Raw genomic sequence first — 56,219 nt, 5'->3', positions numbered from 1 at the left:
CGCGATCAGGGTCTGCGCGACACCACGCTGGAGGGCCTGGCATCGCTGAAGCCGGTCATGGAGGGCGGAATCCACACTGCCGGAACGTCGTCGCAGATCTCCGACGGTGCCGCGGCGGTCCTGTGGATGGACGAGGACAAAGCCAAAGCGCTCGGTCTCAAGCCCCGCGCCCGCATCGTCAGCCAGGCGCTGGTCGGGGCCGAGCCCTACTACCACCTCGACGGCCCCGTGCAGTCGACGACGAAGGTGCTCGAGAAGGCCGGCATGAAGATCGGCGACATCGACATCACCGAGATCAACGAAGCGTTCGCGTCGGTGGTGCTGTCCTGGGCCCGGGTGCACGAGCCCGACATGGACACCGTCAACGTCAACGGTGGCGCCATCGCGCTCGGACATCCGGTGGGCAGCACCGGCAGCCGGCTGATCACCACCGCGCTGCACGAACTCGAGCGCACCGACAAGACCACCGCGCTGATCACGATGTGCGCCGGCGGGGCGCTGTCGACCGGGACGATCATCGAGCGGATCTGAGCGTGCCTGTGATCGCCGACACCGACCGCATCGCGGCGGCACAGGCCTACATCAGCGCCCTGGCCAGCCACGACGCCGACGCCGTACCGTTCGCACCAGGCTGCACCAGGGTGGAGATGGGCCTCAAGACCGGATTCTCCGGAAACCATCTGCGCCGCAGCCTGAATCGAGGACTGCAGTTTCGCGTGATCGAGTCGGTCAGCACTCCCGAGTTCAGCGTCGACGGGGACACGGTGCGGGCTCGATTCGACCTGTCGACCAAACCGTCGCTCGCGGGCCGCAAGGTCGGCGCGCACGTCGACGAGACGTTCCTCATTCCCGCCGACGATCCGTCGGGGCGCGCGCAGATCCATCACATCAACGCCTCCATCCGACCGTTTCTGACCAGATAAGGTCTCTGCCGTGGCCACTGCACCCAAGGGCTTGAACTCCAAGCAGACCGGAACCGCCATCAAGTGGATGTCGCGTTTCAACACGTGGATCTACAAGGCGACCGGCGGCCGGCTGGGCTACAGCTGGCGCGGCGGGTCCAACCGGTTCTCCGCTCCGCCGCCGGTGGGCATCCTGACCACGACCGGACGCAAGTCGGGACAGCCCCGGGACAGTCCGCTGCTGTTCCTGCGGGAGGGCAACCGCATCGTTCTCGTCGCCTCGCAGGGCGGTCGGGCGACCAATCCGATGTGGTACCTGAACATCCAGGCCGATCCGCGGGTGAAGTTCCAGATCAAGAACGAGGTGCTCGAGTTGACGGCCCGCGACGCGACCGACTCTGAGCGGGACGAGTACTGGCCCAAGCTGGACGCGATCTACCCCGACTTCGCCAACTACCGTTCCTGGACCGACCGGAAGATCCCGATCATCCTCTGCGATCCGGTCTGAGAACGCGCGCACCTAGACTGGCGTCATGGCGACGCCCACGGAGCAGCGTGAGTTCGATCTGCACTTCTACTTCGACCCGGTGTGCCCGTTCGCATGGATGACCAGCAAGTGGGTGCGGATGGTGGCCGCGCAGCGGGACTATCGGGTCGATTGGCGATTCGTCTCGTTGCGAATCCTCAACGCGCACATTGATTACGCGAGTCATTTCCCGCCGGAGTACGAGGCCGGACACACTGCGGGGTTGCGGTTGCTGCGGATGATGACGCGGGTGCGTTCCGAGCATGGACGGGCCGCGGTGGGCAGCCTCTACGAAGCGATCGGCGCGCACATCTTCGACACCCGCCATGACGCCGACCCGCTCACGGCGGCTGCGCAGGGGGCCGAGCGGCTCGTTGCCCCGCTACTGGCCGAGGCCGGGCTTCCCGCTGACCTGGTCCGCGCGCTCGACGATGCCACCCTCGACGAGCAGGTGCGCGCCGAGACCGACGAAGCTCTTTCTCTCACCGGACGCGACGTGGGCACCCCGATCCTGCATTTCCAGCCGCCGGAGGGCACGGCGTTCTTCGGGCCGGTGATCAGCCGCCTCCCCGATCCGGACGACGCGATCACGCTGTGGGACCACGTGATCGGGCTCGCCTCGTTCGCGGGATTCGCCGAACTGAAACGCTCGCTGCGCGAGTTGCCGCAGCTGGCGGGTCTCGGCGTCGACGTCGGCGAGGTCGGCAAGCAGGAGGACTGGCACGCCGGAAGCCGCCGGCTGAAGAGGTGACGCCGCTCAGGCGCCGTAGACCGGCACCGGGGGGCGCGCCTTGGCCAGCAGGTCGCTGACCACCGGACCGAGTTCGGCCGGATCCCAGCGGGCGCCCTTGTCGATCTCGGGACCGTGTGCCCATCCCTCAGCGACGCGGATCTTGCCGCCCTCGACCTCGAACACCTTGCCGGTGACCTCGCGAGCCTCGGCGCTGCCCAGCCACACCACCAGCGGGGAGACGTTCTCCGGCGCCATCGCATCGAACTCGGCGTCCTGGGTGGACATCATCTCGGCGAACACCGTCTCGGTCATGCGGGTACGCGCCGACGGGGCGATCGCATTGACCGTCACTCCGTAGCGGCCCATCTCGGCCGCGGCCACCAAGGTCAACGCGGCGATGCCTGCCTTGGACGCGCTGTAGTTGGCCTGCCCGACGCTGCCCTGCAGCCCGGCGCCGGAGCTGGTGTTGATGATGCGCGCGTCGACGGTGTCCCCGGCCTTGGACTTCGCCCGCCAGTAGGCACCGGCGTGTTTCATCGTGGCGAAGTGTCCCTTGAGGTGCACCGCGGTGACCGCGTCGAACTCCTCTTCACTGGTGTTGGCGAACATGCGATCCCGCACGATCCCCGCGTTGTTCACCAGGATGTCCAGCCCACCGAAGTTCTCGACGGCGGTCTGGATCAGCCCCTCGGCCTGCGCCCAGTCAGCGACGTTGGCACCGCTGGTGACCGCTTCTCCTCCGGCGGCGACGATTTCATCCACGACGCCCTGCGCGGCGCTGCCGCCCCCGGCGGGTGATCCGTCGAGGCCCACCCCGATGTCGTTGACCACCACGCGGGCGCCTTCGGCGGCGAAGGCCAGCGCGTGCGCCCGGCCGATCCCGCCACCTGCACCCGTCACGATGACCACGCGGCCGTCAAGCAGTCCCATTGCCAGAGTCTCCTTCTACTTTTTGATGTCGGCGGTGGTGGTCGACAGATAGTGCGGCGGCTCGCCCCCGCCGTGCACCTCGAGCGACGCACCACTGATGTACGACGCCGCGTCGGACGCCAAAAACGCTGTGGCCCAGCCGATGTCGGCCGGTTTGGCGAGCCTGCCCAACGGAACGTTCTGCGAGATCGCCGCGATGGAGTCGGCGTCACCGTAGAACAGGTCGGCCTGTTCGGTCTCGACCATGCCGACGACGACACTGTTGACGCGGACCTTGGGCGCCCACTCGACGGCCAGCGTTGCGGTGATGTTCTCCATGCCGGCCTTGGCCGCACCGTAGGCCACCGTGCCCGGGGTGGGACGCCGGCCGCTGACGCTGCCGATGTTGACGATCGCGCCGCCCGACTCCTGGCCCTGCATGACCTCGTTGGCGTGGGTCGACACCGACAGGGCACCAAGCAGGTTCAGCTCGAGGATCTTGCGGCTGAACTTGGCCGATGCCTCGGCAGCGGGTACGTGCGGTGAGCCGCCGGCGTTGTTGACCACGACGTCGAGACGGCCGTGATCGGCGACGATCGTGTCGATGAGCGTCTTGACGGCGTCGTCGTCGCGGATGTCGCATGAATGGAAGTCCCACGGCGACCCCTCGACGGGGCGCCGTGCGCAGGTCACGACCGTCGCGCCCTGGCCGGCGAAGACCGCGCTGATGCCGGCACCGACGCCGCGCACACCCCCCGTCACCAGCACGACGCGGCCTTCCAGGCCCAGCTTGACAGCACTGTCGACGGCGTCAGTCACTGTGCTAGCGTACCAAGCAAGTGCTTGCTTAGGTAGCCACCCCAGCAGACCCAGGAGTTCAGCGATGAGCATCGCCACGAAAACCGTGGAGCCGGGCATCGTCTCGGTGACCGTCGACTACCCGCCCGTGAACGCCATCCCGTCACGCGGCTGGTTCGAACTCGCCGACACGATCACTGCGGCCGGACGAGACCTCAGCACCCATGTCGTCGTGCTGCGCGCCGAGGGGCGCGGTTTCAACGCCGGCGTCGACATCAAGGAGATGCAGAACACCGAGGGTTTCACCGCGCTGATCGACGCCAACCGCGGCTGCTACGAGGCGTTCCGGGCGGTGTACGAATGTGCGGTGCCGGTCGTCGCGGCCGTCAACGGCTTCTGCGTCGGCGGCGGCATCGGCCTGGTCGGCAACGCCGACGTGATCGTCGCCTCGGACGACGCGAAGTTCGGGTTGCCCGAGGTCGAGCGCGGTGCGCTCGGCGCGGCCACCCATCTGTCCCGCCTGGTTCCCCAGCACATGATGCGCCGGCTGTTCTTCACCGCCGCGACCGTGGACGCGGAAACGCTGCGGCATCACGGTTCGGTGCACGAGGTCGTGCCACGTGCCGATCTCGACGAGGCGGCGCTGCGCGTCGCGCGGGACATCGCCGCCAAGGACACCCGGGTGATCCGGGCCGCCAAGGAGGCGCTGAACTTCATCGACGTGCAGCGGGTCAACTCGAGCTACCGGATGGAGCAGGGCTTCACGTTCGAGCTGAACCTCGCCGGCGTCGCAGACGAGCACCGCGACGCGTTCGCGGGGACGTCGAAGGGGGAAAAGGCGTGAGCGACAAGAGAACCACGATCGACGAGGCCGTCGCCTCCATCGAGAGCGGCATGACCATCGGCATCGGCGGATGGGGTTCACGGCGCAAGCCGATGGCATTCGTGCGGGCACTGCTGCGCACCGACGTGACCGACCTGACCGTGGTCACCTACGGCGGCCCCGACCTCGGCCTGCTGTGCTCGGCAGGCAAGGTCAAACGCGCGTACTACGGCTTCGTGTCGCTGGATTCGCCGCCGTTCTACGATCCGTGGTTCGCCAAGGCGCGCACGTCCGGCACGATCGAAGCCCGCGAGATGGACGAGGGCATGCTGCGCTGCGGGCTGCAGGCCGCCGCCCAACGACTCCCGTTCCTGCCGATCCGGGCCGGTCTCGGCAGCGACGTGCGGACCTTCTGGGGAGATGAACTCAAGACGGTCCGCTCGCCTTACCAGACCGGTTCCGGCTACGAGGAACTCATCGCGATGCCGGCGCTGAACCTCGATGCCGCTTTCGTGCACATGAACCTCGGCGATTCGGCCGGCAACGCGGCCTACACCGGCATCGATCCGTACTTCGACGATCTGTTCTTGATGTCGGCGCAGCGTCGCCTGCTGTCGGTGGAGAACGTGGTCAGCACCGAGGAACTGGTCAAATCGGTTCCGCCGCAGGCGCTGCTGATCAACCGGATGATGGTCGATACGGTCGTCGAGGCGCCGGGCGGCGCCCACTTCACCACCACCGAACCCGACTACCGCCGTGACGAGAAGTTCCAGCGCCACTACGCCGAAGCCGCCGGCAGCGACGAGAGTTGGTCGGCGTTCGTGCAGAGGTTCCTGTCGGGCAGCGAGGCCGACTACCAGGCGGCTGTTCGCGCTTTCGCCGAGGAGCAGAAGGAGGCACAGAAGTGATGTCCGCAACCCGCGCCGAGGTGTGCGCTGTCGCCTGTGCCGAATTGTTCCGTGACGCCGGCGAGATCATGGTCAGCCCGATGACCACCATCGTGTCGGTCGGCGCGCGGCTGGCCCGGCTGACCTTCTCCCCCGACATCCTGCTGACCGACGGCGAGGCGCGGCTCATCGCGGACACCCCCGCCATCGGAGCGTCCGCGGCGATCGAGGGCTGGATGCCCTTCGGGCGGGTGTTCGAGACACTGGCCTGGGGCCGCCGCCATGTGGTGATGGGCGCCAACCAGATCGACCGTTACGGCAACCAGAACCTGTCGGCCTTCGGACCGCTGCAACATCCGACCCGCCAGATGTTCGGGGTCCGGGGCGCACCCGGCAACTCGATCAACCACGCCACCAGCTACTGGGTGGGCAATCACTCCAAGCGCGTTTTCGGTGACTCCGTCGATATCGTGTCCGGAATAGGCTGGGACAAGGTCGATCCCGACAACCCGGCCTACCGCTTCGTCAACGTCTACCGGGTGGTGACCAACCTGGGCGTGTTCGACTTCAACGGCCCGGACCACCAGATGCGTGCGGTGTCGCTGCATCCCGGGGTGACGGCCGAACAGGTCGCCGAGAACACCTCCTTCGACGTGCACGGGCTCGACACCGCCGACACCACCCGGCTTCCCACGGGTGACGAGCAGAAACTGCTGCGCGAGGTCATCGACCCCAAGTCGCTGCGCGACAAAGAGGTTCGGTCATGAGGGCTTGCGCGAGAAACGGAGATCCAGCGTGACGTCGCGGCTGAAGACCCCGCTGACCGAACTGGTCGGCATCGAACATCCGGTCGTGCAGACCGGCATGGGATGGGTGGCCGGTGCTCGGCTGGTGTCAGCGACGTCCAACGCCGGCGGCCTGGGGATCTTGGCGTCGGCGACCATGACCCTCGACGAACTGAAAACCGCTGTCGGCAAGGTCAAGGCCGCGACCGACAAACCGTTCGGCATCAACATCCGCGCCGACGCCGGCGACGCGAACGACCGCGTCGACCTCCTGATCAGCGAAGGAGTCAAAGTCGCCTCCTTCGCCCTGGCTCCCAAGCCGGACCTCATCGCCAAGCTCAAAGATGCCGGCGTCGTCGTCATCCCGTCGGTCGGGCTGGCCAAGCACGCCAAGAAGGTCGCCGGCTGGGGCGCAGACGCCGTCATCGTGCAGGGCGGCGAAGGCGGCGGCCACACCGGACCGATCGCCACGACGTTGCTGCTGCCGTCGGTCCTCGACGCGGTGGCCGACACCGGTATGCCGGTGGTCGCTGCGGGCGGCTTCTTCGACGGCCGGGGACTCGCCGCCGCGTTGTCCTACGGGGCCGCGGGCGTCGCCATGGGCACCCGCTTCCTGTTGACGTCGGACTCGACCGTCCCCGACTCGGTCAAGCAGCGGTATCTCGCGTCCGCACTCGACGGGACAGTGGTCTCGACCAAGGTCGACGGCATGCCCCACCGGGTGTTGCGTACCGGGTTGGTCGAGAAGCTCGAGAGCGGCTCGCCGCTGCGAGGCCTGTCGGCGGCGGTGCTCAATGCCCAGAAGTTCAAGAAGATGTCGAAGATGTCGTGGCGTTCGATGATCAGTGACGGCATGGAGATGCGTCACGGAAAAGACCTGAGCTGGTCGCAAGTGATCATGGCGGCGAACACGCCGATGCTGCTCAAGGCCGGCCTGGTCGAGGGCAACACCGATGCCGGGGTGCTGGCGTCCGGGCAGGTGGCGGGCATGCTCGACGACCTGCCCTCGTGCGCCGAGTTGGTCCCCGCGATCGTGGCCGAGGCTGTCGAGCATCTCCAGAAGGCGTCCGGCTTCATCGCTTGATCCGCGCTGCGGCGAGTCCAGTCGGGGTAAACCCGCCCGCAGCGGACCCGCGTCTTCTTAGACTGCCGAACCATGAAGACCAACGCCGCCATCCTGTGGGAGTACGGGTCCGAGTGGACCGTCGAAGAAATCGACCTCGATCCGCCCGGTGACGGCGAGGTCCTGGTGTCCTGGGAGGCCACCGGCCTGTGCCACTCCGACGAACACATCCGCACCGGTGATCTGCCTGCCCCGCTGCCCCTGATCGGTGGACACGAAGGGGCCGGGATCGTGCGCGAGGTCGGCGCCGGTGTCGTCGGCCTGGCACCCGGCGATCACGTCGTCGCATCCTTCCTGCCGGCCTGCGGCCGCTGCCGGTTCTGCTCCACCGGTCACCAGAACCTGTGCGATCTGGGCGCCCTGATCATGGCGGGCACCCAGGTCGACGGTACCTACCGGCGCCGGGCACGCGGCCAGAACGTGGGAGCGATGGCGTTCGTGGGGACGTTCTCGCAGATGGGCTCCGTCCCCGAAGCGTCGATCGTCAAGATCGACGACGACATCCCGCTGTCACGCGCCTGCCTGCTGGGCTGCGGAGTCACCACAGGGTGGGGTTCGGCGGTCAACACCGCCGACGTGTCCCCCGGCGACACCGTGGTGATCATCGGGTTGGGCGGCATCGGCAGCGGCGCGATCCAGGGTGCCCGGCTGGCCGGCGCCGAGAAGATCGTCGTCGTCGAACCGGTGGAGGCCAAGCGGGAGTTGGCGTTCCGATTCGGCGCCACCCACTTCGTCACGTCGATGGAGGGGGCCACCGCCCTGGTCGCCGACCTGACCCACGGGGTCATGGCCGACTCTGCCATCCTGACCGTCGGCCTGCTGGAAGGCTCGATGCTCGAGGAGGCCGCGAACATCATCCGCAAGGGCGGCGCGGTGGTGATGACAGCGCTGTCCACCATGGCGGACAATCAGCCGACACTGGGCATGATGATGTTCACGCTGTTCCAGAAGCGGCTGCTGGGCAGCCTCTACGGGGAGGCCAACCCCCGCGCCGACATCCCGCGGTTGCTGTCGCTCTACCGCGAGGGCAAGCTGCTACTCGACGAAACCGTCACCCACGAGTACAAGCTGGCCGAGGTCAACGAGGGATATCAGGACATGCGGGACGGACGCAACATCCGCGGCGTCATCCTGCACGACCACTGAGGTTCGGGCTCAGAGCCTTTCGATGATCGTGACGTTGGCGGTGCCGCCGCCCTCGCACATCGTCTGCAGGCCGTAGCGGCCACCGATGCGCTCCAGGTTGTTCAGCATCGTCGCGAACAGCTTCGCGCCGGTGGCACCCAAGGGGTGTCCGAGCGCGATCGCCCCGCCGCTGGGGTTCACCTTCTCCGGGTCGGCCTTGGTCTCCTTGATCCAGGCCTGCACGACGGGAGCGAACGCCTCGTTGATCTCGACGGTGTCGATGTCGTCGATGGTCAGGCCGGCCTTGTCCAGCGCATAGCGGGTGGCCGGGATCGGGCCGGTGAGCATGAAAACCGGGTCGGCGCCGCGCGCACTGATGTGGTGGATGCGGGCACGGGGCGTCAGGCCGTGGTCCTTGACGGCCTGTTCGGACGCCAACAACACGGCGCTGGCGCCGTCGGAGATCTGGCTGGCCATCGCGGCGGTGAGCCGGCCGCCGTCGACCAGCGTCTTCAGGCCGGCCATCTTCTCCAGCGACGTCTCCCGCGGGCCTTCGTCGGTGACGAAGCCGTCGACCGGGATGATCTCGTTCTCGAAGTACCCGGCCCGGATGGCGGCCTGGGCGCGCTGGTGGCTGGTCAGCGCGAACTGCTCCATCTCCTCGCGGGAGATGTCCCACTTCTCGGCGATCATCTCCGCGCCGCGGAACTGGGAGATCTCCTGGTCGCCGTAGCGGTGCAGCCAACTCTTGGATTCGTTTGTCGGGGAGGTGAAACCGAACTGCTCGGCAACGGTCATGGCCGAGCTGATCGGGATCTGGCTCATGTTCTGCATGCCGCCGGCGACGATGAGGTCCGCGGTGCCCGACATGATCGCCTGCGCGCCGAACGAGATGGCCTGCTGGCTGGATCCGCACTGCCGGTCGACGGTCACCCCGGGCACCTCCTCCGGGTACCCGGCCGCGAGCCAGGACAGCCGCGCGATGTTGCCGGCCTGCGGGCCGATGGCGTCGACACAGCCCGCGATGACGTCGTCGACGGCGGCCGGATCGACGTCGACGCGGTCGAACAGTCCCCGCCAGCCGGCGGCTCCGAGGTCGACGGGGTGCACCCCGGCCAGGGATCCGTTGCGCTTGCCGATCGCCGTGCGCGCGGCATCGATGACGTACGCCTGAGATGTGACAGCCATTGTTCAGTCTCCTTGTGTCGTGGTGATACCACCGAGAACGATCGAAAGATATTGCTGACCAACCTGTTCGGCGGTCAACGGGCCCCCGGGCTGATACCAGCGGACCGAAACCCAGGTGGTGTCCCGGATGAACCGGTACACCAGGTCGACGTCGACGTCGGGACGGAACAACCCCTGTTCGATGCCCTCGGTCAGCACGTCGACCCACATCTTGCGTTGTTGCCTGTTGCGTTCCTCCACATAGGCGAACCGCGGTTGTGACGACAGCCGTTTGGCCTCGTCCTGGTAGATCACCACCTCGGCATGACGGGTGGCGATCGCCTCGAACGACGCCATGAACAGTCCCTTGAGCCGCTCCAGCGGGTTCGGTTCGGTAGCCACGATCTGCTGGTATCGGTCGAACAGCCAGTCCAGGAAGCCGCGCAGCACCTCGTCGACCATCTCCTCCTTCGAGGAGAAGTGGTGATACAGACTGCCGGACAGAATGCCGGCCGAGTCGGCGATGTCACGCACCGTCGTCGCCCGCAGGCCCCGTTCGGCGAACATCGCCGCGGCGAGACGCAGGAGCTCGTCACGTCGGGTGTTCGCCGGAGCCGCGGGGCGCTGCGCGGTCATGGGTGCTGGCTCGAGACCGAGATCACCTCGCCGGTCAGGTAACTGGAGTAGTCGCTGGCCAAGAACGCGATGGTGGCCGCCACCTCCCACGGCTCGGCGGCCCGGCCGAACGCCTCACCCTGGGCGAGCTGGTCCAGCAGCTCGGAGCTGCTGGTCTTCTCCAGGAACTTGTGCCGGGCGATGCTGGGCGACACCGCGTTGATCCGCACCCCGAACTCGACCGCCTCGACAGCCGCACAGCGGGTCAGCGCCATGACCCCCGCCTTGGCCGCCGCATAGTGGGATTGCGAATGCTGTGCCCGCCAACCCAGCACGCTGGCGTTGTTGACGATCACGCCGCCGTGGGGTGCGTCGCGGAAATAGCGCAGCGCAGCGCGGGTGGCCCGCATGACCGAGGTGAGCGTGACGTTGAGAACCCGGTCCCACTCGTCGTCGCTCATGTCGACCACCGGGGTCTGGCCGCCCAGACCGGCATTGTTCACCAGCACGTCCAACCGGCCGGCCTTCTCGACCGTCTTGTTGATCAGCGCGTCGACGGCCTCGGTGGAGGTGACGTCGCAGACGACGGCGTCGACCTTGCCCAGCCCCAGCGCGGCGAGCTCGTCGCGGGTCTCGCCGAGCCGGCGCTCGTGGTAGTCGGAGACCACGACGTCGGCCCCCTCGGCCAGTGCGCGACGGGCCGTCGTCGACCCGATGCCGGTGCCTGCCGCCGCGGTCACCAGCACGACCTTGCCGGTGAGCAGACCGTGGCCGGGGATCTCCTCGGGCGCGATGGACAGGTCGGTCACGGTCGAGCCTCCCGGGGCAGGCCGAGCACGCGCTCGGCGATGATGTTGCGTTGGATTTCGTTGGATCCGCCGTAGATGGTGTCCGATCGCGAGAACAGGTACAGCCGCTGCCATTCGTCGAACTCGCCGTCCGGCAGGGTCAGGCCGGCCATGCCCTGGACGTCCATCGCGATCTCGCCGAGCTCGCGGTGCCAGTTGGCCCACAACAATTTCGACACCGAATCTTGGCCCGGCTGTTCCTCGTCCATCGTCGCCAGCGCATACGAGCGCATCGCACGCAACCCGGCCCACGACCGGGTCAGCCGTTCCCGGATCAGCGGGTCGTCGGCCGCGCCCGTCTTCCTGGCCACCTCGACGAGGTTGGAATGTTCACGGGCGTAACGGATCTGCTGCCCCAGCGTGGAGACACCGCGTTCGAAGGTGAGCGTGCCCATCGCCACCCGCCATCCGTCACCGGGCTCACCGACGACGAGGTCGGCGTCGGTGCGGGCGTCGGTGAAGAAGACTTCGTTGAACTCCGAGTCTCCGGTCAGCTGGATGATCGGGCGGATCTCCACGCCCGGTTGATCCAGCGGGACCAGCAGATACGACAGACCGGCGTGCCGCTTGGAGCCCTTCTCGCTGCGCGCCACCACGAAACACCATTGCGCCCAGTGCGCCAACGAGGTCCAGACCTTCTGGCCGTTGATGCGCCACTGGTCGCCGTCGAGTACGGCGGTGGTTGCGACGTTGGCGAGGTCACTGCCCGCGCCGGGCTCGGAATAGCCCTGTGACCAGAGCTCGGTGACGTCGAGGATCTTCGGCAGGAACCGCTGCTGCTGCTCGGGGGTGCCGTAGGCGATGAGCGTGGGACCCACGAGCTCCTCGCCGAGGTGGTTGACCTTGTCGGGGGCGTTGGCCTTGGCGTATTCCTCGTAGAACGCCACGCGGTGGGCGACCGACAGTCCGCGGCCGCCGTGCTCGGTCGGCCAGCCGAGACAGGTCAACCCCGCAGCGGCCAGATGCCGGTTCCACGCCAGCCGTTCCTCGAATGCCTCGTGCTCGCGACCCGGCCCGCCCAGCCCCTTGAGCGCGGCGTAGTCACCCACCAGATTCTCGGCGAGCCAGTCGCGGACCTCCGACCGGAACTCCTGGACCTCTATCACCCTTGTAGGCTAACCTACCAAGCACTTGCTCGGGTACCCGATCCCCAGAGGAGTATCGATGACGACCTCTCCGAGAACCACTCCCGCGGTTCTCGACCGGATCGCCCGCGAGCTGCCCGACCACGACGCAGTGGTGACACCGGCGCAGACGCTGACGTTCGCCGTGCTGCGCAGCCACGTCCGGCAGGCCGCCGCGGCGATGATCGACCTGGGTGTCCAGCCCGGCGACCGCGTGGCGGTCTGGTCGCCGAACACCTGGCACTGGGTGGTGGCATGCCTGGCCACCCATTGCGCCGGTGCGGTGCTGGTCCCGTTGAACACCCGCTACACCGCCAGCGAAGCCACCGACATCCTGGCGCGAACCGGCGCTCCGCTGCTCTTCGCCTCCGGCGAGTTCCTGGGCACCGACAAGGCCGCCAGCGTGGACCGCGCGCAACTGCCGGCGCTGCGGCACATCGTGCGAATCCCGGTGGACTCCGACGACGGGACATGGGACGAGTTCGTGGCCCGGGCCGCCAACGTCGAGCTGACCGAGGTCGACGCCCGTTCCGCGGCAGTAGGCCCCGACGATGTGTCCGACATCCTGTTCACCTCCGGTACCACCGGGCGCAGTAAGGGCGTGCTCTGTGCGCACCGCCAGTCGCTCGACGCATCGGCGGCCTGGGCGGCCTGCGGTCAGCTGTCAGAGGCCGACCGATACCTGTGCATCAACCCGTTCTTCCACAACTTCGGCTACAAGGCCGGAATCCTGGCCTGCCTGCAGACCGGCGCCACGCTGTTCCCGGAGTTGACGTTCGACCCCCAGGCCGCCATGCAGGCGGTGCAGCAGCACCGGATCACCGTCCTGCCCGGGCCTCCGACGATATATCAGACGCTGCTCGACCACCCCAAACGCGGGGATTACGACCTGTCCTCGCTGCGGTTCGCCGTCACGGGTGCCGCCACCATCCCGGTCGTACTGATCGAGCGGATGCAGAACGAGCTCGACATCGACATCGTGCTCACCGCATACGGACTGACCGAGGCCAGCGGGTTCGGCACGATGTGCCGCGCGGACGACGACGCCGTGACCGTCGCGACCACCTCGGGTCGCCCGATCGCCGACTTCGAGCTGCGCATCGGCGACCAGGGGGAAGTGCTGCTCCGCGGGCCCAACGTGATGCTGGGCTATCTCGACGATCCCGATGCCACCGCCGCGGCGATCGATTCGCACGGTTGGTTGCACACCGGCGATGTCGGTGAACTCGACGACGCGGGCAACCTGAGGATCACCGACCGGCTGAAGGACATGTACATCTGCGGCGGGTTCAACGTCTATCCCGCCGAGGTCGAACAGGTGCTGGCCCGGCTCGACGGTGTCGCCGAGGCCGCGGTGATCGGCGCGCCCGACGACCGGCTCGGCGAGGTCGGCAAGGCCTTCGTCGTCGTGCTGCCCGGAGCCGACCTGACCGAGCAGTCGGTGATCGACCACACCCGCGAACACCTCGCCAATTTCAAAACCCCCCGCTCGGTGGAGTTCATCGACGCGTTGCCCCGCAACCCCGGCGGCAAGGTCGTCAAACCCCTTCTCCGACAGCGAAGCGAAAGGGCCTGACGTGGATCTCACGTTCGACGACGCCACCGACGAGTTCCGCGCCGAGGTGCGACAGTTCCTCACCGCGAACACCGACGCGTTCCCGACGAAGTCCTACGACACCGCCGAAGGTTTCGAACAGCATCGGCGTTGGGACAAGGTGCTCTTCGATGCGGGACTGTCGGTCATCACCTGGCCGGAACGCTACGGCGGCCGAGACGCGACGCTGCTGCAATGGGTGGTCTTCGAAGAGGAGTACTTCCGGGCCGGCGCACCGGGTCGCGCCAGCGCCAACGGCACCTCGATGCTGGCGCCGACGCTGTTCGCGCACGGCACCGAAGAACAGCGCGACCGAATACTGCCGAAAATGGCCAGCGGTCAAGAGATCTGGGCTCAGGCCTGGTCCGAACCCGAATCCGGCAGCGACCTGGCGTCGCTGCGCTCGACGGCCACCAGGACCGACGGCGGGTGGCTGCTCAACGGCCAGAAGATCTGGAGCTCCCGCGCGGTGTTCGGCGAGCGGGCGTTCGGCCTGTTCCGCTCCGACCCCGAAGCGCAGCGCCACAAGGGCCTCACCTACGTGATGTTCGACCTGAAGGCCGACGGTGTCACGGTCCGGCCGATCGCCCAGCTCGGCGGCGACACCGGGTTCGGTGAGATCTTCCTCGACGACGTCTTCGTCCCCGACGAAGACGTGATCGGCGAGGCCAACGACGGCTGGCGCGCGGCCATGAGCACGTCCAGCAACGAGCGCGGAATGTCGTTGCGCAGCCCGGCCCGCTTCCTGGCACCGGCCGAGCGCCTGGTGGCCCAGTGGAAGCAGAACCCGGACCCGGCATTCACCGATCGGGTGGCGGATGCGTGGATCAAAGCGCAGGCCTACCGGCTGCACACCTTCGGCACTGTCACCCGCGTCAGCAACGGTGGAGAACTGGGGGCGGAGTCCTCGGTCACCAAGGTGTTCTGGTCCGATCTCGACGTCGCGCTGCATCAGACCGCGCTCGACCTTCGCGGAGCTGACGGCGAGATCGCCGATTCCGTCTCTGACGGCCTGCTGTTCGCCCTCGGCGGCCCGATCTATGCCGGTACCAACGAAATTCAGCGCAATATCATCGCCGAGCGGCTGCTGGGCCTGCCCCGAAAGTAGATCGACGTGAACTTTGAGATCGACGAACAGCAGCGCGACTTCGCGGCCAGCATCGATGCGGCCCTCGGCGCCGCCGACCTGCCGACCGCAGTGCGGTCGTGGGCCGACGGCGACACCGCACCCGCCCGCAAGGTGTGGGCCCAGCTGACCGACCTGGGTGTGACCGCACTGATGGTCCCGGAGCGGTTCGACGGCATCGACGCCCATCCGGTCGACCTGGTGGTGGCCATGGAGCGGCTGGGCCGCTGGTGTGTGCCCGGCCCGGTCGTCGAATCCGTTGCGGTGGCACCGATTCTGCTGGGCGACGACGAGCGTCTCGGCGCCCTGGCGTCCGGTGAGCTCATCGCCACCGTCGCGCAGCCGCCATGGGTGCCGCGCGCCGTGGACGCCGCCACCGCCGGCCTGGTGCTGCTGGCTGGTGACGGACAGGTCCACGAGGCGAGTCCCGGCGCCGAACACGAGTCGGTGGATCCGAGTCGAAAGATCTTCGCGGTCGAGGCAACCGGCGACGGTTGGTCGGCCGACACGGCGTTGGCCTTCGAGTTCGGGGCGCTGGCCACCGCCGCGCAGTTGGTGGGCGCCGCGCAGGGAATGCTCGACGCCGCGGTCGCCTACGCCAAGCAGCGCAGCCAGTTCGGCACTGTGATCGGCACCTACCAGGCCATCAAGCACAAGCTGGCCGACGTGCTCATCGCCGTCGAACTGGCCCGCCCGCTGGTTTACGGTGCAGCGCTGTCCCTGGCCGACCGCTCCCCCGACACCGCCCGCGACGTGAGCGCCGCCAAGGTGGCCGCAGCCGACGCCGCCCTGCTGTCCGCCAGGTCCGCCCTGCAGACCCACGGGGCGATCGGTTTCACCGCCGAACACGATCTGTCGCTGCAGTTGCTGCGGGTACAGGCGTTGCGACCCGCATGGGGTGATCCGACCTGGCATCGACGGCGAGTACTGGAGGCCCTGTAGATGAGCGAAGAACGCGAACTGCTGCGCGACACCGTCGCTGCGCTCGTGGACAAGCACGCCACACCCGAGGCCGTTCGCGAGGCGATGGCCTCCGAGCGCGGTTACGACGAGGCGCTGTGGACGATGCTGTGCGAGCAGGTCGGCGCCGCGGCACTGATGGTTCCCGAAGAGCTGGGTGGCGCCGGGGGCGAACTGGCGGATGCCGCCGTGGTTTTCGAGGAGCTGGGTAAGGCGCTGGTGCCGACCCCGCTGTGGGGCACCACCCTGGCCGAGCTCGCGCTGCTGTCGGTCGACGATCCCGATGGCGAGACCCTGGGGGCTCTCGCCGAGGGGACCGCGATCGGAGCGGTGGTGTTTGACACCGACGAGCGCTTGCGCGAGGAGCAGACCGGCCGCCGCTACGTGGTCCACGGCGACGTCGCCGACGTCGTCATCGCGACCGACGGTGAGACGCTGACCCGGTGGACAGAGTTCACCGCGGCCCCATCGGTTTCCATGGACCCGACGCGGCGGCTGGCTGTGGTGGAAGCCAAGGCCACCGCGACGGTGGGTACCGACCCCGGCCTGGCCGACACTGCTGCGATCCTGCTGGCCGTCGAGCAGATCGGCGCCGCGACGCGATGCCTGGACCTCACCGTCGCCTACACCAAGGACCGGGTGCAGTTCGGTCGCCCGATCGGGAGCTTCCAGGCCCTCAAGCACCGGATGGCCGACCTCCACGTCGCGGTGCAGTCGGCGCGGGCTGTGGTCGCCGAGGCGGTCGCCGACCCGTCACCGACGTCGGCCGCACTGGCCAGGCTGGCGGCCAGCGAGGCCTTCTCCGCGGTGGCCGCCGAAGCGGTGCAGATGCACGGCGGCATCGCGATCACCTGGGAAAGCGACATCCAGCTCTATTTCAAGCGCGCGCACGGCAGCGCTCAGCTGCTCGGGCCCCCGAGACAGCAGCTGCGCCGTCTCGAATCCGAGGTGTTCTAGCCTGGACACCGTGACTTCTGCGGACGCGAGGAGCAACAGGGGCCCAGCTCTGCGCTCCGGTATCCCGCCGTTCTACGTCATGGACGTGTGGTTGGCTGCTGCCGAGCGTCAGCGCACCCACGGTGATCTGGTCAACCTTTCGGCCGGCCAGCCCAGCGCAGGCGCGCCGTCGGCGGTGCGCGAGGCCGCCGTCGCGGCGTTGACCCGCAACCAGCTCGGCTATTCGGTGGCGCTGGGCATCCCCGAACTGCGCGCAGCGATCGCCGAGTCCTATCGCGCTCGGCACGGGCTTGCCGTCGACGCCGACGATGTCGTCGTCACCACCGGTTCTTCGGGTGGCTTCCTATTGGCGTTCCTGGCTTGCTTCGACGTCGGTGACCGGGTGGCCATCGCCAGCCCCGGATACCCCTGTTACCGCAACATCCTCTCCGCCCTGGGATGTGACGTCGTCGAGTTGCCCTGTGGTCCCGAGACCCGGTTCCAGCCGACGGTCGAGATGTTGGCTGCCGTCGATCCGCCGGTCTCGGGTGTCATCGTGGCCAGTCCCGCCAATCCGACCGGCACGGTCATTCCCCCGCAGGAGCTCGCCGCGATCGCAACGTGGTGTGACTCGAACGGGGTGCGCCTGATCAGCGACGAGGTCTACCACGGCCTGGTGTACGACGGCGCACCGGCGACGAGTTGCGCGTGGCAGACATCACGGGAATCTGTTGTGGTCAACAGTTTTTCGAAATATTTCGCGATGACGGGCTGGCGTCTGGGCTGGCTGCTGGTACCGCAGGAACTGCGCCGCGCGGTCGACTGTCTGACCGGCAACTTCACCATCTGCCCACCGGTGCTCCCCCAGTTGGCTGCCGTCTCGGCGTTCACACCGGAGTCGGTGGCCGAGGCCGAGGCGCTGCTCGACGGTTACGGCGCCAACCGCAGACTGCTCCTCGACGGCCTGCGCGCCCTCGGCCTGGACAAACTCGCCCCCACCGACGGTGCGTTCTACGTGTATGCCGACGTCTCCCACCTGACCACCGACTCGCTGACCTTCTGCGAGAAGCTGCTGGCCGACACCGGCGTCGCGATCGCGCCGGGGGTGGATTTCGACACCGTGCGGGGCGGGGCGTTCGTGCGGTTGTCGTTCGCCGGACCGACCTCTGACATCGAGGAGGCGCTGCGCCGACTCGGCGCCTGGCTCACCTGAGCCGGTCGGCTTCCGGTTGGGATGAGCCGCCCGCCCGAAATCGGGGTCAGGTCAGTGCTTCGATCAGTTCTCCGACGGTGTGCGCCGACTCCAGTGGGTGCCGCAGCCGGCCCGAAGGGTTGACGGTGTAGCGGTTGCGCCGGCCTTCTTTCGACTTGTCCAGGTAACCGTCGGCGATGAGGTCCGCCACAATCGCCTGCACGGCGCGCTCGGTGATGCCGATCAGCTGACTGAGTTCCCGGGCGGTCAGGGATTCCCCCTGGGCCAGACACAGCAGCACATGGGCGTGGTTGGTCAGAAACGTCCAGGTGCGCGGCCGCTCGGCACCGGCCTCCGGCAGACGCCCGCCCGACCCGGCGCCCGCAGCGCGTCGGGCCGGCCGGTCCGTGCTCGGCGCGCGCCGCCGCGTCGTCGTCGTTCGCGTTCGCTTCGTCGCAGCCACCGCGCCATGATACTGCCCTGTTCACGAAAGACGTTTCATCAATCGCGGGACGCAACTCCTTTCTCATCGTCGACGGCGTCTCGGTTTCGGGTCGCCACCAGGCTCCAGCCGATCGACACCGCCAGCGTCACCACGATGACCGACAGCGTCAGCGGTATGGGTAGCTTGCCCACCGGCGTCTCCGACAGGATCAGCTTCACCCCGGCGAAGGCGAGTAGGAACGCCAGGCCGTAGTGCAGATGGATGAACCGGCGCATCAACCCGGACAGGCAGAAGTACAGACTGCGCAGTCCCAGCACGGCGAACGCGTTCGCCGTCCACACCAGGAAGGTGCTGGTGGTGATCGCCAGCACCGCGGCGACGGAGTCGATCGCGAAGATCAGGTCGGTGGCTTCCACGGCGACGAGCACCACCAACAGCAGCGTCGCAACCCGCTTCCCGTCGATCCGCGTGATCAGCCGGTCACCGTGGTAGTTCGGGTCGACCGGAATCACCCGACGAACCAGGCGCACGAGGAGGTTCTTCTCGGGCTGAAGATCCTCGTCGTGCTTGAAGGCCATCTTGTACGCGGTGTAGATCAGGAATCCACCGAACAGGTAGGCGGTCCAGAAGAACGCAGTGAGCAGTTCGGCGCCGACGAAGATGAACACCAACCGGAACAGCAGCGCACCGATGACGCCCCAGAACAGCACCTTGTGCTGATAACGGTCGGGAACGGCGAAATAGGTGAAGATCAGAGCGAAGACGAACACATTGTCGACCGACAGCGCCTTCTCGATGAGATATCCGGCGTAGTAGGTGCCTGCGACCTCGCCCCCGTAGGTCCACCACAGCACAGCTCCGAAACCGAGTCCTGCGCCGATCCACAGGATCGACCACACCGCCGCCTCGCGGAATTCGATGACGTGGTTGTCGCGATGCATGAACAGGTCGATGGCCAGCATCACGACGATGGCCGACATGACCGCGACCCACGCCCATACCGGCACCGCCAAAGGTTCGGTCATCACTTCTCCTGAACTGCGGTTGCGCTCCGGAGAGCAGAGAGCTCATCCGTTGTTATTTTCGCGAAGATTGACACACGAGACACAATACACGTACTGTGCTTCGTATGTTAAGCGGAATCGCGCAGGCGGCCCTGGCCACCACGGTATCGGCGCCACTGATGTCGGCACTGCTCGCAGCGCTGCTCGGCGCGCGGTGGCCCGAGCAGTTGGTGCGAGTTGACGCAGCTGTTGCCTGCATCGGCTTCCTCGTCAGTGTGGGTCTGGCGGCAGCCCTGTTGAGCGGGACCGAAACTGTCATCGGGACGGGCGTTTTCAGCCTGCAGGTCGATCCGGTCGCCGCGATCATGCTGCTGCTGATCTTCGGGGTCAGCGCGGTCGCCCAGACGTACGCGGTGCGCTACCTGGCCGGCGACCGCCGCGGCGGCTGGTTCGCCGCGGGAGCATCGCTGTTGACGGCGAGCTCGGCGGTGATGGTGACGGCCACCGCACCCGTGGGGATCGGGGTCGGCTGGACCGGGGCCGGGATCGCGCTCTGCGTACTACTGGCCACCTACTGGCAGCTGCCCGCCGCGCGCGACGGGGTCCGCCGAACGGCCATCGCCTTCGTCATCGGTGACGTCGCGCTGTGGTCGGCCATCGGCCTGGTCACATTCGACGCGTCCGCCGGCGGGACCCTCCCCGCGGTGGCGGCTGTTCTCATCGTCACCGCCGCGCTCTCCCGGTCCGCTCAGATACCCTTCCATCGCTGGCTGCCCGCCACACTGGCCGCACCCACGCCGGTGTCGGCACTGCTCCACGCAGGCGCCGTCAACGCCGGAGCGCTACTGCTGCTGAGGCTGCACCCGGTCTACGACACCGCTGTGGCCGGCACTCTCGCGATCGTGGCGGGCACCGCAACGTTGCTCTACGGCGCCGCCGTGATGCTGGTCAAGCCCGACGTCAAAGGCGCACTGGCACATTCGACGATGGCGCAGATGGGATTCATGATCCTCACCTGCGGACTGGGCCTCTGGGCAGCAGCGGTCATCCATCTTGTCGCACACGGCTTCTACAAGGCCACGCTGTTCCTGTCGTCCGGTTCGGCGATCGCGGGACTGCGCCGTAACTCCGCAGTTCCCCACGACATCGCGGCAAGCGGCCGACAACGAACATTCGCCGCGACCCTCTCGGTAGCACTGCCCACCGCCGCCCTTCTGGCCGCGCTCGCGGCGATTCCGGCTGCACCCGCCGACCACGGCGCCGAGTACGCCCTGCTGATCTTCGCCTGGGTCACCGGCGTGGCCGCCACCTGGGGCTGGCTGCACCGACGCCCCGGCCTCGGTGGTGCCGCCGTCGCCGCGTCGTTCCTGGTGCCCGCCGCGGTGGCCTACCTCGGCCTGATCCGGGCGGTGGGGCACTTCCTCGAACCCGCGCTGCCCGCTCCATCGGGGACGAGCACCACCGCCTGGGTCGTCGTCGCAGCCGCGGTCACGCTGCTGGCTGGGGTTGCGACGCTCCGCTACCGACCTGGCGGCCTGCACGGCGCCATCTACACCCGAGTCCTCGCCGCCGGACATGTGCCGACCCCCACGACAGGAGCTCATCGATGACCACAGTCACAGCAGCACCGCCCGCGGCGACCCGCCGCGCACAGCTACGCAGCGACGTCCGCCTGGCTGCCCGGGTGCTTCCCACCCACTACCCGCTGGAGACTTTCATCGCGGTCAACCCGCTCAGCGGCATGCTCGGTATGCCGTTCGAACAGGCCATTCGCCGTGCCGGCGACCTGTACGGAGCACGAGGGACGCTGCCCGAGAGCACTTTCCGCACACTGCACCGCCAGGGCCGGATCACCGACGCCGACCTGGATCACGCGCTTGTGCGCCGCCACCCCAACCTCGTCGACGAACCGCCGGTGCTGCTGGGCGGCCGCCGCGTCGATGCCACCGAGCTGTTACGCGCGGACCTTCTCAACGGTGCCGAGTACCCGAACCCGCTACGCCGGTACCGCACCCGCGCCGAGCAGAGCGCTCCTCGCGTCGCAGAGCAGGTCGACACGCAGGTCGCGAAATGGTGTTCGGCCTTCTTCGGCGCGGCCGCCTGGCCGATGCCGGGCCGTGACAACGGCTTCTACCGCGCATGGCGCACGCTGGCACCGAAGGACCGCACGCTGCCCCGCGCGGCGCGGATCGCCCTGACCTCAACCGCCGAGCGCGCCGACGACGCTGTGCTCTCCGCGCTCGACGCGCTCGGTGTCGACGACGACCACCGCATCACCTACCTGCAGGCACACCTGACCAAGTTGCCGGGATGGGCCGCGCACGTGCAGTGGTGCGGGGACCGGGCAGCGGGAATCGACCTGGTGGACTACCTGGCCATGCGCCTGCTGTACGAGGCCGCGCTGCTGTCCGGGGAGTACCCCGGACCGGTTGCCCCCGCAGAGCGGCCCACTCCCCCGACCGCGCGAGACCGGCTGACGCACCTGCTGGATCTGTGGAACATCACCCCGGGCGACGAGAGCGAACTGATCGCCGCGGCCCGCATCCTGGCACTGTTGCCGGTCACCACACGGGAGATGATCTGGCAGAACGCTTTCGAGGGCGCCTACCGGGACCGCCTCCTGGCAGACCTGGCGGCCGACCCACCAGCCGAGACCGGGCCGGCGCACACCCACCTGGTCACCTGCATCGACACCCGGTCGGAAGGATTGCGTAGGCACCTGGAGACATCGCAGGGTTACGACACCTACGGCTTCGCCGGCTTCTTCGCGGTCGCCATCAGGTACACCGGCCTGCTCGGCGGTGCCTCTGCCGATCTCTGCCCGGTGTTGATCTCACCGGCCCACGAGATCAGCGAGCACGCCGAGGAACCCGAGTCGGCTGCGGTGTGCCGCCACATCCGCGGCAACCAGCAACTGGCGGGCGCGGAGTCGGCGTTCCACGCCGCCAAAGATGCGATGGTCGCGCCCTACGCGCTGGCCGAGGCCGCCGGCTGGATCGCCGGGCCGCTGGCCGCCGCGAAGACCTTCATGCCCGCCGCAGCAGGCCGGGTACGCCGCCGTCTGCACGGTTTGGTCACGCCCCCGGCTCCGACACACGTCGACGTCAGCGCCATGCCGGTACACGAACAGATCCTGTTCGCCGAGGTGATGCTCACCGCAATCGGACTGACCCGCGGGTTCGGGCGACTCATCGTGCTGTGTGGCCACGGCAGCACCACGGAGAACAACCCCTACCAGGCCTCTCTGGACTGCGGCGCCTGCGGCGGCCAGGCAGGCGGACCCAACGCCCGAACCGCCGCTCGGGTCCTCAACCGAGCTGAGGTCCGAGAAGGGTTGCGGGAACGCGGGATCGACATTCCGGAGCACACCGTCGCCGTGGCCGCACTGCACGACACCACGACCGACGTGGTCACGATCCTGGACACCCACCTGGTTCCCGCCGGTCATCGTCCCGACATCGCCCGCCTGACCGCCGACCTCCGCCGCGCCGGTGCCGCGCTCGCCACCGAGCGGGCCGTGGCACTTCCCGGCACGACAGCGCGCCGGGGCACGGCCCGCGGTGTCGCACGACGTTCGGTGGACTGGGCGCAGGTGTATCCCGAATGGGGCCTGGCCGGCAACGCCGCCATGGTCATCGCTCCGCGCACGGTCACCCGCGGGATCGATCTGCAGCGACGGGCATTCCTGCACTCCTACGACGCGGCGGTGGATCCGGACGGTGCGGCACTGGAGACGATCCTCACCGCACCGCTGGTCGTCGCTCACTGGATCAACTCGCAGTACTACTTCTCCACCGTCGCGCCTGACATCTTCGGCGCGGGTTCGAAGACCATCCACAACGTCGTCGGCGGCTCCGGCGTCATCGCCGGTCACACCGGTGACCTGAAGCTCGGACTGCCTGCGCAATCGGTCGCCGTCGGAGATCGGCTGGTGCACGAACCGCAACGGCTCCTGGCCGTCATCCAAGCCCCGCTGGACCTGATCGACACCGTGATCGCCCGCAACCCGATCCTGCAGCAACTCTTCGGAAACGGGTGGGTGAGCGTGGCCGCCCGCGCCCATCCGAGCGAGACATGGCAGCGCTGGACTCGGTCCAGTTGGCGACCGTGGTTCGACAACAACTGTCCTGCAAACGATCTGACGGAGGTAACACTGAGATGACAACCGCTCTGACGAAGATGACGAAAGTCGAGGTCGTGGTGGCCGGCAAAGATGCCCCGGCGGTGCGCGACCTCATCGGCTCCGTCGACGCCACCGGCTTCACCAGCCTCTCGGGTGTGTCGGGCCTCGGCCACCACGGCTATCACCAGGGCCGGCTGCTGTTCAACCAGCAGGCCACCCTCGAACTCATCATCACCGTCGTTCCCCAGGAGAGGGCCGACGCGCTCCTGGCCGGGCTCCGGCCGCTGCTCGACGCGTCATCCGGGGTGATGTTCGTGACCGAGACCTATGTCAGTCGCCCCGAATACTTCAGCTGACCCACCACGAAAGGAACACCGCACATGTCCAATCCGCAAGAAATCTGGAACCGCCTCCGCGCCGGAGCCGACGGACTGCACGCCCCGAACGACACCGACATGGATCGACCCGTCGCCGCGGTGCTGCGCTGCGCGGACGCCACGATGAACGGTCCCGGCATCTTCGGCCGGCCTGCAGGGTCATTCGTCGACCTGAGTTCGTGGGGCCTGGCCGTCGACACCAGCGTGCTGGCCGGGGTCGACTTCGCCGTCGAAACCGCGGAGGTGCCGCTGATCGTGGTGCTCGGACACGATGATTGCGCCGCGATTCGCGCTGCGGTCAAGGCCTGGAATCACGCGGAGCTGCCCGACGGTGCGATGCGCGCCGCGGTCGAGGGAGTGCTCATGTCGCTGGTGGGTCGCGGCGCATCCGTGGAATCCCATGCGCATGTCGCGGCCGCGCACGCGGTCGAAACCGGTCTGTCACTGCTCAAGCGCTCTCCCGCGCTGACGCATCGGGTAGACGATGGCACGTGCGGAATCGTCTGCGCCACCTACGATGGGGCGGTTCTCCGGGTCCACGCGACCATGGGGGACGTCAGGGACGCCAGTGCTGCGCTCGTGGAATGCGTGTGAGCAGGCCGGCATCCGGGACCTGTCAGCCCACACCGGTCGACGAGCGCCGACGACGGGAGATCGCGTCCACGCTGGCGGCCAGCAGCAGCACACCGCCGGTGACCAGGAAGTTGATGTAGGACGACTGGTTGAGCAGGCCAAGGCCGTTGGCGATGGTGGCCACCACCACGCCGCCGATCACGGCGTCGATGGCCCTGCCCCTGCCGCCGAACAGGCTGGTGCCGCCGATGACCGCGGCGCCGACGGCATAGAGCAGCGTGTTTCCCGCCCCTGAGGACGCCGACACCTTGCCCGCATAGGACGCGGCGATGATCCCGCTCAGCGCCGCCAGCGACGAACAGACGACGAACACCGACACCCGTATCCGGTCAACCGAGATTCCCGCCCGGCGCGCCGCCTCGGCATTGCCGCCGACGGCGTAGATATGCCGTCCGTAGGACGTCCGGGTGAGCACGACGGTGGCGACCACGAGCAGGACCAGAACGAGCGGCAGCACGTAGGGAATGCCGCGGATCTCCACGCTCGGGTTGACGCTGCGGTTGACATTGAGCACGACCGTCACACCGAAAACGACTGCGGCTATCGCCGATATGCGCGCCAGGACCACCCCACCCGGGGGGTGCGACAGTCGTAGCGCCTTCTTGCGCCGAAGCTGCAGGGCCTCCACACCCGCGTATCCCAGCACCACTGCCAGCGCGAGCGCCCAGCCGACAGGGACGGACAGGTTCTCGATGGTCAGACCTCGGATCACCGGATCGTCCACTCGGACCGAGCCGCCCTCGCCGATCAGCTTGAGCGTCACGCCCTGCAGCCCGAGGAAGAACGCCAATGTCACGACGAACGAGGGAATTCCGAGGCTGGCCCGCAGGACGCCGATGGCCAGCCCGATCAATGCGCCGCACGCCGTGCCGACGAGGATGGCGGCCCACCACGGCCAGCTCATGTTCACCACGGTCAGCGCCATGGCACAGGCCGAGACTCCGCCGGCCACCCCGGCCGACAGGTCGATGTCGCCGAGCAGCAGCACGAACACCAGACCCATGGCCAGCACGCAGATGGCTCCGGCCTGGGTGATCAGGTTGGCCAGGTTCAACGCGGACAGGAAGCGGTCGTTGGCGAGTCCGAAGACGACGAAGAGCACGACGAGACCGAGAACCGCAGGCAGCGAACCCATGTCACCGCCACGCACGCGCCGCCAGTACCCGACCATCGCGCTACGGAGTGTCTGTTGTTCGCCGACGTCGCCGGCGAAATCCGCGTCGGCGAGGCTGACAGCAGGTCGAGAGCGGAAAGTTGTCATCACGGGTTCCTCATGTGTGTTGTCACGGTGGTGCACGGCGCCGGCGCTCACACCGGTTCGGTCAGCGATACCAACCCGAGATCACCCGATCGGCCGGCGGTTATCAGCTCCACGACCTGCGCGTGACTCACCTCGGAAGCCTCGACGTCGGCGGCGACCCGTCCGAGGTAGAGCGCACATATCCGGTCGGCTACGGCAAAGACGTCGGACATGTTGTGGGAGATCAGAACCACTCCCAGTCCTTGATCGGCCAGTCGGCGGACCAGATCGATCACCTGACGGGTTTGCGCCACCCCCAGCGCCGCGGTGGGTTCGTCGAGCAGGACGACCTTGGAGTTCCACAGCACCGACTTGGCGATCGCCACGGTCTGGCGTTGTCCGCCGGACAAGCTCGACACCGTCTGGCGGACCGACTTGACGGTGCGCACCGACAGCGACGCCAGCGCATCCCGGGCCATTGTCTCCATACGCGCCTCGTCGAGCAGACCTCTGCTGGTGAGTTCTCGGCCGAGAAACATGTTTTCGACGACGTCGAGGTTGTCGCAGAGTGCCAGATCCTGGTAGACGACTTCGACGCCCAGCGCCGAGACGTCGTTGGGGCTGCGGACGGTCACCGGGCGCCCCTCGAAGAGATATCTGCCGCTGTCGATGTGATAAATGCCCGCGATCGTCTTGACGAGGGTCGACTTGCCTGCCCCGTTGTCGCCGACCAGGGCGGTCACCTGTCCCGGATACACCTGGAAGTCGACGTCGTGGAGCACGTGAACGACACCGAAACTCTTGTTCACTCCGCATAGTTCGAGGATCGGCTGCACGTCGGCGGTCATCGGCGATCAGGCTCCTGCTTCGGTGCACAGCGACGCGAACTGGCCCGAACACACCTCATCTTTGGACTGCCCGCCGTCGTCGAACACCACGTTGAGGTTGTCCTTGGTGATGGATTTCGGGGTCAGCAGCACCGAGGGAACGTCCCGGCCGCCGGTGTCGTCACGTGAGGTGCTCGTCGTGTTCGGCTGCTCACCGTTGGCCAGCGCGATGGCCACGTCGGCGAGCGCATTGGCTTCCTCGGTCGCGGACTTGTAGACAGTCATGCACTGCGATCCGGCCAGAATGTTCTGCAGTCCCTCGACCGTCGCGTCCTGGCCGGTGACGGGTACCTGGCCGGCGCGCTTGTTCTTCTCGAGAATCGAGATGACCGAACCGGCGAGACCGTCGTTGGCGGCGTACACCCCGTCGACGCGACCGTCGGCCGCGGTGTAGAGCTGCTCGAAGATCGTCACCGCTTTGTCGTTGTCCCAGTCCGGCACCGACTGCTCACCGACGATGGTGACGGTGGGGGTCGCGTCGATCACCGAGTGCGCGCCGTCGCTGAACAATGTGGCGTTGTTGTCGGTCGGAGAACCGTTGAGGAACACCACGTTCGCCGGCCGGCCGCCGAGGCAGTCCACCAGACCCTGGCCCTGCAGCTCCCCGACCTTCGTGTTGTCGAACGACACGTAGACATCAGCGGAGCCACCCAATGTCAGGCGGTCGTAGTCGATGGTCTTCACGCCCTGGGTTGCGGCCTTCTGCTGAATCGATGCCCCACTGTCGGAATCGAGGTTGACGATGGCCAGGACGGTCACCCCATCAGCGATCATCCCGTCGGCGATGGTGGCCATCGTGTCCGCCGAACCCTCGGCATTCTGGATCGTGTAATCCACCCCGGCGTCCTGGAACGCCGCCTCCAGGGCGGGACGGTCCTTGCTTTCCCAGCGCACCGACGATTTGGTGTCGGGAAGAATGACCCCGACCTTGCCGGCGCCGCTGCCCGAGGAGTCCGAGCCCGAACTGCATGCGGTCAGAGCCAGCCCCACCCCGATGATGACGCCAACTGAAAGTGTGCGAAGTCTTCTCACGAGTTCCCTCCCGGTCGATGAATTGGTTGGTTGTCGATATCGGTCCGCCTGACCGTCACCTGGCTCCCATCAGGTGCTCGAGAGCCAACTGTTGAAGCGCGACGAATCCGCAACCCTTTCCGCCGAAGTAGGCGTCCGCGTCGAATTGCTCGTAGGCGGTGTGGTCGGCGATCAGATCGGCGTAGGACTCGCCCGCGTCGAGGGTGGGCCGACGCAACTCGTCCACCTTGGCCGCGGCCATTGCGGCAACGACATCAGGATCGGCGCGGAATGCGGCCGCACGTTCGCGTAACAGGAGGTACATCCGCATGTTGGCCGCAGCGGAGGCCCAGACACCGTCGGCGTCCTCGGTACGGCTCGGCTTGTAGTCGAAGTGCCGGGGCCCGTCGTAGGCAGGCCCGCCGCCGGGGGCACCGTGTTCGAGCAGGTCGACGAGCGCGAAGGCATTGGCCAGATCACCATGGCCGAACACCAGGTCCTGGTCGAACTTGATCCCGCGCTGACCGTTGAGGTCGATGTGAAACAGCTTGTCGCTGTACAGCGCCTGGCTGATTCCATGCATGAAATTCAACCCGGCCATCTGCTCGTGACCGGTCTCCGGATTCACCCCGACCATACTGGGGTGGGCGAGGGTCTCGATGAAGGCCAGCGCATGTCCCACCGTGGGTAGCAGAATGTCGCCTCGAGGCTCGTTGGGTTTGGGTTCGATGGCGAAGCGGATTCCGACACCTTGATCGATCACGTACTGGCACAACAGATCGAGCGCTTCTCGATACCGTTCCAGCGCGGCTCGGACATCCTTGGCCGAATCGTATTCGCTTCCTTCACGACCACCCCACATGACAAAGGTGTGCGCTCCGAGTTCTGCGGCCAGGTCGATGTTGCGCAAGACCTTACGGAGAGCGAACCGACGCACTGCACGGTCGTTGCTGGTGAACCCGCCGTCTTTGAAGACCGGCTGGGTGAACAGGTTGGTCGTCACCATCGGCACGACCAGACCCGTCGCGCTCAATGCCGAGGACAGTCGGTCGATCATTCGGCGTCGCTCGGTATCCGAACTTCCGAACGCAAACAGGTCGTCGTCGTGCAGTGTGACACCGTATGCACCGAGATCCGCCAGCCGTTCCACAGCCTCGGTCACGTCCAGCACGGGCCGCGTCGCGACGCCGAACGGGTCATTGCCTTGCCAACCGATCGTCCACAGGCCGAAGGAGAACTTGTCGGACCGGTGCGGGATGAGGGAGTCCGATGCGGCGCGGGATTCCAGGACGGTCATCGCGGATGCTCCTCCGAGATCATGAGCTGTCGGTGCGGGCCACGCGGCCCAGACCATTTTGTTTTGTTCTCCGTCCGAACATAAGATGTGGCCTGCAACACTGTCAAGACCGAATGCAAGGGGTGGTTGTGGCGTTGAAGCCGACCGGAAATGGCAGCACGGTCCGAGTCGGGACCAACACCGATGACGTCCGCCGGCGCAATCTGTCGACCGTGTTGACGCTGGTTCACCGGCATCGCGCCCTCACTCGCGCCGAGCTCACTCGGCACACCGGGCTGTCCCGGTCGACCACCAAGGATCTCGTCGAACAATTGGTCGCGCGCGGACTCGTCGAAGAATCCCCCGCCGCGGCGCCGTCCCAGGTGGGCAGACCCAGTCCAGTCGTGCGCCCGGCACACAAGGTGCTGGCCGCGGCAGTGACACCGGAAGTCGACGCGGTCACCGTGGGCCTGGTGGGCATGGGCGGCGCAGTCCTGCGAGTGCTGCGCTGTGCCACCGACCGGGTGCCCACACCCGAGGACACTGTGGCGATTGTCGTGGACACGCTTGCCGAGATCCGCCGCACATTGAGCGATGCGCAGTCCATCACGGCCGTGGGAGTCGCGGTCCCCGGTCTGGTACACAGTCGGCAGTCGGCCGTACAACTGGCACCCAATCTCGATTGGCATGACGCCGATATCGGCCCGATGCTCAGCGCCGCAACGGAACTGCCTGTGTACGCAGCCAACGATGCCAACGCCGGGGCGATCGCCGAGCATCTGTTCGGCAACCATCACAGCGCCGAACACCTCATCTATGTCAACGGCGGCCCGAGCGGCATCGGCGCCGGCTTCGTGGTCGCCGGCGGCCTGCTCGAAGGGCTGGCCGGTTATGCCGGCGAATTGGGCCACACCTTTGTGGGGGGGACCGGCGCGTGCCACTGCGGCAGCATCGGCTGCTTGGAGACCGAGGTGACCCACGCACCGCTCACACGGCTGTTGTCCGAACTCGACAGCGAGTCAGGCGGACCCACCGAACACAGCTCGGCAGAACCGAATCAGGACGAGCGGCAGGTACTCAGCGGGCAGACTCGGGCATTGGCGATCGCTCTGGGCAATGCGATCAACATGCTCAACCCCGGCCTGATCGTGCTGGGTGGCTTCCTGCGGGTCTTCCCCCGGTACGCCGCAGAGGCCCTGCGCGCCGAACTGGCCCGCCACAGCATGACCGCCCCGCGACAGCTGGTCCGTGTCGTTCCCGCCACCCTGGGGGCAGACACCCTGATGATCGGAGCCGCCGAACTGGCGTTTGGTCCCGTGCTCGCCGACCCCGGAAGGAACTGACGATGCCCCTTGTCGCCGGTATAGATTCGTCCACACAGTCATGCAAAGTATTGGTGTGCGACGCGGACAGCGGAGAGATCCTGCGCTCGGCGTCCGCACCGCATCCCGATGGCACCGAGGTCCATCCTGATCGTTGGTGGGATGCGCTCGAGCAGGCCATGAGCGCCGTCGGCGGCATCGCCGACGTCGCGGCAGTCTCGGTCGGCGCCCAGCAGCACGGCATGGTCTGCCTGGATTCCCACGGCCGAGTCGTTCGAGACGCATTGCTGTGGAACGACACCCGGTCTGCTCACGCGGCCGCTGAATTGACCGACGAACTCGGAGGACCGCAGGCATGGGCGCGTCGCACCGGGGTGGTGCCGGTCGCGGCTGTCACAGCGACGAAGCTGCGCTGGTTGGCCGACCATGAACCACACCACGCCGACGCGACCGCGGCGGTGTGCCTGCCGCACGACTGGCTGACGTGGCGGCTGAGTGGCTCGTCGGACATCGCCGATCTGCGCACCGATCGCAGCGACGCGAGCGGAACGGGGTACTTCTCTGCCGAGAGCAACGCCGTCCAGCCCGACCTGCTGGAACTGGCCTTCCGCGGGAGGCGTCCCGTGGTTCCGCAAGTCCTCGGCCCCCGGGAATCGGCCGGCACCGCTTCCCAGGGGGCGCTGCTGGGTGCCGGCGCGGGCGACAACGCCGCTGCCGCGTTGGGGCTGGGGGCAGTTCCCGGGGACTGCATCGTCTCCCTCGGAACCTCCGGTGTGGTGAGCGCCGTGGCCACGGCCGCTCCACACGACGCCGACGGCCTCGTCGCAGGTTTCGCTGATGCGACGGGACGGCAGTTGCCCCTGGTGTGCACTCTCAACGGCGCCCCGGTACTCGCCGCCGTGGCGGCGATGCTGAAGGTGGACTTCACCGAGTTCGACCGCCTCGCGCTGTCGGCACCGCCGGGCTCCGAAGGCCTGGTGTTGATTCCCTATTTCGACGGGGAACGTTCACCCAACCTGCCAGACGCTTCGGGCGCGCTGCACGGCGTCACCTCCCGGAACATGACCGCGGCGAACATGGCCCGCGCCGCTGTCGAGGGTCTACTCAGTTCGATGGCGTTCTGCGTCGACACCATCGGCGGTCAAGGAGTCGACGTCGAGAGAATCATCCTGGTCGGAGGTGGCGCCCGATCAGAGGCAGTCCGGCAGATTGCGCCCGCCGTGCTCGGGCTCGACGTCCACGTGCCGAGGCCGTCCGAGTACGTCGCACTCGGAGCGGCCCGTCAGGCGGCTTGGGTTCTCGGCGGTCAGTCTGCCCCGCCGCCGTGGTCGGTGGGCAGCCCAGCCGTGTACACGGCCGACCCGACGCTTCACGTGCGGGAGCGCTACGACTCCGCGCAGACCCTGACGTTGCGGTGACGTGTCCGTGACCGAACCCCCGTCAGCCGCCGCAGCATCATCGAAGACGGACTGAGCATCAACCTCATCACGTTCGACGCTGCGTGAGGTACCAGTCGAGCAGCGCCGGATCGTCGACGGCGCTGCGCTCGACGACCTTGGCTGAATCACCGCCCTGGAAGAGCTTTTTGACGGGCACCTCGAGCTTCTTGCCAGTGCGGGTGTGCGGCACTCCCGGCGCGACGATGATGTCGTCGGGGACATGCCGCGGAGACACCTCGGTGCGAATGGTGTCGTTGATCGTCTCGCGCAACTCGTCGGTCAACTCGAGTCCGTCGGCCAGGACGACGAACAACGGCATCCAGTAGCCGCCGTCGGACTGCTCGGCGCCGATCACCAGCGCCTCGACCACTTCGGGAAGGCTTTCGACGGCCTGGTAGATGTCGGCACTACCCATACGGATGCCGTGTCGGTTGAGGGTGGAGTCGGAGCGCCCGTGCACGATCACGCTGCCGTGATCGGTGAGGGTGATCCAGTCCCCGTGCCGCCATACGCCCGGGAACATCTCGAAATACGCGTCGCGGTAACGCTGCCCATCGGGGTCGTTCCAGAATTTCACCGGCATCGAAGGCAGCGGCTTGGTGATCACGAGTTCACCGACCTCGCCGCGTACCGGTTTGCCGGATTCGTCCCACGCCTCCAACGCGCAGCCCAGATAGGGGGCGGACAGCTCGCCCGGCCACACCGGCACGGTGCGCACCCCCCCGGCGAATGCCGACACCACGTCGGTACCGCCACTTATGGACGCGACCTGCACGCCCACGTGTTCGGCCAGCCACAGCGATGAGGCCGGCGGGAGTGACGACCCGGTGATACCGACCGTCCGCAGCGCGGACAGGTCGTGGCTCTTGCTCGGATCCGCATCGGCCTTCATGCAACCCAGCACATAGCCTGGGCTGGTGCCCAGCACTGTGGCCCGCACCCGGGAGGCGATGCCCCACAGCGCATCTGGTGTCGGCGACGAGGGGCTGCCGTCGTAGCAGACGATCGTCGCACCCACCAGCAGGCCGGCCACCTGGAAGTTCCACATCATCCAGCTGGGGCTGGTGAACCAGAAGAACGTGTCGTCGCGATCCATGTCCGACTGCAGTGCAACGGCTTTCAGATGCTCCACGACAACACCGCCGTGACCGTGCACGATGCCCTTCGGCAGCCCGGTGGTGCCCGACGAGAACAGAATCCACAGCGGATGGTCGAACTCGACGGCGACGGTGTCGACGGGCTGGTCGCTGTGGGCGGCAAGGTCGTCGAGACCCAGCGTGGCCACCAGGGTCGGTAAACCGGCACTCAGCGCCGCGACGTCCTCGTGTTTGTCGCGGTACTTACCGGCGAACACATAGCCGTCCGCGGCGATCAGCACCTTCGGTTCCAGCTGCCCCAGCCGGTCCAGCGCCGCCTTGGCCGAATAGTCCTGCCCGCACGCGCTCCACACCGCCCCCACGGATGCGGTGGCCAGGAACGCGATGACGGCTTCGGGGATGTTGGGCAGGTAGCCCACCACGCGATCCCCCGGCTCGACCCCGTGGGAACGCAGCGTCTGGGCGAGGGCCGCCGTGCGGCCGAGCAGTTCGTCCCAGGACATCTCCCGGTCCGGCTCCTGCTCGCTGACGTGGACGATCGCCGGGCGATCGGCACGTGCGTGGCGGATCACCTGATCGACATAGTTCAGCGACGTGCCCGGGAACCACCGGGCGCCGGGCATGTCGATGGACTCCACGACGGTCTCGCCGCGTTCGCCGAGCTCGAAGTAGTCCCACAGCGCCGCCCAGAAATCGTCGAGATTCTCGACCGACCAGCGCCACAGCGCGGCGTAGTCACCGAACTGCCCACCGGTGCGGGCTTCGACGAACCGCGCGAAGTCGGTGACCCGCGCATCGGCGATGTCCTGCTCGGTCGGTTCCCACTGGGTTTGAATTGCCGGCCCGCCGGCGTGGGTTTCAATTGCCGGCCCGCCGGCGTGGGCTTCAATTGCCGGCGCGCCCGCGTGGGCTTGCGTTGCCGGCCCGCCGGCGTGGGCTTGCATTGCCGGGACCTGCTCGCTCACCGGGCGCTCCATCCACCGTCCATCGTGTAGGACGCCCCGGTCACCATGCTCGCGTTCGGCGACGCCAGCCACCCCACCAGTGAGCCGACCTCTTCGGGCTCCACAAGACGTTTCACCGCGCTCTCCTTCAGCAGGATCTCCGCCACCACCTCGTCCTCGCCGATGTTATGCGTTCGGGCTTGATCGGCGATCTGCTTCGTCACCAGCGGGGTGCGGACGTAGCCGGGGTTGACGCAGTTGCTGGTGACCCCGTGCGGACCGCCTTCCAGCGCTGTGACCTTCGACAGACCTTCGAGCGCGTGCTTGGCGGTGACATAGGCGGCCTTGAACGGCGATGCGCGCAAGCCGTGGATGGACGAGATGTTGATGACGCGGCCGAACTCGTTGCGGTACATGTGCGGAAGTGCGGCCCGGATCAGCAGGAACGGCGCCTCGACCATCAGCGTCATCATCAGACGGAACCTGTCGGGCGGAAATGCCGCGATCTCGCTGACCGTCTGTACGCCGGCATTGTTGACCAGGATGTCGGTGTGCAAGTCCAGGTCCTCGAGCGCCCCGACATCCAGCAGGTCCAGCGTCCATGCGGAACCACCGATCTCGTCGGCGACACTCTGCGCGCCCGCCTCGTCGATGTCGGCGACGGTCACCTTCGCACCGCGCTGCGCCAGTTCCCGCGCACACGCCGCCCCGATTCCGCCGGCGCCGCCGGTGATGAGAGCCGAACGGCCGTCGAGGTCGTTCACCGCGCCCCCGCCTCCGCCAGCTGCTCGCGGTCGGCGGCGTCGATCATCGCCAGGTCGACACCGTTGGTCTCGCGCATGAACAGCGCTGCCACCAAGGTGATGATCGCGGCGACTGCGAGGTAGATCGCGATCGGTACCCAGGAGTCATAGATGTCGAGCAGCTTCACGGAGATGATCGGGGCCAGCGACCCCGCCACGATCGAGGTCACTTGATACCCCAGCGACACACCGGAATACCGCATGCGGGTCGGGAACATCTCGGCCATGATCGCCGGCTGCGGCGAGTACATCAGGGCGTGGATCATCAGGCCGAGAACGATGGCGCCGATGACGAACAGGTAGTTACCGGTGTCCATCATCGGGAACCCGATGAATCCCCACGCTGCCGCGCCGATGGCGCCGACGATGTAGACCGGACGGCGACCGATGCGATCGGAGAGCCGACCCACCTGGGGGATGATCAGGAAGTGCACTCCGTGCGCGATCAGCAGCCACAACAGGATGTCGCCGGTATCGGCGCCGACCTGCTGGCTCAGATAGGTGATCGACACGATGACCACGAGGTAGTACATGATGTTCTCGGCGAACCGCAGGCCCATCGCGGTGAACACGCCGCGCGGGTAGCGCTTCAGCACCTCCACGACACCGTAGGACACCGCCTTCACGCGCTCGACCTCTGCTTGGGCCGCCACGAAGATCGGTGCGTCGGTGACCTTGGTGCGGATGTAGTAGCCGATCAGCACCACCACGGCCGACAGCCAGAACGCCACACGCCAACCCCAGGACAGAAACGCCTCGTCCGACAGCGTCGTGGTCAAGACCAGCAAAACGACGGTGGCGAGCATGTTGCCGACGGGCACGGCGGCCTGCGGCCAGCTGGCCCAGAATGCGCGCTGCCGGTCGGGGCTGTGCTCGGCGACGAGCAGCACGGCGCCACCCCACTCTCCGCCGACGGCGAAGCCCTGGAGGAACCGCAGCACCACGAGCAGGGCCGGCGCCCAGTAACCGATCTGACCGAACGTCGGTAGGCATCCCATCAAGAAGGTGGCGGCACCGACCAGGAGCAGGCTGAACTGCAACAGCTTCTTGCGGCCGTACTTGTCGCCGAAATGCCCGAAGACCACACCGCCGAGGGGTCGGGCGAGGAAGCCGACCGCGTACGTCAGAAACGCCGCCAGGATCGCGTCGAGCTCGCTGCCGGTTTGGGCGAAGAACACCTTGTTGAACACCAGGGTCGCCGCCGTGCCGTAGAGAAAGAACTCGTACCACTCGACGACGGTGCCGGCCATCGACGCGGCGACAACGCGTTTCAGTCCGGTGCTGACCTTGCCCCCCGATGCATCGGAGCTTTGTTGGGTGGTCATCGGTACTCCCTCCTCTGTGACGGCCGCCACACTCAGTCGTGAGTATTCATGCAGGTGCCCCGGCCGAGCAATGACCAAACCTGCAGGAAGCATCTGCGAAAATGCAGACATGACCGGACCGAGCCGAAGACCCAGCGCCGATGACCTGCTGATCCTGTTGGCGGTCGGACGCACCGGTAAGTACACGACCGCCGCCGACGAACTCGGTCTCAACCACACGACCATCAGCCGGCGGATCGCTGCACTCGAGCTGGCCGTGGGCGGGCGGGTGCTGGCCCGCGTCTCGGGCGGTTGGGAGCTGACCGAGCTGGGGCGCGAAGCACTCGCCGCGGCGGAGGCGGTCGAAGCCGCGGTCCGCTCGTTGAGCACCGAGGCCGGCGGAAAGCGGGCGCTGGAAGGCGTCGTCCGCATCTCTGCCACCGACGGATTCTCGGCTTATATCGCCGCGCCCGCTGCCGCAGCCGTACAGCGTGAACACCCCAATGTGGCGGTCGAGATCGTCGCGGCGACCCGGCGCGCCAGCCAGCAGCGCTCTGGCCTGGACGTCGAGGTGGTGGTCGGTGAACCGACCGTGCACCGCGCCAAAGCCCTTCGCCTGGGCGACTACTGCCTCGGGCTGTACGGGTCCCGCGACTATCTCGCCGACCACGGCTCGCCGGCGAATGTCGCCGATCTGCAACGGTTCCCGTTGGTGTACTTCATCGACTCGATGCTGCAGGTCGACGATCTGGATCTGGCACCCAGCTTCGCGCCGGCCATGCGGGAGTCGGTGACGTCGACAAATGTGTTCGTCCATGTGGAGGCCACCCGGGCGTCAGCGGGTCTGGGGCTGTTGCCGTGTTTCATGGCCGACCGCCACCCAGATCTGGTCCGGGTTCTGGCCACCGAGGTGTCGATCCGGCTCACGTACTGGCTGGTGACCCGCGAAGAAACCCTGCGGCGACCCGAGGTGTCGGCGGTCGTCGAGGCGATCGGAGCCCGGATGGCCGAGCAGCGCACCGTGCTGCTAGGCGCCCACTAACGTCGGCGGCATGCCCTTCCTCGAACACCGCGCCGACCACCGCCTCGGCCCCGCCTACTACCGGCACTGGGCGGCCGAAGAACCCCGAGCGGCCGTCATCTTCCTGCACGGATTCGGCGAGCACACCGGTCTGTACCACCGCTACGGATTCGCGCTCAACGCCGCCGGTGTCGACCTGTGGGCAGTCGACCAGTTCGGGCACGGGCTCAGCCCCGGCGACCGGGGCGACTTCGGCACGATCGAGGACAGTTCGGCACTGGCCGACGCGCTGACCGAGTTGGCCGCCGACCGCCGCCCCGATGTGCCCCTGCTCGCGCAGGGCCATTCCTTCGGCGCGGTCGTCACGCTCTTCCGGGTGCTCGCGCAACCGCGGACGTACCGGGCCGCGGTGGTCTCCGGCGCACCGGTGGTCGCGGTGCCTGCTCTCAGAGACGCCAACACCACTTTCGATCTCGACCCGGCCCTGTTGTCAGCAGACCCGTTCTACATCGACTCCCTGATCAACGACCCCTTGGCGTTTGTCGGCGCCGACGGCGTCGCGTTGGTCCGCGAGCTGGACCGCGGCTGGGACCGCTTCGGTGCCGAGCTGCCCGGACTGACCGTCCCGACGCTGGCGGTGCACGGCAGCAACGACATGATCGCGCCCGTCGGCGCGGTGCGGGCGTACGCCGAACAGATCGACGCGCTGCGGTTCGTCGAGTTCGCCGGCGCACGTCACGATGTTCTCAACGAAGTACAACACCGCGACGTGGCTGCCGCCGTGGTCGGCTTCATCGCAGATCAGGTGGGTTGAGCGGGGTTCATCCACAGAAGTTGTGCACAGTGTGGATGAATCACACCCGTGTAACTCCCTGCTCAGAGCCAGGTGTCGTCCGTCGTCGCGGTCAGGAAAGCCTCGAGGTCGTTGCGCCAGTCGGCCGGCGAGTTCTTGTCCGGTTCGATGCCGGTGTACTGACCTTGGTAGAACAGCAGCGGCCGCGGCTTCTTGCGCGGGACATCAGACAGCGAGTGCACCGCACCGAACACCACGAAGTGGTCGCCACCGTCGTGCACCGACGCCACGGTGCAGTCGATGTGCGCCAGCGACCCGTCGATGATCGGCGAGCCGAGCTTGGACGGGGTCCAGTCGATGCCGGCGAACTTGTCCGGCTCCCGGGAGCCGAACCGGCCCGAAACGTCCTTCTGGTTCTCGTGCAGGATGTTCACGCAGAACGAGCCACTCGCCTCGATGGCCGCCCACGACCGTGACATCTTGGTCGGGCAGAACAGCACCAGCGGCGGGTCGAGAGACAGCGCGGCGAACGACTGGCAGGCGAACCCCACCGGAACGTCGTCGTGCACCGTCGTGATGACGGTGATACCGGTGCAGAACTGGCCCAGCACACTGCGGAAAGTGCGGGGGTCGATCGGTGGGCTACCCACTACCGATAACTCCTCGTGTCAGCGCCCGTCATCAACTCTTGAAGCCGACGCTGAAGTCGTGTCCCCACAGCGACACCGCGGTGCTCTCCCGCGCAACCCAGCTGTGGTCGTCCACCTCGAGACCCTCGCAACCGAACTCGACGTCGAACCCGCCGGGCGTCTTCATGTAGAACGACAGCATCTTGTCGTTGACGTGGCGCCCCAGCGTTGCCGACATCTTGACCTTGCGGCGCAGTGCCCGGTCCAGGCAGAGGCCGACATCGTCGGCGTTTCCCACCTCGACCATCAGATGGACAATACCGCTCGGAGTCTCGCCGGGCATGAAGGCCAGGCTGTGGTGGCGCGGGTTGACCCCGAGGAACCGCAACCACGCCGGCTCCCCGTCGGCGGGCCTGCCCACCAGCTGCGGAGGCAGCCGCATCGAGTCGCGCAGGCTGAAGCCCAGCACATCGCGATAGAAGTGAAGCGTCTCCGCGTCGTCGCGGGTGGTCAGCACCACGTGACCGAGGCCCTGTTCCTCGGTGACGAACTTGTGGCCGTAGGGGCTCACCACGCGGCGGTGTTCGAGAGCGACACCGTGGAACACCTCCAGGGTGTTGCCGGACGGATCGTCGAACACGATCATCTCGTCAACGCGACGCTCGGCCTTCTCCGCGGAGGTGCCCTCCTTGTACGGGACGCCCTGCAGGTCGAGTCGGTGCCGGATCTCCTGTAACCCCGCGGCGTTGCTCGTCTCCCAGCCGGAGACCAGCAACCGGTCATGCTCGCCGGGCACGATCACCAGGCGGGCCGGGAACTCGTCCATGCGCAGGTACAGCGCACCCTCGGTGCCGCCGGACCCCTCGACCATGCCGAGCACCTTGAGCCCGTACTCGCGCCAGGCCCCCATGTCGGTGGCCTCGATGCGTAGGTACCCCAATGAGCGGATCATCGTGAACCCCCCTCAGCGACGTCGGACAAAAAATCCACGGTGAGCTTGTTGAACTCGTCGAACTTCTCGAGCTGCGCCCAGTGCCCGCACTGGCCGAACACATGCAGCTGGACGCGGGGAATCTGCTTGAGCGCCACCAGTGCCCCGTCCAGCGGATTGACCCGGTCCTCACGGCCCCAGATCAGCAGTACCCGCTGGCGCAGCTTGTAGACGTCGCGCCACATCATGCCGAGCTCGAAGTCCGCACCCGCGAACGACTTGCCCATCGCCTTGGTGGCGGCGAGCGACTCAGGCGTGCTGGCGATCTGGAAACGTTCCTCGACCAGTTCGGGGGTGATCAGGCTCTGGTCGAACACCATGATGCGCAGGAACTTCTCGATGTTCTCCCGCGTCGGGTCGGCAGCGAAGCGGCCGAGCAGCTTCACGCCCTCGGTCGGGTCGGGCGCGAACAGGTTGACGCTCAGCCCTCCGGGTCCCATCAACACCAGACGGCCCGCCCGCTTCGGGTTGTCCAGAGCGAAGCGCACCGCGGTGCCGCCACCGAGTGAGTTGCCCACCAGCGCAGCCCGTTCGAGGCCGAGGTGATCGAACAGGTTGAGCAGCGCCGTGGCGCTGTAGCGGTTGTACTGCTCGTGCTCGGTGTGCTTGTCGGAATGCCCGTAGCCGGGCTGATCCACGGCGAGCACGTGGAAATGCTCGGCCAGCACCGGAATGTTGCGCCCGAAGTTCGACCAGCTCGATGCGCCCGGGCCGCCGCCGTGCAGCAACACGATGGTGGGCGACTCCGGGTCGCCCGCCTCGTGATAGTGCAACCGCATGTCCTCGCGGACCTGCGCATAGCGGGAGGTCGAATCGAACGTGATCTCTTGCTGCTGAGCAGTTTCGGCGGCGAAGGATGTCATCTAGACCATCGTGTCCTGGGGCGGCAGGCCGAACGCCTCGTTGCCGAAGATCAGGTAGGCACGCTCGGGCTCGTTCGCGGCGTGCACCCGGCCGGCGTGTGCGTCCCGCCAGAACCGCTGCACCGGCTGGTCGAGCTGCAGTGCCGTCGCACCGGACGCCTCGAACAGCAGATCGATCGACGCGATCGCCCGCGCGGTCGCGCGGACCTGATCGCGGCGTGCGCTGGCCCGCAGCGAGAACGGGATCTCCTCACCGGCCTGCAGCAGCTTGTACTCGTCGGCGACATTGCCCATCAGCTGACGCCAGCCGGCGTCGATGTCGCTGGCGGCCTCGGCGATACGGATCTTGGCGAACGGATCGTCCTTGGACTTCTCGCCGGCGAACGCGGCACGCACCCGCTTGCCCTGATGCTCGACATGCGCCTCGTAGGCGCCGTACGCCATCCCCATGATGGGGGTGCTGATGGTGGTGGGATGCATGGTGCCCCAAGGCATCTTGTAGACCGGTGCGGTGTTGTTCTCGTATCCGCCGGCGGTCCCGTCGTTCATCGCCCGGTAGGACAGGAACCGGTGACGCGGGACGAACACGTCCTTGACCACCACGGTGTTGCTTCCGGTTGCCTTGAGACCGACCACGTTCCAGACATCGTCGATGCGGTAGTCGCTGCGCGGGATCAGGAAGCTGCCGAAGTCGACCGGCTTGCCGTCCTTGATCACCGGACCGCCGAGGAACGCCCAGGTGGCGTGGTCGCAGCCCGACGACCACTGCCAGGCGCCGCTGACCAGGTAGCCACCGTCGACCACGGTGCCCGCACCCATCGGCGCGTACGACGACGACACGCGCACCGTCGGATCGTCGCCCCAGACGTCGTCCTGAGCCTGCTGATCGAACAGCGCCAGGTGCCAGTTGTGCACACCGAGGATCGACGAGACCCATCCGGTGGAGCCGCACGCGCTGGCGATGCGCCGCACCGCTTCGAAGAACTGCGTCGGATCGCACTGCAGTCCGCCCCACTGCTCAGGTTGGAGCAGCTTGAAGAACCCGACCTCGTCGAGTTCGGCGACCGTCTCGTCGGGCAGACGCCGCAACTCTTCGGCGGCCGCGGCGCGCTTGGCGATCCGCGGCAGGAGATCGTCGATGCCCGATAGCACCGATTGCACGTCGCGCTGTTCAATGGACGTCACGGGTATGCCTCCCAGGGAGTGCGGACTGACGGTATTGAGATTAGAACACGTTACGATTTGTGTCGAGCAGCGGTGCCCTGCGGCGGCTGGACCTGCAGACATTCATTTCTGTAACCTGTTCTAGTTATTGGGGTGGCGTCGGATGACGGTGCCCGTCGAAAGGGAGGCGCGCGAGTGACGGACGTCAAAGCCGACGAACCACTGGGCACCCATGTGCTCGAACTGGAGATCGCCGAGGTCATCGACGAGACGGCCGACGCCCGATCCCTGGTGTTCACCTCTCCTGCCGACGCCCCCGTCGCCCCGGAGAAGCTGCGCTACGAACCCGGGCAGTTCTTGACCCTGCGGGTGCCCAGCGATCTGACCGGTTCGGTCGCCCGGTGCTATTCGTTGTGCAGTTCGCCGTTCACCGGCGACCCGATGACCGTCACCGTCAAGCGCACCGCCGACGGTTACGCGTCGAACTGGTTGTGCGACCACGCCCAAGCCGGCATGAAGGTGCATGTGCTCGCACCCTCGGGCACCTTCGTGCCCAAGTCGCTGGACACGGACTTCGTGCTGCTCGCCGCCGGCAGCGGCATCACGCCGATGATGGCGATTCTGAAGTCGGCGCTGGCGCAGGGCAGCGGCAAAGTCACGCTGATCTACGCCAACCGCGACGAGAACTCGGTCATCTTCGCCGCCGCGCTACGCGAGCTCGCAGCCCAATATCCCGACCGGCTCACCGTCATCCACTGGCTGGAGTCGGTGCAGGGCCTGCCGGCAGTGGCCGGACTGGCCGAGCTGGTCGCCCCGTTCGGCGCCCGTGAAGCCTTCATCTGCGGCCCGGGACCGTTCATGAAAGCCGCCGAGGAGGCGTTGACCAGCTCCGGGATGTCCCCCGACCGCATCCACATCGAGGTGTTCAAGTCACTCGACTCCGACCCGTTCGCTGCCGTGGTACTGGAGGAGGACGACAGCGACGAAGGGCCGGCCACCGCGGTGGTCACCCTCGACGGTCAGACGCACGAGGTGTCCTGGCCGCGACGCGCGAAACTGCTCGACGTGCTGCTGGACAAAGGGCTCGACGCGCCGTTCTCGTGCCGGGAAGGGCATTGCGGCGCGTGCGCGGTGGTGAAGAAATCCGGCGACACCGAGATGGAGGTCAACGATGTCCTCGAGGACTCCGATCTGGAGGAGGGGTTGATCCTGGCCTGCCAGGCCCATCCCCTGTCGGATTCGGTCGAAGTCACCTACGACGAGTAGCTAGGGATTACCTTCGTGACGATGAACCGGCTCGCAGCAGCATGCACCGCCGTCCTGTTGGCAGCGGCGGGGCTCGCGCAGCCTGCCACGGCCGCCGGCGCATCCAACTCCGGCACGTCGTCGATCCCGGTCGACGGCGCCACCCAGATCCAGATGAACGTCACCGCCGACTGTGTGGCGGCGCAGAACCGGTGCTTCTTCAACACCACGGCGAACCTGATGACGCCGACCGGCCCCACCGGGTTCCCGGGTGACACCTGGGCCCGTCAGACCATCACCATCCGCAGTTCGGATCGCGACGTGTGGCAGGAGGCGTGGTACAGCGCCCCGTCCGGGACACCCCGGGAACTCAAGGGCGCCAACCACAACAACGTGTTGTCGAAGATGTACAAGGCGATCAACGACGTGCAGATCTCCATCACCTACTTCGGCGGCGGCCCCATCGAACGGTTCAAGTCCGACGGTGACACCGCGCCCACCCAGTGGAGCACCGGACTGCCCGCGACGGGGTCGGACTTCATCGCCTGTTCGCAGATCCAGGTCGTCTACAGCGGTGTCAACCTCACCACTCCGACCGCCTGCGCACAGACCACATTCGGTTAGTTCGCCCGCGCACGCCTTTGGATGGTGCGCCCGCGCACGCCTTCAGATGGTGCGCCCGCGCACGCCTCAGCGCGGCAGGCCCAGCAACCGCTCGCCGGCCATGGTCAGCAGGATCTGCTCGGTGCCGCCGGCGATGGTCAGGCAGCGGGTGTTGAGGAAGTCGTGCACCTGCGTGCTGTCCACGATGCCCGCGCCCTCGGCCAGATCCATCCGGAACTCGGCGAGCCCCTGGCGGTAACGCACCCCGATGAGCTTGCGGGCGCTGGCCTGCGGACCGGGGTCCTCGCCGACCACGGCCAACTGGGCGATGCGCTGGTCGAGCAACGATCCGACCTGGGCGGTCACGATCAGCTCGCCGAGCCGATCCTGTTGCGCAGCATCGAGTTCGGCCACCGAGCGCAGCAGCTCCTCCATCGGGTTGCCCAGCGCGGTGCCTTGAGCCATGGCGACCCGCTCGTTGGCCAGCGTGGTACGCGCCAGCCGCCACCCGTCGTTGACCTGCCCGACGACCATCTCGTCGGGGACGAACACGTCGTCCAGGAAGACCTCGTTGAACAGTTCGTCGCCGGTGATCTCCCGTAGCGGTCGCACGACGATCCCCGGTGACGTCATGTCGATCAGGAAGTAGGTGATGCCCTTGTGCTTCGGTGCATCCGGGTCGGTTCGGGCCAGGCACACCCCCCAGTGCGCCTGCTGCGCCGACGACGTCCACACCTTCTGCCCGGTCAGCTTCCAGCCGGACCCCGTTGCACCGCCCGCGGACCCGCCGTCCGCGCGCACGGCCTTGGTGCGCAGCGCGGCCAGGTCCGAGCCCGCCCCGGGCTCGCTGAACAGCTGGCACCAGCGCAGGTCACCGCGCAACGTCGCCGGGACGAACTTCTCGATCTGCTCCTGGCTGCCATGCTCGAGAATCGTCGGGACCGCCCACCACCCGATCACCAGGTCCGGACGCACCACTTCAGCCGCCGCCAGCTCCTGGTCGATCAGCAACTGCTCGGCGGGCCCGGCGGCCCGACCGTAGGGCCGGGGCCAGTGCGGTGCGAGCAAGCCGGCCTCGGCCAGCGCCACCTGACGCTGCTCGGCGGGCTTCGCTGCGACGTCGGCGACCGCGGCGGAGATCTCGGGCCGCAGATCGGCCACCGAGTCGAGATCGATGTGCAGGTCGCGACGAACACCCTGCTGGGTCAGCGCAACAACCCGCCGCAGCCAGCGCGACCGCCCGCCGAGGAACTGCGCGATGGCGTAGGCGCGCCGCAGGTACAGATGCGCGTCGTGCTCCCAGGTGATGCCGATACCACCCAGAACCTGGATGCAGTCCTTGGCGTTGGCTTTCGCGGCCTCGATACCTACCGACGCTGCCAGTGCGGCGGCCAGCGACAACTGCGCATCCTCGGACTGCCCCGCCGATTCCGACGCGGCCCGGGCCGCGTCCGCGGCGGCGACCGAGGCCTGCTCGGAGCGCAGGAGCATCTCGGCGCACATGTGCTTGATGGCCTGGAAGCTGCCGATCGGCTTGCCGAACTGCTCACGGACCTTGGCGTACTCGGTGGCGGTCTGCAGGCACCACCGGGCCAGACCGGCGGCCTCGGCGGAGAGCACCGTGACGATCAGGTCGACGATCCGCTGCGCGGGCACAGCGAGCTCCTCAGCGGCGGCGCCGTCGGTCACCACCCGCGCCAGCGGCCGGGAGAAGTCGGTGGCGGCCAGCGGTTCCACGGTGACGCCGTCGGCGGCGGCGTCGACCAGCACCCAGGTGTCCCCGGCCGCCAGCAGCAGCACACCACCGGCAGACCCGCCCAGGACGTACTCGGCCGTACCCGACACTCGTCCGTCGGAGTAGGTGAGGTCGGAGGCCAGGGCCACACCCGCGGTGCGCTCCCCGGAGGCCAACGATTCCAGCAGTTCGGCGTGTGAATCCGACAACACCAGGGTGGCCACTGCGGTGGAGGCCACCGGGCCGGGGACCATCGCGGCAGCCGCCTCGTCGAGCATTGCGCAGAGGTCGCCCACGGTTCCGTCGGCCCCGCCGTGCTCCTCGGGCAGTGCCACACCGAATGTGCCTAGTTGAGCCAGACCGTCGTAAGCCGAGCGCCACGCCTCGGGATCACCCTGCTCGACGTCGCGCGCGGCCTCGACCGCGCGGGATCCGGCCGCCCAGCTCCGAACCAGTTCACGCGCGGCGGACTGCTCGTCGGTGAGGGTGGCAGACGAGTTCGTGGACCTAGCCGACACCGTGACTCCTAGCGTTTGGGCGAGAAGACCGTGCTTCCCACTAGAACGTGTTCTAATATTGCCAGCGTTGGACCGTCAAGTCGACCGCCATCACAGCAGGGCACGTCGGTGTCGTCACGGCACGGAGGTGAGCAATCGGGGATCGGCATGCGTATCGTTTCCAGCGGTACGCATCACGAAGGAGCCGCACGTCGCATGTCAGGGACGTCAGAATTGTCGGGCACGCCGGCCCGCGCCGCATCGGGCGCTGGTGCTGACACCCGCCCCCGCCAGGTGATGAACGTGGCGGTTCTGGCTGAATCCGAACTCGGCTCCGAGGCCCAGCGCGAGCGACGCAAGCGCATCCTGGACGCCACGCTGGCGATCGCCTCGAAGGGCGGTTACGAGGCCGTTCAGATGCGGGCGGTGGCCGAACGCGCCGATGTCGCGGTCGGCACCCTGTACCGGTACTTCCCGTCCAAGGTGCATCTGCTGGTCTCGGCGCTCGGGCGGGAGTTCGAGCGCATCGACGCCAAGACCGACCGGGCGGTGCTCGCCGCCGGCGCCACCCCGTACCAGCGCCTCAACATCATGGTCGGCAAGCTCAACCGCGCAATGCAGCGCAACCCGCTGCTCACCGAGGCGATGACTCGGGCCTTCGTGTTCGCCGACGCCTCGGCAGCCGGTGAGGTCGACCACGTCGGCAAGCTGATGGACTCGATGTTCGCGCGCGCGATGAGCGAGGGCGAACCGACCGAGGACCAGTACCACATCGCACGGGTGATCTCCGATGTGTGGCTGTCCAATCTGCTGGCCTGGCTGACCCGACGGGCATCGGCCACCGACGTCGCCAAACGCCTGGATCTGGCCGTGCGACTGCTCATCGGGGACGGCGACCAGCCTAAGATCTGAAGGCGTGAGCGACCTGCCTGCCGATCTGTCCAGCGCGCTCGACGCCGCCGCGAAACTGCCCCGGCTTCTGGTCACCTCCGACTTCGACGGCACCCTGTCGCCGATCGTCAGCAACCCGTCCGATGCCCGCCCGCTGCCCGAGGCCGGACGCGCCCTTGTCGGGCTTGCGGAGCTGCCGTCCACCGCCGTCGCGCTGATCTCCGGTCGCGCGTTGCGTGACCTGCGGGCGTTGTCGTCGATGCCGGACGCGGTGCATCTGGTGGGATCCCACGGCGCGGAGTTCGACCACGGGTTCTCGCACGACATCGATCGGGAGCTGTTGCGCAACATCACCGAGACGCTGGAGGAGATCGCGTCCGGCCGGGCCGGGGTCACCGTGGAGACGAAGCCCGCCAGTGTGGCGTTGCACGTGCGCAACGCTTCGCCGAGCGACGGGGAGGCCGCGCTGGCCGCGGCCTGGGAGGCCGCCGCCGAGTGGGACGCCCATGCCACCACCGGCAAGGCCGTCCTCGAGTTCGCCGTGATCTCCACCGACAAGGGCGAGGCGATCGACATCCTGCGGGACCAGCACGCCGCGTCGACCGTGGTGTTCTTCGGCGACGACGTCACCGACGAGAAGGCGTTCCGGCGGCTCACCGACGGCGACATCGGCGTCAAGGTCGGGCCCGGGGACACCGGGGCGGGCTACCGGGTCGACTCCCCGGACGACGTCGCGGTGGCACTGCAGTATCTGCTGGACGCGCGTAGCGGTATGCGCTTTGCCTGATCGGCAATAACCTTTGCCGGGAGCGTTCACCTGACGCACAGTGGTGACATGCCTGAATCCCCCTCCCCCACAGCCACCGCCGAGGAATGGGACGAGCGCTACAGCTCGCTCGCCGACCAACTCCCCGACATGGCGCCGAGCGCGGCGTTGATCCGCGAGATCGGCGAACTCGCCCCGGGCACCGCACTCGAGATCGGTTGCGGTCTGGGCGCCGATGCCGTCTGGCTGGCGACCCGCGGATGGCGGGTGACCGCGCTCGACGTCTCCCAGGTCGCCCTGGACCGCGCCACCCAGCGAAGCCGTGAGGCCGGCGTCCAGATCACGTGGCGATGCGGCCGCCTCGAGGACATGCCGTTGCCGTCCAACGGTTTCGACCTCGTCACCGCCCACTATCCGGCGCTGCGTCATTCGCCGCGACACGACGCCGAACGCGCACTGCTGGCGGCGGTAGCACCGGGTGGCACACTGCTCGTGGTGCACCACGCCGACGTCGACGTCGAGAAAGCCAAGTCCTACGGCTTCGACCCCGCGGATTACCTCGGGCACGACGACATCGTCGAATTGCTCTCAGACGGCTGGGAAGTCAGCGTCGACCGCCGGCACCCACGGGACGTACCCGCCGGACTCGAGGGACAGCACACCCACGACGACATCATCAGGGCGCGCCGACTGACCGGCTAGGCCGGCGGACCGGAGGTCCGTCCCCGCATCACCTCGGTGTCGAGGACCTCGATCACCGGCAATCCCGACCGGGGCGGGTCGTGCAGCAGTTCCCCTGCCCGGCGGCCCTTTTCGACACTGGGTTGCACGACCGTCGTCAGGCCTCGCTGCAGCGCCTCCGGCACACCGTCGAAACCCGTCACCGTCATCGAGCCCGGCACGTAGACCCCGCGGGCCCGCAGGTGATCCATCGCCGACAGCGCCAGCACGTCGGCGGTACACATCAGCGCGGTGATGCGCGGATTGGCCGCCAGCGCGGCGTCGGCGCCGGCACCTCCGGACGAGGGCAGGTGTTCATAGCTTTCGACGACGGTCAGCGACGCCGGATCCAGTCCCGCCGCAGTCATTGCGTCACGCACGCCCCGGATGCGCTCGCTCTGGACATGGAAGTGCGGGCTACGAACCCGCTGCGGATCAGCGATCGCGGGGGCCGGGCCGGCGTCCGGCCACTCGCGGCCGAGCCGCATCGTCAACAGCCCGATCTCGCGGTGACCGAGCTCGAGCACGTGCTCGGTGAGCCGGCGCATCGCTGCCCGGTCATCGATGCACACCCGCGACACCCCGGGCACGTCGCGGGGCTGGTCGACCACCACCACCGGCAGATGACGCTCCAGGATCGCCGGCAGGTAGGGGTCGTCATCGGAGGCTGAGTAGACGACGAAACCGTCCACACCGGCGGCCAACACCGCGGCCGAGCCGTCGGAGACACTGCGGTCGGGCCCGACCGCCACCAACAGCAGTCCCTGCCCCACCGCTTCGCACGACTCGGCCAACCCGGCGACGAAGTCGAGCGCGGCCGGATCCCGGAACGAATAGTTCAACGGCTCGGTGATGACCAACCCCACCGCGCCGGCCTTGCGGGTACGCAACGAGCGCGCCACCGGGTCCGGACCGGGATAGCCGAGCGCCTTGGCGGTGGACAGCACACGTTCGCGCAGTTCGGCCGACAGTTGGTCGGGCCGGTTGTAGGCGTTGGAGACAGTGGTCCGCGAGACCTTGAGCTCAGCGGCGAGTGAGGCCAGGGTCGCTCGGCGCCTCGGCGCTGGACTCCTGGACATGCTCCCCGAGATTAGTGGACACACCGGGTTGCGCTGCGGAAGTCCGCTTCGGGCGCGGCACGCGAGCGCCCAGCCACACCACCAGCCAGATGCCACAGGCGATGGTGACCACCAGAAAGCTGGGCGGCAGATTGAACATCGCGGACAGCGCGAGACCCGCCCAGACCGAGAACACCCCGATGCCCGCCGATACCGCCATGGCGTACACGGGGCGCGCGGTGAAGATCAGAGCCGTCGCCGCGGGAGTGACGACGAGCGCGAACAGCAGCAGCGTGCCCACCGCCTGCACCGCCATGGTCACCGTGAACGCGAGCAGCACCATGAACACCACCGACAGCCCGCGGACCGGCACCCCCTTGGCCTCGGCCACCTGGCTGTTGACCGAGGTGAACAGCAGCGGCCGGTAGATGAACGCCATGCAGGCCGCCAGCACCAGCAGCAGCGTCAGGAACCCCACCAGCTGCTCGTTGGTGATCGCCAGCAGGTTCCCGAACAGCACGTTGGTCAGGGTGGACGAATTGCGGGTGGCCAGCGAGTTGAAGAACAGGCCCAGCCCGGTGGCGAAGGCCAGCACGGTACCGGTCGCGACGTCGCGATCGGAGGCGCGTTTGCCCAGCGCCCCGATCGCCAGCGCACCCCCGACGCAGAACACCCCCAACCCGAGCGCCGCCGGCAGCCCGAGCAGCACCGCGCCGGTGGCGCCGGGCAGCCCGATGTGGGCCAGCGCGTGCGCGGCGAACGAGGAGTTGCGCACCACGATGAAGTAGCCCATCAGACCCGCGGCGAGCGCGACGATCGTTCCGCCGAGCCAGGCGTTGCGCATGAACGACGAGCCCAGGATCTGCACCCAGTTGTCCTGGTAGCCCATCGCCACGAGGGACTGGGTCATCGGTTGCTCCGCAAAGTCATCGGTTGCTCCGCAAAGTCATCGGTTGCTCCGCAAAGTCATCAGTCGCTCCGCATGTAGAGCTGCCCCTGCAGGGTATGCGCAACCTTGATCCGCGTGCCGTACATGTGGGTGAGCAGATCGGAATCCACCACCTGATCGATCGCCGCGTGATGGGCGTGGCCGTCGAGCAGGTAGATCGCACTGTCGAGCACCGCCAGCAGGGGATTGAGATCGTGGGCGACCACCAGAATCGTCACCGCCAGCTCACGCTTGAGCCTGGCGAGCAGCTCGACGATCTCGTGCTGGGTACGAATGTCGAGCGAAGCCAGCGGTTCATCGAGAATGAGCATTCGCGGCTGAGCCACCAGCGCGCTGGCGAGCGCGATGCGTTGACGCTGTCCGCCGGACAACTCCGAAAGCCGCCGGTCGGCGAAGTCGGTGGCCTCGACCCAATTCAGGGCCTCCTCGACGCGACGGCGATCCTCTGCGCGGGGCCGCGCGAAGCCCCACCGCCGTCCCGTGAGCCCCAGCAACACGGCGTCCCTGGCCCGGATCGCCTCGGTCGCGTTGACGTCGTAGTGCTGAGGTACATAGCCGATCTCGTCGTTACGCGCACCCGGACGGGAGCCGTACACCTGCACCGTTCCGTGCGCGACGGGAAGCAACCCGAGGATCACCTTGAGCAGCGTGGTCTTCCCGGAACCATTGGAGCCGATGACGGCGACGAACTGACCGGCCTCGACCCGCAGCGTCGAATCCGACCAGATCGTGCGCCCGCCCCGGACAACGCTGACGTCGTCGAACGCCAGCGCCGGCACGGCTGCCGGCTCATGCTCGGACACCGAGGGCCTCGGCCAGTGCGTCGAGCTGTCCCACCTGCCAGGTCTGGAACGACTCGGTGTTCGGCGGCACCGTCTCGGTGACCTCGACCACGGGGACTCCGGCCTGCTCGGCTGCCGCCCGGATCTGCTCGGGCACGGACCCCTCAGTCTGAGTGTTGTAGATCAGCACGTCCACCCCGCGGTCACCGAGCAGACGCAGGAAGGCGTCCAGATCGGCCGGAGACGGCTCGGCCTCGTTCGCCGACGCGGCCTGGTAACCCTCCGGCGTGCGGTTCTGCATCCCCAGCGCCGAAGCCATGTCGTCGAACACGCTCTCGGTGGCGGCGTAGGTCTTGCCCTGGGCGCCGGACCTGATCGTGGCGATGGCGTCGTTGTAGGGCTTCATCACGTTGTTGAACTCGGAGTGCCGCTCATCGAGGTAATCGGCGGCGTCGGGCGCCAGATCCTTGAGCTGGGCGGTCACCGCTTCGGCCACCTCGTTCACGACCGCCGGGTTGTACCAGACATGAGGGTTGCCCTCACCGGCATGGTCGTGGCCGGCCTCCCCCTCGTGACTGTGCCCCTCTTCCCCCTCGTGACTGTGCCCTTCTTCGCCCTCCGGGCTGTGCCCTTCTTCGCCCTCATGTCCACTCAGTTCGACGGCGTTGATCACCGGGGCATCCGGGGCCGACGAGGCCGCCAGCTTCGCCGCCCACTCGTCATAGTGGCCGCCGTTGAGGACGACGAGCCGCGCGCCGTCGAACAACGCGGCGTCGGCGGGGGTGGGCTCGTAGTCGTGTGGGTCCACCGAGGAACTCGCCAGAACCGTGGTGACGTCGGCACAGGCGCCGCCGACCTGGGAAACGATGTCTCCCCATTGATCGACGCTGACGACGACGTCGACCGGTGCCGTCGGGCATCCGCCCTCCGAGGGGGGCGGGGTGCCGGCCGAGCTGCTGGAGTCCTCATCGCTGCCGCAGGACGACAAGGCAAGAGGGAGGGCGAGCGCGAAGGAGGCTGTCAGCACGCGCATTGTCGAGGATCGAACTGCGTTCACCCGGCAACGATAACCGTTGCCAATTGGAAGCGCACACGGCCGGCCGACTGGTGCGCATTAAATGAAAATGATTATCATTAATACATGGCTTCCGACGCGTCCCCGAAACTGCCCGTCACTGTGCTCTCCGGATTCCTGGGCGCCGGTAAGACGACCCTGCTCAACCACATCCTGGCCAACCGCGAAGGCCGCCGGGTGGCCGTCATCGTCAACGACATGAGTGAGGTCAACATCGACGCCGCCCTGGTGGCCGGTCAGGGCCACCTCGACCGCACCGAGGAGAAGCTGGTCGAACTCACCAACGGATGCATCTGCTGCACGCTGCGCGAGGACCTGGTCGAAGCAGTCGGCGCGCTCGCCCGCCAGAATCGATTCGACCAGCTCGTCATCGAGTCGACCGGGATCTCCGAGCCGATGCCGGTGGCCGCCACCTTCAGCTGGGAGTTCGAGGACGGTTTCAGCCTCGGACAGCTGGCCCGGCTCGACACGCTGGTCACCGTCGTCGACGCCTCGACATTTCTGACCGAGCTCGCCCGGGGAGAGGCGCTGGCCGACCGACAGATGAGCGCCGGGGAAGGTGACGCCCGCAGCATCTCAGACCTCCTGGTCGACCAGGTGGAGTTCGCGGACGTGATTCTGCTGAACAAGACCGACCTGGTCACCCCGGCCACGCTGGCCACGGTGGAAACGCTGGTACGACGGCTGAATCCCACCGCGAAACTGATCCACACCGACCACGGCGTCGTCGATCTCTCCGAGGTGCTCGACACCGGTCTGTTCGACCCGATCCTGGCCGCCGAGGCGCCGGGCTGGGACGAGGAGATCGCCGATGGCCACACCCCGGAGACCGAGGAGTACGGCATCAGCTCCATGACCTTCCGGGCGGACCGGCCGTTCCACCCGAACCGCCTGGCCCGAGCGCTGGGCCAGATGACCCGCATCCTGCGCAGCAAGGGGTTCTGCTGGATCGCCAGCAGGCCGGCCATCGCGGCCATCTGGTCACAGGCCGGGCCGAATCTGGTGATCGAGCCCGCCCAGTACTGGTCGAGCACCGATATCGCGCCGGGGCAGGAGATCGTGTTCATCGGGGTCAAGCTGGACCGGGAGCGGGTGCAGGAGTTGCTCTCCGGTGCCCTGTTGACGGACCTGGAGCTGTCAGCGGGTGAAGACGCCTGGCTCAGGTTCGACGATCCGTTGCCTGCTTGGGGTGTGACGCACAGCCACTCACATTGACAGGCCGCCGAGGGCAGAGCCGTCACCGAGGCGGTCGGCGCTGATCACGCTCAGGGTGCCGTCCGTCTCCAGCACCACGGCCGCGACGGCGGCCAGACTGCCGGCGCCGCTGGCCCGCACCACCTGGCGGATCTCGTCGGCGCTGATGCGCTGTTCGAGCAGGGCCTCGTCGAGGACGGCCCCGTCCCGCAGCAGCAGAGTCGGACGTGCGGTGATCACGGCCCTGCCCAGGCGTAGACGCGACGAGATCATCGCCGCGACGAACTGCAGAACCGCCAGCAGAACCAGAGCCGTGACACCTTCGGCGTAGGACACGTCGGAGCTGAGCAGAATGGTGGCCAGCGTCGAACCGAACGCCACGGTGACCACCAGGTCGAAGGCGTTGAGCTTGGCCAGAGTCCGCTTGCCCGAAACCCGCAACACGGCAACCAGTCCGACGTAAGCGGCGGTGCCCACAACGAGCACCCGGACGATGTCGGACCAGTCGTCGAACCACATGGTGCCAGCGGTTACCCAGCGGGCCCGCGGTCAAACGGTTGAAGCCCGGTCAGAGGCCGAGCTTGAGCGAGGCTCCGGCATCGACGAACAACTGCTGGCCGGTCACATACCGGGACTCGTCGGAGGCGAGATAGACCACGGCATGGGAGATGTCCGAGGCTTCGATGTAGGGCACGGGCATGGCCTGCATGAACGGGAACGTGACTTCGGCGTCTTCGCGAGTCGGTTCCGACAGATCCGGACGGAAGGTCTTGTACATCGCCGAGTTGTGCAGCATGTCGGTGTCGACGTTGGTGGGGTGCACCGCATTGATCCGGATCCGTTGCGGCCCCATCGTGAGCGCAAGGGACTTGGTGTAGTCGCGAATCATCTTCTTCGCCAGTCCGTATCCGTCACCGCCGGCTCCCTGCATGCCGCCCTGCCCGTTGATGCCGGTCTGCGGCACCAGTCCCGCCACCGACCCGGTCACGACGATCGCACTGCCCGATTTCAGATGCGGCAGTGCGACGTGAACCGAGTTCACCACGCCGACGAAATCGACATCGAACGCATCGACGAAGCCTTGGACGGGAATGTCGTTGCCCAGCGGGCAGATACCCGCGTTGGCGACCACCACGTCCAAACCGCCTAGATCGGCGACCGCGTCGTCGAGTACCTTCTTCAGGCCCACCCGGTCCCGGACGTCGACCTGGGCCGTGATCACCCGCCGGCCGGACTTCTCGACGAGTCGGGCGGTTTCCTCGAGATCGGCAGCCGTGGCCAAGGGGTAGGATTCGTCTCGATGTTCTGTCCGATGTCGACGATGATGAGATCGGCCCCCTCGTCGGCCAAGTGAACAGCGTGGCTGCGACCCTGCCCGCGGCCAGCCCCGGTGACGAAAGCGACCTTGCCGGTCATTCGACCCACGGACATCCTCCTTAGTTATTGAAAACAGTTTTCGACAACGACCATGGGGCACTGTAGCGTGAAGCCGGTATTGTTGAAAACCGTTACCAATAACGGCCCTGCTGCGCGGAGGCTACCGAGGAGACGAGCGTTGAGCGCGAAGCAACGACACACCGGCAACCCCTTCACCGTGGCCGTCTGCACGGCCTGCGGCACCGACGTCACCGCGATGGTGATGCCGAAGCTGCGACAGGTGGTACGCAACTGCCCGCACGGCGTGCTGGTCGTGACCAATTGCTTGCTGGGCACTTTCGCCTGCGGCGCGAAGACCTCGGCAGAGCCGGGCAATTCGGGGCGGGACGTGATGCTGGTGCTGCAGCCCTGCACGAGGGACCGGACCCCCGTGTCATCCATGCAGTGGATCGGTCCGGTGCGCGACGAGGTCGATGCCGAGGCGGTGTGCAAATGGATAGCCGCCGGCGAGTGGGATCCGGGCGATCTCCCGACGAACCTGCGCGCCGAGCTGAACATGGCCAGACTGAGCCGATCGAACTGAGTGAGCCGACCGAACTGAGTGAGCCGATCAAACTGAGTGAGCCGATCGAACTGAGTGAGCCGGTCGAACTGAGTAAGACCGCTCAACAGCACGGGCCAACTGAACCGACGGGTTAGTCTCCCGTGGCCACCGGCCGGTCCGGTTCGGCACACCACTGCGACCACGACCCCGGAAACAGCCGGGCCTCGGTGCCCACCATCTGCAGGGCCGCGATCAACACCGCGGCGGTGACACCTGAACCGCAGTACGCGCCTACGCCGTCGACGCCGTCGACGCCGTCGACGCCACGCTCGGCGACGAACTGACGCAACTCATCGTCGGAGCGGAATGTTCCGTCGACCGACAGCACCGACGTGCTCGGGGCATTGCGAGCGCCGGGAATGTGGCCGGCGACGGGATCGACCGGCTCGCGCTCGCCGCGAAACCGCTCGGGAGCGCGCGCATCGAGCACTGGGCCGCCGAACTCCGCTGTCTGGTCGGCGGTCAACGTCGGCAGCGCACCTTGGTACAGGTCGCGATGCGCGACCGTCACGTCACCGGGACTGACGGTGGCCACGCCCGTTTCGAGATCACCGCCGAACTCCACCCAGGCGGAGAGCCCGCCATCGAGGATGCGGACATCCTGGACACCCGCCGCGGTCAGCACCCACCACGCCCGGGCAGAACCGGCGCGATTCCAATCGTCGTAGACCACGGTGGGTATGCCGGCGCGCATCCCCCAGCGGCGAGCGGACTGCTCGAGGGCCTTCCCGGACGGCAACGGATGGCGCCCGCGACCCGTCACAGCGTGATCGGTCAACTCATCCTCGAGCGAGACGTACACGGCACCGGGGACGTGGCCGGCGGAGAACGCCTCGCGCCCGTCGGGGTGTGTCAGTTCCCAACGGACGTCGAGGACGTTCACCGGTCGGCCGACGGCGAGGTGGCGCGCCAGCTCTGACGCCGTGATGAGGATGTCAGCTCGGGTCACGCCACCATCGTCGCACCGACTCGCCTAATGGTGGTGATGTCCGACGGCCCCACTGAGCTCGTTGGGGGCCTGCTCCAACGTCGTCGATGCCGTGACAGCGCCCGATTGCAGGTCGACGAGATGGATCTGCCGAGTCGCCGGGTCGGACACGTAGACCGCATCCTCGCGGGTGAACACCGCCGGCCCACCGGCCTGCCAGTCGTCGGGTTCGGACCACGCCTGCATGATGTCGATC

56 protein-coding genes and 1 pseudogene (2 of these 57 only partly in view) are annotated in these 56,219 nt (G+C 67.4%); 29 read left to right on the top strand and 28 right to left on the bottom strand.

Annotation, left to right across the window (positions count from 1 at the left end; all coding sequences use genetic code 11):
- From ACEWX3_RS03305 to ACEWX3_RS03290, 4 genes are all read left to right on the top strand, one after another.
- Window positions 1-531, top strand: the 3' end of a protein-coding gene (locus tag ACEWX3_RS03305; protein WP_374158688.1) for a steroid 3-ketoacyl-CoA thiolase. Its footprint begins 633 nt before the window's first position; 531 of the gene's 1,164 nt are visible here — the last part of the coding sequence; its start codon lies off the left edge, out of view; the stop codon is at window positions 529-531.
- 8 nt (window positions 532-539) lie between these two features.
- A complete protein-coding gene (locus ACEWX3_RS03300) occupies window positions 540-923 on the top strand; it encodes a hypothetical protein (protein ID WP_374159771.1) in 384 nt (127 codons plus the stop codon).
- 67 nt (window positions 924-990) lie between these two features.
- Complete coding sequence (locus tag ACEWX3_RS03295) at window positions 991-1,410, top strand: nitroreductase family deazaflavin-dependent oxidoreductase (RefSeq protein ID WP_207065235.1); 420 nt, start codon at window positions 991-993, stop codon at window positions 1,408-1,410.
- Between the two features lie 25 nt (window positions 1,411-1,435).
- Window positions 1,436-2,179 (top strand): hypothetical protein, encoded by a 744-nt coding sequence (locus ACEWX3_RS03290; protein ID WP_374158687.1) that lies wholly within the window; start codon window positions 1,436-1,438, stop codon window positions 2,177-2,179.
- Window positions 2,180-2,185: 6 nt separating this feature from the next.
- On the opposite strand, the gene ACEWX3_RS03285 is transcribed toward ACEWX3_RS03290, so the two are convergent.
- Together ACEWX3_RS03285 and ACEWX3_RS03280 are read right to left on the bottom strand one after the other, a co-directional pair.
- Window positions 2,186-3,091, bottom strand: a complete 906-nt coding sequence (locus ACEWX3_RS03285; RefSeq protein WP_374158686.1) for an SDR family oxidoreductase — start codon at window positions 3,089-3,091, stop codon at window positions 2,186-2,188.
- Window positions 3,092-3,106: 15 nt separating this feature from the next.
- Window positions 3,107-3,889 carry an SDR family oxidoreductase gene (locus ACEWX3_RS03280; protein ID WP_207065179.1) on the bottom strand — a complete coding sequence of 261 codons (783 nt, stop codon included), beginning with the start codon at window positions 3,887-3,889 and terminating at the stop codon, window positions 3,107-3,109.
- 64 nt (window positions 3,890-3,953) lie between these two features.
- Here ACEWX3_RS03280 and echA20 point away from each other — a divergent pair, with 64 nt between their 5' ends.
- The 5 genes from echA20 (at window position 3,954) to ACEWX3_RS03255 (ending at window position 8,632) form a co-directional block, all read left to right on the top strand.
- On the top strand, window positions 3,954-4,712 hold the full coding sequence (gene echA20 / locus ACEWX3_RS03275) for a (7aS)-7a-methyl-1,5-dioxo-2,3,5,6,7,7a-hexahydro-1H-indene-carboxyl-CoA hydrolase (protein WP_221354233.1): 759 nt from the start codon (window positions 3,954-3,956) through the stop codon (window positions 4,710-4,712).
- Entirely contained in the window at window positions 4,709-5,599 is an 891-nt protein-coding gene (gene ipdA / locus ACEWX3_RS03270) for a cholesterol ring-cleaving hydrolase subunit IpdA (protein ID WP_374158685.1), read from the top strand. Before echA20 ends, ipdA begins: the two co-directional genes overlap by 4 nt.
- A complete protein-coding gene (gene ipdB / locus ACEWX3_RS03265) occupies window positions 5,599-6,345 on the top strand; it encodes a cholesterol ring-cleaving hydrolase subunit IpdB (protein WP_173012116.1) in 747 nt (248 codons plus the stop codon). The genes ipdA and ipdB overlap by 1 nt, the downstream gene beginning before the upstream one ends.
- Window positions 6,346-6,373: 28 nt before the next feature.
- On the top strand, window positions 6,374-7,447 hold the full coding sequence (gene ipdC, locus ACEWX3_RS03260; protein WP_207065176.1) for a (3aS,4S,5R,7aS)-5-hydroxy-7a-methyl-1-oxo-octahydro-1H-indene-4-carboxyl-CoA dehydrogenase: 1,074 nt from the start codon (window positions 6,374-6,376) through the stop codon (window positions 7,445-7,447).
- Window positions 7,448-7,519: 72 nt separating this feature from the next.
- Window positions 7,520-8,632, top strand: coding sequence for an NDMA-dependent alcohol dehydrogenase (locus tag ACEWX3_RS03255; RefSeq protein ID WP_374158684.1), 1,113 nt, complete (start codon window positions 7,520-7,522; stop codon window positions 8,630-8,632).
- 9 nt (window positions 8,633-8,641) lie between these two features.
- Here the strand turns inward: ACEWX3_RS03255 and fadA6 are convergent, their stop codons facing one another.
- From fadA6 to ipdE1, 4 genes are read right to left on the bottom strand one after another with little or no spacing between them, the layout of a single operon-like run.
- Complete coding sequence (gene fadA6 / locus ACEWX3_RS03250; RefSeq protein ID WP_207065174.1) at window positions 8,642-9,799, bottom strand: steroid 3-ketoacyl-CoA thiolase FadA6; 1,158 nt, start codon at window positions 9,797-9,799, stop codon at window positions 8,642-8,644.
- A gap of 3 nt (window positions 9,800-9,802) precedes the next feature.
- Window positions 9,803-10,414, bottom strand: coding sequence for a TetR family transcriptional regulator KstR2 (kstR2, locus tag ACEWX3_RS03245; RefSeq protein ID WP_152518870.1), 612 nt, complete (start codon window positions 10,412-10,414; stop codon window positions 9,803-9,805).
- A complete protein-coding gene (ipdF, locus tag ACEWX3_RS03240; protein WP_374158683.1) occupies window positions 10,411-11,202 on the bottom strand; it encodes a (5R,7aS)-5-hydroxy-7a-methyl-1-oxo-2,3,5,6,7,7a-hexahydro-1H-indene-carboxyl-CoA reductase in 792 nt (263 codons plus the stop codon). Before ipdF ends, kstR2 begins: the two co-directional genes overlap by 4 nt.
- Complete coding sequence (ipdE1, locus tag ACEWX3_RS03235) at window positions 11,199-12,347, bottom strand: acyl-CoA dehydrogenase IpdE1 (RefSeq protein ID WP_207065172.1); 1,149 nt, start codon at window positions 12,345-12,347, stop codon at window positions 11,199-11,201. Before ipdE1 ends, ipdF begins: the two co-directional genes overlap by 4 nt.
- A gap of 58 nt (window positions 12,348-12,405) precedes the next feature.
- Between ipdE1 and fadD3 the strand changes: the two genes are divergently transcribed.
- The 5 genes from fadD3 (at window position 12,406) to ACEWX3_RS03210 (ending at window position 18,194) form a co-directional block, all read left to right on the top strand.
- Window positions 12,406-13,941 carry a 3-((3aS,4S,7aS)-7a-methyl-1,5-dioxo-octahydro-1H-inden-4-yl)propanoate--CoA ligase FadD3 gene (gene fadD3, locus ACEWX3_RS03230; RefSeq protein WP_374158682.1) on the top strand — a complete coding sequence of 512 codons (1,536 nt, stop codon included), beginning with the start codon at window positions 12,406-12,408 and terminating at the stop codon, window positions 13,939-13,941.
- A 1-nt stretch (window position 13,942) separates the two neighbouring features.
- Entirely contained in the window at window positions 13,943-15,067 is a 1,125-nt protein-coding gene (locus ACEWX3_RS03225; RefSeq protein ID WP_374158681.1) for an acyl-CoA dehydrogenase family protein, read from the top strand.
- A 6-nt stretch (window positions 15,068-15,073) separates the two neighbouring features.
- Entirely contained in the window at window positions 15,074-16,027 is a 954-nt protein-coding gene (locus ACEWX3_RS03220) for an acyl-CoA dehydrogenase family protein (RefSeq protein ID WP_207065169.1), read from the top strand.
- Window positions 16,028-17,002 (top strand): acyl-CoA dehydrogenase family protein, encoded by a 975-nt coding sequence (locus ACEWX3_RS03215; protein ID WP_374158680.1) that lies wholly within the window; start codon window positions 16,028-16,030, stop codon window positions 17,000-17,002.
- A gap of 79 nt (window positions 17,003-17,081) precedes the next feature.
- Window positions 17,082-18,194: a pyridoxal phosphate-dependent aminotransferase gene (locus tag ACEWX3_RS03210; RefSeq protein WP_207065234.1), complete on the top strand. Its 1,113-nt coding sequence runs from the start codon at window positions 17,082-17,084 to the stop codon at window positions 18,192-18,194.
- A gap of 46 nt (window positions 18,195-18,240) precedes the next feature.
- On the opposite strand, the gene ACEWX3_RS03205 is transcribed toward ACEWX3_RS03210, so the two are convergent.
- Entirely contained in the window at window positions 18,241-18,534 is a 294-nt protein-coding gene (locus ACEWX3_RS03205) for a winged helix-turn-helix domain-containing protein (protein ID WP_152519908.1), read from the bottom strand.
- 140 nt (window positions 18,535-18,674) lie between these two features.
- Window positions 18,675-19,643, bottom strand: coding sequence for a TerC family protein (locus tag ACEWX3_RS03200; RefSeq protein WP_207065167.1), 969 nt, complete (start codon window positions 19,641-19,643; stop codon window positions 18,675-18,677).
- Between the two features lie 104 nt (window positions 19,644-19,747).
- On the opposite strand from ACEWX3_RS03200, the gene ACEWX3_RS03195 reads away from it, so the two are divergent.
- From ACEWX3_RS03195 to ACEWX3_RS03180, 4 genes are read left to right on the top strand one after another with little or no spacing between them, the layout of a single operon-like run.
- Window positions 19,748-21,232, top strand: coding sequence for a proton-conducting transporter membrane subunit (locus ACEWX3_RS03195; RefSeq protein ID WP_374158679.1), 1,485 nt, complete (start codon window positions 19,748-19,750; stop codon window positions 21,230-21,232).
- The gene (locus tag ACEWX3_RS03190) at window positions 21,229-23,784 is read left to right on the top strand and encodes a DUF2309 domain-containing protein (protein WP_374158678.1); all 2,556 of its coding nucleotides are present in this window, start codon (window positions 21,229-21,231) and stop codon (window positions 23,782-23,784) included. The genes ACEWX3_RS03195 and ACEWX3_RS03190 overlap by 4 nt, the downstream gene beginning before the upstream one ends.
- On the top strand, window positions 23,781-24,101 hold the full coding sequence (locus ACEWX3_RS03185) for a P-II family nitrogen regulator (RefSeq protein ID WP_374158677.1): 321 nt from the start codon (window positions 23,781-23,783) through the stop codon (window positions 24,099-24,101). Before ACEWX3_RS03190 ends, ACEWX3_RS03185 begins: the two co-directional genes overlap by 4 nt.
- 24 nt (window positions 24,102-24,125) lie before the next feature.
- Entirely contained in the window at window positions 24,126-24,716 is a 591-nt protein-coding gene (locus ACEWX3_RS03180; RefSeq protein WP_374158676.1) for a carbonic anhydrase, read from the top strand.
- Window positions 24,717-24,738: 22 nt separating this feature from the next.
- Here ACEWX3_RS03180 and ACEWX3_RS03175 read toward each other — a convergent pair whose 3' ends face one another.
- Genes ACEWX3_RS03175 through xylA form a run of 4 tightly spaced genes read right to left on the bottom strand, consistent with a single transcriptional unit; the run spans window position 24,739 to window position 29,190 of the window.
- Window positions 24,739-26,016, bottom strand: a complete 1,278-nt coding sequence (locus ACEWX3_RS03175) for a sugar ABC transporter permease (RefSeq protein ID WP_207065162.1) — start codon at window positions 26,014-26,016, stop codon at window positions 24,739-24,741.
- A 47-nt stretch (window positions 26,017-26,063) separates the two neighbouring features.
- Window positions 26,064-26,843 carry an ATP-binding cassette domain-containing protein gene (locus ACEWX3_RS03170; protein ID WP_374158675.1) on the bottom strand — a complete coding sequence of 260 codons (780 nt, stop codon included), beginning with the start codon at window positions 26,841-26,843 and terminating at the stop codon, window positions 26,064-26,066.
- Window positions 26,844-26,849: 6 nt separating this feature from the next.
- Window positions 26,850-27,914, bottom strand: coding sequence for a sugar ABC transporter substrate-binding protein (locus ACEWX3_RS03165; protein WP_207065160.1), 1,065 nt, complete (start codon window positions 27,912-27,914; stop codon window positions 26,850-26,852).
- 55 nt (window positions 27,915-27,969) lie between these two features.
- A complete protein-coding gene (gene xylA / locus ACEWX3_RS03160) occupies window positions 27,970-29,190 on the bottom strand; it encodes a xylose isomerase (RefSeq protein WP_374158674.1) in 1,221 nt (406 codons plus the stop codon).
- Between the two features lie 128 nt (window positions 29,191-29,318).
- Between xylA and ACEWX3_RS03155 the strand changes: the two genes are divergently transcribed.
- Window positions 29,319-30,512 (top strand): ROK family protein, encoded by a 1,194-nt coding sequence (locus tag ACEWX3_RS03155; RefSeq protein WP_374158673.1) that lies wholly within the window; start codon window positions 29,319-29,321, stop codon window positions 30,510-30,512.
- 2 nt (window positions 30,513-30,514) lie between these two features.
- Window positions 30,515-31,909, top strand: a complete 1,395-nt coding sequence (gene xylB, locus ACEWX3_RS03150; RefSeq protein ID WP_374158672.1) for a xylulokinase — start codon at window positions 30,515-30,517, stop codon at window positions 31,907-31,909.
- A 67-nt stretch (window positions 31,910-31,976) separates the two neighbouring features.
- Here xylB and ACEWX3_RS03145 read toward each other — a convergent pair whose 3' ends face one another.
- Genes ACEWX3_RS03145 through ACEWX3_RS03135 form a run of 3 tightly spaced genes read right to left on the bottom strand, consistent with a single transcriptional unit; the run spans window position 31,977 to window position 36,099 of the window.
- Complete coding sequence (locus ACEWX3_RS03145) at window positions 31,977-33,992, bottom strand: acetoacetate--CoA ligase (RefSeq protein WP_374158671.1); 2,016 nt, start codon at window positions 33,990-33,992, stop codon at window positions 31,977-31,979.
- Window positions 33,989-34,735 (bottom strand): 3-hydroxybutyrate dehydrogenase, encoded by a 747-nt coding sequence (locus ACEWX3_RS03140; protein WP_221354195.1) that lies wholly within the window; start codon window positions 34,733-34,735, stop codon window positions 33,989-33,991. Before ACEWX3_RS03140 ends, ACEWX3_RS03145 begins: the two co-directional genes overlap by 4 nt.
- Window positions 34,732-36,099, bottom strand: a complete 1,368-nt coding sequence (locus ACEWX3_RS03135) for an MFS transporter (RefSeq protein ID WP_163679472.1) — start codon at window positions 36,097-36,099, stop codon at window positions 34,732-34,734. The genes ACEWX3_RS03140 and ACEWX3_RS03135 overlap by 4 nt, the downstream gene beginning before the upstream one ends.
- Window positions 36,100-36,169: 70 nt before the next feature.
- Here ACEWX3_RS03135 and ACEWX3_RS03130 point away from each other — a divergent pair, with 70 nt between their 5' ends.
- Window positions 36,170-37,120: a LysR family transcriptional regulator gene (locus ACEWX3_RS03130; RefSeq protein ID WP_373889014.1), complete on the top strand. Its 951-nt coding sequence runs from the start codon at window positions 36,170-36,172 to the stop codon at window positions 37,118-37,120.
- 10 nt (window positions 37,121-37,130) lie between these two features.
- On the top strand, window positions 37,131-37,913 hold the full coding sequence (locus tag ACEWX3_RS03125; RefSeq protein WP_374158670.1) for an alpha/beta fold hydrolase: 783 nt from the start codon (window positions 37,131-37,133) through the stop codon (window positions 37,911-37,913).
- Between the two features lie 62 nt (window positions 37,914-37,975).
- Here ACEWX3_RS03125 and hsaB read toward each other — a convergent pair whose 3' ends face one another.
- Genes hsaB through hsaA form a run of 4 tightly spaced genes read right to left on the bottom strand, consistent with a single transcriptional unit; the run spans window position 37,976 to window position 41,560 of the window.
- Complete coding sequence (gene hsaB / locus ACEWX3_RS03120) at window positions 37,976-38,542, bottom strand: 3-hydroxy-9,10-secoandrosta-1,3,5(10)-triene-9,17-dione monooxygenase reductase subunit (RefSeq protein WP_207065141.1); 567 nt, start codon at window positions 38,540-38,542, stop codon at window positions 37,976-37,978.
- Window positions 38,543-38,573: 31 nt separating this feature from the next.
- Window positions 38,574-39,473 (bottom strand): iron-dependent extradiol dioxygenase HsaC, encoded by a 900-nt coding sequence (gene hsaC, locus ACEWX3_RS03115; RefSeq protein ID WP_152518893.1) that lies wholly within the window; start codon window positions 39,471-39,473, stop codon window positions 38,574-38,576.
- Window positions 39,470-40,375 carry a 4,5:9,10-diseco-3-hydroxy-5,9,17-trioxoandrosta-1(10),2-diene-4-oate hydrolase gene (gene hsaD, locus ACEWX3_RS03110; RefSeq protein ID WP_207065140.1) on the bottom strand — a complete coding sequence of 302 codons (906 nt, stop codon included), beginning with the start codon at window positions 40,373-40,375 and terminating at the stop codon, window positions 39,470-39,472. Before hsaD ends, hsaC begins: the two co-directional genes overlap by 4 nt.
- Window positions 40,376-41,560, bottom strand: a complete 1,185-nt coding sequence (gene hsaA / locus ACEWX3_RS03105) for a 3-hydroxy-9,10-secoandrosta-1,3,5(10)-triene-9,17-dione monooxygenase oxygenase subunit (RefSeq protein ID WP_374158669.1) — start codon at window positions 41,558-41,560, stop codon at window positions 40,376-40,378. It lies immediately after the preceding gene.
- A 174-nt stretch (window positions 41,561-41,734) separates the two neighbouring features.
- Between hsaA and ACEWX3_RS03100 the strand changes: the two genes are divergently transcribed.
- Window positions 41,735-42,805: a 2Fe-2S iron-sulfur cluster-binding protein gene (locus tag ACEWX3_RS03100; protein ID WP_374158668.1), complete on the top strand. Its 1,071-nt coding sequence runs from the start codon at window positions 41,735-41,737 to the stop codon at window positions 42,803-42,805.
- Window positions 42,806-42,826: 21 nt separating this feature from the next.
- Window positions 42,827-43,408 (top strand): hypothetical protein, encoded by a 582-nt coding sequence (locus ACEWX3_RS03095; RefSeq protein WP_207065137.1) that lies wholly within the window; start codon window positions 42,827-42,829, stop codon window positions 43,406-43,408.
- 66 nt (window positions 43,409-43,474) lie between these two features.
- Here ACEWX3_RS03095 and ACEWX3_RS03090 read toward each other — a convergent pair whose 3' ends face one another.
- Complete coding sequence (locus ACEWX3_RS03090) at window positions 43,475-45,640, bottom strand: acyl-CoA dehydrogenase (RefSeq protein ID WP_207065136.1); 2,166 nt, start codon at window positions 45,638-45,640, stop codon at window positions 43,475-43,477.
- Window positions 45,641-45,922: 282 nt separating this feature from the next.
- Between ACEWX3_RS03090 and kstR the strand changes: the two genes are divergently transcribed.
- The 3 genes from kstR to ACEWX3_RS03075 are packed head-to-tail and all read left to right on the top strand — an operon-like array spanning window position 45,923 to window position 47,978.
- Window positions 45,923-46,531: a cholesterol catabolism transcriptional regulator KstR gene (kstR, locus tag ACEWX3_RS03085; RefSeq protein WP_173012260.1), complete on the top strand. Its 609-nt coding sequence runs from the start codon at window positions 45,923-45,925 to the stop codon at window positions 46,529-46,531.
- Window positions 46,532-46,535: 4 nt separating this feature from the next.
- Window positions 46,536-47,297, top strand: coding sequence for a trehalose-phosphatase (gene otsB, locus ACEWX3_RS03080; RefSeq protein ID WP_207065135.1), 762 nt, complete (start codon window positions 46,536-46,538; stop codon window positions 47,295-47,297).
- 48 nt (window positions 47,298-47,345) lie between these two features.
- Window positions 47,346-47,978: a class I SAM-dependent methyltransferase gene (locus ACEWX3_RS03075; RefSeq protein WP_374158667.1), complete on the top strand. Its 633-nt coding sequence runs from the start codon at window positions 47,346-47,348 to the stop codon at window positions 47,976-47,978.
- Here the strand turns inward: ACEWX3_RS03075 and ACEWX3_RS03070 are convergent.
- The 4 genes from ACEWX3_RS03070 to ACEWX3_RS03055 are packed head-to-tail and all read right to left on the bottom strand — an operon-like array spanning window position 47,975 to window position 51,818.
- Window positions 47,975-49,075, bottom strand: a complete 1,101-nt coding sequence (locus ACEWX3_RS03070; RefSeq protein ID WP_207065133.1) for a LacI family DNA-binding transcriptional regulator — start codon at window positions 49,073-49,075, stop codon at window positions 47,975-47,977. The genes ACEWX3_RS03075 and ACEWX3_RS03070 overlap by 4 nt on opposite strands.
- Entirely contained in the window at window positions 49,020-49,964 is a 945-nt protein-coding gene (locus ACEWX3_RS03065; RefSeq protein WP_374158666.1) for a metal ABC transporter permease, read from the bottom strand. Before ACEWX3_RS03065 ends, ACEWX3_RS03070 begins: the two co-directional genes overlap by 56 nt.
- Window positions 49,965-50,023: 59 nt before the next feature.
- The gene (locus tag ACEWX3_RS03060) at window positions 50,024-50,806 is read right to left on the bottom strand and encodes a metal ABC transporter ATP-binding protein (RefSeq protein WP_374158665.1); all 783 of its coding nucleotides are present in this window, start codon (window positions 50,804-50,806) and stop codon (window positions 50,024-50,026) included.
- On the bottom strand, window positions 50,793-51,818 hold the full coding sequence (locus ACEWX3_RS03055; protein ID WP_374158664.1) for a metal ABC transporter solute-binding protein, Zn/Mn family: 1,026 nt from the start codon (window positions 51,816-51,818) through the stop codon (window positions 50,793-50,795). Before ACEWX3_RS03055 ends, ACEWX3_RS03060 begins: the two co-directional genes overlap by 14 nt.
- A 108-nt stretch (window positions 51,819-51,926) precedes the next feature.
- On the opposite strand from ACEWX3_RS03055, the gene ACEWX3_RS03050 reads away from it, so the two are divergent.
- Complete coding sequence (locus ACEWX3_RS03050) at window positions 51,927-53,075, top strand: GTP-binding protein (protein ID WP_374158663.1); 1,149 nt, start codon at window positions 51,927-51,929, stop codon at window positions 53,073-53,075.
- Here ACEWX3_RS03050 and ACEWX3_RS03045 read toward each other — a convergent pair.
- Window positions 53,067-53,573 carry a YetF domain-containing protein gene (locus ACEWX3_RS03045; RefSeq protein WP_221354173.1) on the bottom strand — a complete coding sequence of 169 codons (507 nt, stop codon included), beginning with the start codon at window positions 53,571-53,573 and terminating at the stop codon, window positions 53,067-53,069. The two genes, ACEWX3_RS03050 and ACEWX3_RS03045, sit on opposite strands and share 9 nt — an antisense overlap.
- 49 nt (window positions 53,574-53,622) lie before the next feature.
- Window positions 53,623-54,479 (bottom strand): annotated as a pseudogene (locus tag ACEWX3_RS03040) (mycofactocin-coupled SDR family oxidoreductase).
- A gap of 58 nt (window positions 54,480-54,537) precedes the next feature.
- Here ACEWX3_RS03040 and ACEWX3_RS03035 point away from each other — a divergent pair.
- On the top strand, window positions 54,538-55,014 hold the full coding sequence (locus ACEWX3_RS03035) for a hypothetical protein (RefSeq protein ID WP_221354169.1): 477 nt from the start codon (window positions 54,538-54,540) through the stop codon (window positions 55,012-55,014).
- Window positions 55,015-55,126: 112 nt separating this feature from the next.
- On the opposite strand, the gene ACEWX3_RS03030 is transcribed toward ACEWX3_RS03035, so the two are convergent.
- Window positions 55,127-55,984: a sulfurtransferase gene (locus ACEWX3_RS03030; RefSeq protein ID WP_374158662.1), complete on the bottom strand. Its 858-nt coding sequence runs from the start codon at window positions 55,982-55,984 to the stop codon at window positions 55,127-55,129.
- 24 nt (window positions 55,985-56,008) lie between these two features.
- Window positions 56,009-56,219: the final stretch of a zinc metallochaperone AztD gene (gene aztD, locus ACEWX3_RS03025; RefSeq protein WP_374158661.1), read on the bottom strand. It continues 998 nt past the right edge of the window; only the last 211 of its 1,209 coding nucleotides appear in the window; its start codon lies off the right edge, out of view; its stop codon occupies window positions 56,009-56,011.

It is taken from the genome of Mycobacterium sp. G7A2, from assembly GCF_041902445.1.
Lineage (GTDB): Bacteria > Actinomycetota > Actinomycetes > Mycobacteriales > Mycobacteriaceae > Mycobacterium.
This window is presented reverse-complemented; position numbering and strand designations above follow the sequence as displayed.

Excerpts from the sequence above, each read along its gene's own strand:
- ACEWX3_RS03295 (WP_207065235.1), top strand. The coding sequence starts at position 991 with ATGTCGCGTTTCAACACGTGGATCTACAAGGCGACCGGCGGCCGGCTG.
- ACEWX3_RS03290 (WP_374158687.1), top strand. The coding sequence starts at position 1,436 with ATGGCGACGCCCACGGAGCAGCGTGAGTTCGATCTGCACTTCTACTTC.
- ACEWX3_RS03285 (WP_374158686.1), bottom strand. The coding sequence starts at position 3,091 with ATGGGACTGCTTGACGGCCGCGTGGTCATCGTGACGGGTGCAGGTGGC.
- echA20 (WP_221354233.1), top strand. The coding sequence starts at position 3,954 with ATGAGCATCGCCACGAAAACCGTGGAGCCGGGCATCGTCTCGGTGACC.
- ipdB (WP_173012116.1), top strand. The coding sequence starts at position 5,599 with ATGTCCGCAACCCGCGCCGAGGTGTGCGCTGTCGCCTGTGCCGAATTG.
- ACEWX3_RS03255 (WP_374158684.1), top strand. The coding sequence starts at position 7,520 with ATGAAGACCAACGCCGCCATCCTGTGGGAGTACGGGTCCGAGTGGACC.
- fadA6 (WP_207065174.1), bottom strand. The coding sequence starts at position 9,799 with ATGGCTGTCACATCTCAGGCGTACGTCATCGATGCCGCGCGCACGGCG.
- kstR2 (WP_152518870.1), bottom strand. The coding sequence starts at position 10,414 with ATGACCGCGCAGCGCCCCGCGGCTCCGGCGAACACCCGACGTGACGAG.
- fadD3 (WP_374158682.1), top strand. The coding sequence starts at position 12,406 with ATGACGACCTCTCCGAGAACCACTCCCGCGGTTCTCGACCGGATCGCC.
- ACEWX3_RS03215 (WP_374158680.1), top strand. The coding sequence starts at position 16,028 with ATGAGCGAAGAACGCGAACTGCTGCGCGACACCGTCGCTGCGCTCGTG.
- ACEWX3_RS03210 (WP_207065234.1), top strand. The coding sequence starts at position 17,082 with ATGGACGTGTGGTTGGCTGCTGCCGAGCGTCAGCGCACCCACGGTGAT.
- ACEWX3_RS03200 (WP_207065167.1), bottom strand. The coding sequence starts at position 19,643 with ATGACCGAACCTTTGGCGGTGCCGGTATGGGCGTGGGTCGCGGTCATG.
- ACEWX3_RS03195 (WP_374158679.1), top strand. The coding sequence starts at position 19,748 with ATGTTAAGCGGAATCGCGCAGGCGGCCCTGGCCACCACGGTATCGGCG.
- ACEWX3_RS03190 (WP_374158678.1), top strand. The coding sequence starts at position 21,229 with ATGACCACAGTCACAGCAGCACCGCCCGCGGCGACCCGCCGCGCACAG.
- ACEWX3_RS03185 (WP_374158677.1), top strand. The coding sequence starts at position 23,781 with ATGACAACCGCTCTGACGAAGATGACGAAAGTCGAGGTCGTGGTGGCC.
- ACEWX3_RS03180 (WP_374158676.1), top strand. The coding sequence starts at position 24,126 with ATGTCCAATCCGCAAGAAATCTGGAACCGCCTCCGCGCCGGAGCCGAC.
- ACEWX3_RS03175 (WP_207065162.1), bottom strand. The coding sequence starts at position 26,016 with ATGACAACTTTCCGCTCTCGACCTGCTGTCAGCCTCGCCGACGCGGAT.
- ACEWX3_RS03170 (WP_374158675.1), bottom strand. The coding sequence starts at position 26,843 with ATGACCGCCGACGTGCAGCCGATCCTCGAACTATGCGGAGTGAACAAG.
- xylA (WP_374158674.1), bottom strand. The coding sequence starts at position 29,190 with ATGACCGTCCTGGAATCCCGCGCCGCATCGGACTCCCTCATCCCGCAC.
- xylB (WP_374158672.1), top strand. The coding sequence starts at position 30,515 with ATGCCCCTTGTCGCCGGTATAGATTCGTCCACACAGTCATGCAAAGTA.
- ACEWX3_RS03135 (WP_163679472.1), bottom strand. The coding sequence starts at position 36,099 with ATGACCACCCAACAAAGCTCCGATGCATCGGGGGGCAAGGTCAGCACC.
- ACEWX3_RS03130 (WP_373889014.1), top strand. The coding sequence starts at position 36,170 with ATGACCAAACCTGCAGGAAGCATCTGCGAAAATGCAGACATGACCGGA.
- ACEWX3_RS03125 (WP_374158670.1), top strand. The coding sequence starts at position 37,131 with ATGCCCTTCCTCGAACACCGCGCCGACCACCGCCTCGGCCCCGCCTAC.
- hsaC (WP_152518893.1), bottom strand. The coding sequence starts at position 39,473 with ATGATCCGCTCATTGGGGTACCTACGCATCGAGGCCACCGACATGGGG.
- hsaD (WP_207065140.1), bottom strand. The coding sequence starts at position 40,375 with ATGACATCCTTCGCCGCCGAAACTGCTCAGCAGCAAGAGATCACGTTC.
- ACEWX3_RS03095 (WP_207065137.1), top strand. The coding sequence starts at position 42,827 with ATGAACCGGCTCGCAGCAGCATGCACCGCCGTCCTGTTGGCAGCGGCG.
- ACEWX3_RS03075 (WP_374158667.1), top strand. The coding sequence starts at position 47,346 with ATGCCTGAATCCCCCTCCCCCACAGCCACCGCCGAGGAATGGGACGAG.
- ACEWX3_RS03070 (WP_207065133.1), bottom strand. The coding sequence starts at position 49,075 with ATGTCCAGGAGTCCAGCGCCGAGGCGCCGAGCGACCCTGGCCTCACTC.
- ACEWX3_RS03065 (WP_374158666.1), bottom strand. The coding sequence starts at position 49,964 with ATGACCCAGTCCCTCGTGGCGATGGGCTACCAGGACAACTGGGTGCAG.
- ACEWX3_RS03055 (WP_374158664.1), bottom strand. The coding sequence starts at position 51,818 with ATGCGCGTGCTGACAGCCTCCTTCGCGCTCGCCCTCCCTCTTGCCTTG.
- ACEWX3_RS03050 (WP_374158663.1), top strand. The coding sequence starts at position 51,927 with ATGGCTTCCGACGCGTCCCCGAAACTGCCCGTCACTGTGCTCTCCGGA.
- ACEWX3_RS03045 (WP_221354173.1), bottom strand. The coding sequence starts at position 53,573 with ATGTGGTTCGACGACTGGTCCGACATCGTCCGGGTGCTCGTTGTGGGC.